General features: G+C 72.9%; 51 protein-coding genes and 1 pseudogene (1 of these 52 only partly in view). 21 read left to right on the top strand and 31 right to left on the bottom strand.

What is annotated here, in order from left to right; translation table 11 throughout:
• Together ACGFS9_RS29265 and ACGFS9_RS29260 are read right to left on the bottom strand one after the other, a co-directional pair.
• Positions 1 to 213, bottom strand: the 5' portion of a protein-coding gene (locus ACGFS9_RS29265) for a YdcF family protein (RefSeq protein WP_393257235.1). It extends 477 nt beyond the left edge of the window; 213 of the gene's 690 nt are visible here — the first part of the coding sequence; it begins with the start codon at positions 211 to 213; the stop codon falls past the left edge of the window.
• Positions 210 to 983, bottom strand: a pseudogene (locus ACGFS9_RS29260) (hypothetical protein); the annotation flags it as partial. The pseudogene ACGFS9_RS29260 and the gene ACGFS9_RS29265, both read right to left, overlap by 4 nt.
• Positions 984 to 1,195: 212 nt before the next feature.
• On the opposite strand from ACGFS9_RS29260, the gene ACGFS9_RS29255 reads away from it, so the two are divergent.
• The 4 genes from ACGFS9_RS29255 to ACGFS9_RS29240 all read left to right on the top strand — a co-directional run bounded on the left by ACGFS9_RS29255 (position 1,196) and on the right by ACGFS9_RS29240 (position 4,499).
• Positions 1,196 to 1,456, top strand: a complete 261-nt coding sequence (locus tag ACGFS9_RS29255; protein WP_393257234.1) for a hypothetical protein — start codon at positions 1,196 to 1,198, stop codon at positions 1,454 to 1,456.
• Between the two features lie 209 nt (positions 1,457 to 1,665).
• Positions 1,666 to 2,115 (top strand): DUF5994 family protein, encoded by a 450-nt coding sequence (locus ACGFS9_RS29250; protein WP_393257233.1) that lies wholly within the window; start codon positions 1,666 to 1,668, stop codon positions 2,113 to 2,115.
• A gap of 626 nt (positions 2,116 to 2,741) precedes the next feature.
• Positions 2,742 to 3,503 (top strand): hypothetical protein, encoded by a 762-nt coding sequence (locus tag ACGFS9_RS29245; protein WP_393257232.1) that lies wholly within the window; start codon positions 2,742 to 2,744, stop codon positions 3,501 to 3,503.
• 330 nt (positions 3,504 to 3,833) lie between these two features.
• Entirely contained in the window at positions 3,834 to 4,499 is a 666-nt protein-coding gene (locus ACGFS9_RS29240) for a class F sortase (RefSeq protein ID WP_393257231.1), read from the top strand.
• 79 nt (positions 4,500 to 4,578) lie between these two features.
• On the opposite strand, the gene ACGFS9_RS29235 is transcribed toward ACGFS9_RS29240, so the two are convergent.
• Genes ACGFS9_RS29235 through ACGFS9_RS29215 form a run of 5 tightly spaced genes read right to left on the bottom strand, consistent with a single transcriptional unit; the run spans position 4,579 to position 9,326 of the window.
• The gene (locus tag ACGFS9_RS29235) at positions 4,579 to 5,247 is read right to left on the bottom strand and encodes a potassium-transporting ATPase subunit C (RefSeq protein WP_393257230.1); all 669 of its coding nucleotides are present in this window, start codon (positions 5,245 to 5,247) and stop codon (positions 4,579 to 4,581) included.
• Between the two features lie 3 nt (positions 5,248 to 5,250).
• Positions 5,251 to 7,398: a potassium-transporting ATPase subunit KdpB gene (gene kdpB / locus ACGFS9_RS29230; RefSeq protein ID WP_393257229.1), complete on the bottom strand. Its 2,148-nt coding sequence runs from the start codon at positions 7,396 to 7,398 to the stop codon at positions 5,251 to 5,253.
• Positions 7,395 to 9,059 (bottom strand): potassium-transporting ATPase subunit KdpA, encoded by a 1,665-nt coding sequence (gene kdpA / locus ACGFS9_RS29225; protein ID WP_393257228.1) that lies wholly within the window; start codon positions 9,057 to 9,059, stop codon positions 7,395 to 7,397. The genes kdpB and kdpA overlap by 4 nt, the downstream gene beginning before the upstream one ends.
• A gap of 7 nt (positions 9,060 to 9,066) precedes the next feature.
• Positions 9,067 to 9,156, bottom strand: coding sequence for a K(+)-transporting ATPase subunit F (gene kdpF / locus ACGFS9_RS29220; RefSeq protein ID WP_393257227.1), 90 nt, complete (start codon positions 9,154 to 9,156; stop codon positions 9,067 to 9,069).
• A complete protein-coding gene (locus ACGFS9_RS29215; RefSeq protein ID WP_393257226.1) occupies positions 9,153 to 9,326 on the bottom strand; it encodes a hypothetical protein in 174 nt (57 codons plus the stop codon). The genes kdpF and ACGFS9_RS29215 overlap by 4 nt, the downstream gene beginning before the upstream one ends.
• A gap of 173 nt (positions 9,327 to 9,499) precedes the next feature.
• Here ACGFS9_RS29215 and ACGFS9_RS29210 point away from each other — a divergent pair, with 173 nt between their 5' ends.
• From ACGFS9_RS29210 to ACGFS9_RS29200, 3 genes are all read left to right on the top strand, one after another.
• The gene (locus tag ACGFS9_RS29210) at positions 9,500 to 11,551 is read left to right on the top strand and encodes an APC family permease (protein ID WP_393257252.1); all 2,052 of its coding nucleotides are present in this window, start codon (positions 9,500 to 9,502) and stop codon (positions 11,549 to 11,551) included.
• A 73-nt stretch (positions 11,552 to 11,624) separates the two neighbouring features.
• The gene (locus ACGFS9_RS29205; RefSeq protein ID WP_393257225.1) at positions 11,625 to 12,350 is read left to right on the top strand and encodes a response regulator transcription factor; all 726 of its coding nucleotides are present in this window, start codon (positions 11,625 to 11,627) and stop codon (positions 12,348 to 12,350) included.
• Positions 12,351 to 12,533: 183 nt separating this feature from the next.
• Positions 12,534 to 13,961 carry an ATP-binding protein gene (locus tag ACGFS9_RS29200; RefSeq protein WP_393257251.1) on the top strand — a complete coding sequence of 476 codons (1,428 nt, stop codon included), beginning with the start codon at positions 12,534 to 12,536 and terminating at the stop codon, positions 13,959 to 13,961.
• 313 nt (positions 13,962 to 14,274) lie between these two features.
• On the opposite strand, the gene ACGFS9_RS29195 is transcribed toward ACGFS9_RS29200, so the two are convergent.
• Entirely contained in the window at positions 14,275 to 14,955 is a 681-nt protein-coding gene (locus ACGFS9_RS29195) for an FMN reductase (RefSeq protein WP_393257224.1), read from the bottom strand.
• Positions 14,952 to 16,040: an LLM class flavin-dependent oxidoreductase gene (locus ACGFS9_RS29190; RefSeq protein WP_393257223.1), complete on the bottom strand. Its 1,089-nt coding sequence runs from the start codon at positions 16,038 to 16,040 to the stop codon at positions 14,952 to 14,954. Before ACGFS9_RS29190 ends, ACGFS9_RS29195 begins: the two co-directional genes overlap by 4 nt.
• Positions 16,041 to 16,247: 207 nt before the next feature.
• Here ACGFS9_RS29190 and ACGFS9_RS29185 point away from each other — a divergent pair, with 207 nt between their 5' ends.
• Positions 16,248 to 17,066 carry a DUF6597 domain-containing transcriptional factor gene (locus tag ACGFS9_RS29185; RefSeq protein WP_393257222.1) on the top strand — a complete coding sequence of 273 codons (819 nt, stop codon included), beginning with the start codon at positions 16,248 to 16,250 and terminating at the stop codon, positions 17,064 to 17,066.
• A gap of 37 nt (positions 17,067 to 17,103) precedes the next feature.
• Here ACGFS9_RS29185 and ACGFS9_RS29180 read toward each other — a convergent pair whose 3' ends face one another.
• On the bottom strand, positions 17,104 to 17,574 hold the full coding sequence (locus ACGFS9_RS29180; protein WP_393257221.1) for a hypothetical protein: 471 nt from the start codon (positions 17,572 to 17,574) through the stop codon (positions 17,104 to 17,106).
• A gap of 191 nt (positions 17,575 to 17,765) precedes the next feature.
• On the opposite strand from ACGFS9_RS29180, the gene ACGFS9_RS29175 reads away from it, so the two are divergent.
• The 3 genes from ACGFS9_RS29175 (at position 17,766) to ACGFS9_RS29165 (ending at position 19,183) form a co-directional block, all read left to right on the top strand.
• A complete protein-coding gene (locus ACGFS9_RS29175) occupies positions 17,766 to 18,104 on the top strand; it encodes a YnfA family protein (RefSeq protein ID WP_393257220.1) in 339 nt (112 codons plus the stop codon).
• Between the two features lie 138 nt (positions 18,105 to 18,242).
• Complete coding sequence (locus ACGFS9_RS29170) at positions 18,243 to 19,010, top strand: SDR family NAD(P)-dependent oxidoreductase (RefSeq protein ID WP_393257219.1); 768 nt, start codon at positions 18,243 to 18,245, stop codon at positions 19,008 to 19,010.
• Complete coding sequence (locus ACGFS9_RS29165; RefSeq protein ID WP_393257218.1) at positions 19,010 to 19,183, top strand: hypothetical protein; 174 nt, start codon at positions 19,010 to 19,012, stop codon at positions 19,181 to 19,183. The genes ACGFS9_RS29170 and ACGFS9_RS29165 overlap by 1 nt, the downstream gene beginning before the upstream one ends.
• Before the next feature lie 99 nt (positions 19,184 to 19,282).
• Here ACGFS9_RS29165 and ACGFS9_RS29160 read toward each other — a convergent pair whose 3' ends face one another.
• Positions 19,283 to 20,476 carry an RtcB family protein gene (locus tag ACGFS9_RS29160; RefSeq protein ID WP_393257217.1) on the bottom strand — a complete coding sequence of 398 codons (1,194 nt, stop codon included), beginning with the start codon at positions 20,474 to 20,476 and terminating at the stop codon, positions 19,283 to 19,285.
• 202 nt (positions 20,477 to 20,678) lie between these two features.
• Between ACGFS9_RS29160 and ACGFS9_RS29155 the strand changes: the two genes are divergently transcribed.
• From ACGFS9_RS29155 to ACGFS9_RS29145, 3 genes are all read left to right on the top strand, one after another.
• A complete protein-coding gene (locus tag ACGFS9_RS29155; RefSeq protein WP_393257216.1) occupies positions 20,679 to 21,530 on the top strand; it encodes a DUF3558 domain-containing protein in 852 nt (283 codons plus the stop codon).
• A 147-nt stretch (positions 21,531 to 21,677) separates the two neighbouring features.
• Positions 21,678 to 22,523, top strand: a complete 846-nt coding sequence (locus ACGFS9_RS29150; protein WP_393257215.1) for a DUF3558 domain-containing protein — start codon at positions 21,678 to 21,680, stop codon at positions 22,521 to 22,523.
• Between the two features lie 163 nt (positions 22,524 to 22,686).
• Complete coding sequence (locus ACGFS9_RS29145) at positions 22,687 to 24,078, top strand: DUF2637 domain-containing protein (protein ID WP_393257214.1); 1,392 nt, start codon at positions 22,687 to 22,689, stop codon at positions 24,076 to 24,078.
• A gap of 91 nt (positions 24,079 to 24,169) precedes the next feature.
• On the opposite strand, the gene lysS is transcribed toward ACGFS9_RS29145, so the two are convergent.
• Positions 24,170 to 25,912 carry a lysine--tRNA ligase gene (lysS, locus tag ACGFS9_RS29140; RefSeq protein ID WP_393257213.1) on the bottom strand — a complete coding sequence of 581 codons (1,743 nt, stop codon included), beginning with the start codon at positions 25,910 to 25,912 and terminating at the stop codon, positions 24,170 to 24,172.
• Between the two features lie 145 nt (positions 25,913 to 26,057).
• Here lysS and argS point away from each other — a divergent pair, with 145 nt between their 5' ends.
• Positions 26,058 to 27,827: an arginine--tRNA ligase gene (gene argS, locus ACGFS9_RS29135; protein WP_393257212.1), complete on the top strand. Its 1,770-nt coding sequence runs from the start codon at positions 26,058 to 26,060 to the stop codon at positions 27,825 to 27,827.
• Positions 27,828 to 27,937: 110 nt separating this feature from the next.
• Here the strand turns inward: argS and ACGFS9_RS29130 are convergent, their stop codons facing one another.
• Both ACGFS9_RS29130 and ACGFS9_RS29125 read right to left on the bottom strand, forming a co-directional pair.
• A complete protein-coding gene (locus tag ACGFS9_RS29130; protein ID WP_393257211.1) occupies positions 27,938 to 29,869 on the bottom strand; it encodes a protein kinase in 1,932 nt (643 codons plus the stop codon).
• A 32-nt stretch (positions 29,870 to 29,901) separates the two neighbouring features.
• Complete coding sequence (locus tag ACGFS9_RS29125; RefSeq protein ID WP_393257250.1) at positions 29,902 to 31,794, bottom strand: P-loop ATPase, Sll1717 family; 1,893 nt, start codon at positions 31,792 to 31,794, stop codon at positions 29,902 to 29,904.
• 393 nt (positions 31,795 to 32,187) lie between these two features.
• Here ACGFS9_RS29125 and ACGFS9_RS29120 point away from each other — a divergent pair, with 393 nt between their 5' ends.
• Complete coding sequence (locus ACGFS9_RS29120) at positions 32,188 to 32,445, top strand: DUF397 domain-containing protein (protein ID WP_393257210.1); 258 nt, start codon at positions 32,188 to 32,190, stop codon at positions 32,443 to 32,445.
• 48 nt (positions 32,446 to 32,493) lie between these two features.
• Positions 32,494 to 33,372, top strand: coding sequence for a DUF4253 domain-containing protein (locus tag ACGFS9_RS29115; protein ID WP_393257209.1), 879 nt, complete (start codon positions 32,494 to 32,496; stop codon positions 33,370 to 33,372).
• A 44-nt stretch (positions 33,373 to 33,416) separates the two neighbouring features.
• On the opposite strand, the gene ACGFS9_RS29110 is transcribed toward ACGFS9_RS29115, so the two are convergent.
• Both ACGFS9_RS29110 and ACGFS9_RS29105 read right to left on the bottom strand, forming a co-directional pair.
• Positions 33,417 to 34,613 carry a PLP-dependent aminotransferase family protein gene (locus ACGFS9_RS29110; RefSeq protein ID WP_393257208.1) on the bottom strand — a complete coding sequence of 399 codons (1,197 nt, stop codon included), beginning with the start codon at positions 34,611 to 34,613 and terminating at the stop codon, positions 33,417 to 33,419.
• 295 nt (positions 34,614 to 34,908) lie between these two features.
• Positions 34,909 to 36,321 carry a helix-turn-helix domain-containing protein gene (locus ACGFS9_RS29105; RefSeq protein ID WP_393257207.1) on the bottom strand — a complete coding sequence of 471 codons (1,413 nt, stop codon included), beginning with the start codon at positions 36,319 to 36,321 and terminating at the stop codon, positions 34,909 to 34,911.
• Between the two features lie 210 nt (positions 36,322 to 36,531).
• Between ACGFS9_RS29105 and ACGFS9_RS29100 the strand changes: the two genes are divergently transcribed.
• Entirely contained in the window at positions 36,532 to 37,254 is a 723-nt protein-coding gene (locus ACGFS9_RS29100) for a DUF4232 domain-containing protein (RefSeq protein WP_393257206.1), read from the top strand.
• Between the two features lie 23 nt (positions 37,255 to 37,277).
• On the opposite strand, the gene hemB is transcribed toward ACGFS9_RS29100, so the two are convergent.
• From hemB to ACGFS9_RS29070, 6 genes are all read right to left on the bottom strand, one after another.
• Positions 37,278 to 38,273: a porphobilinogen synthase gene (hemB, locus tag ACGFS9_RS29095; RefSeq protein ID WP_393257205.1), complete on the bottom strand. Its 996-nt coding sequence runs from the start codon at positions 38,271 to 38,273 to the stop codon at positions 37,278 to 37,280.
• Positions 38,274 to 38,538: 265 nt separating this feature from the next.
• Positions 38,539 to 40,242, bottom strand: a complete 1,704-nt coding sequence (locus tag ACGFS9_RS29090; RefSeq protein ID WP_393257204.1) for a uroporphyrinogen-III synthase — start codon at positions 40,240 to 40,242, stop codon at positions 38,539 to 38,541.
• Positions 40,239 to 41,198 carry a hydroxymethylbilane synthase gene (gene hemC / locus ACGFS9_RS29085; protein WP_393257203.1) on the bottom strand — a complete coding sequence of 320 codons (960 nt, stop codon included), beginning with the start codon at positions 41,196 to 41,198 and terminating at the stop codon, positions 40,239 to 40,241. Before hemC ends, ACGFS9_RS29090 begins: the two co-directional genes overlap by 4 nt.
• Positions 41,195 to 42,901 carry a glutamyl-tRNA reductase gene (locus ACGFS9_RS29080; RefSeq protein ID WP_393257202.1) on the bottom strand — a complete coding sequence of 569 codons (1,707 nt, stop codon included), beginning with the start codon at positions 42,899 to 42,901 and terminating at the stop codon, positions 41,195 to 41,197. The genes hemC and ACGFS9_RS29080 overlap by 4 nt, the downstream gene beginning before the upstream one ends.
• On the bottom strand, positions 42,898 to 43,653 hold the full coding sequence (locus ACGFS9_RS29075) for a redox-sensing transcriptional repressor Rex (RefSeq protein ID WP_393257201.1): 756 nt from the start codon (positions 43,651 to 43,653) through the stop codon (positions 42,898 to 42,900). Before ACGFS9_RS29075 ends, ACGFS9_RS29080 begins: the two co-directional genes overlap by 4 nt.
• 353 nt (positions 43,654 to 44,006) lie before the next feature.
• Positions 44,007 to 44,306, bottom strand: coding sequence for a glutaredoxin family protein (locus ACGFS9_RS29070; RefSeq protein ID WP_393257200.1), 300 nt, complete (start codon positions 44,304 to 44,306; stop codon positions 44,007 to 44,009).
• A gap of 186 nt (positions 44,307 to 44,492) precedes the next feature.
• Here ACGFS9_RS29070 and ACGFS9_RS29065 point away from each other — a divergent pair, with 186 nt between their 5' ends.
• From ACGFS9_RS29065 to ACGFS9_RS29055, 3 genes are all read left to right on the top strand, one after another.
• Entirely contained in the window at positions 44,493 to 45,425 is a 933-nt protein-coding gene (locus ACGFS9_RS29065) for an HAD family hydrolase (protein WP_393257199.1), read from the top strand.
• A gap of 431 nt (positions 45,426 to 45,856) precedes the next feature.
• Entirely contained in the window at positions 45,857 to 46,627 is a 771-nt protein-coding gene (locus ACGFS9_RS29060; RefSeq protein WP_393257198.1) for an ECF subfamily RNA polymerase sigma factor, BldN family, read from the top strand.
• A 254-nt stretch (positions 46,628 to 46,881) separates the two neighbouring features.
• A complete protein-coding gene (locus ACGFS9_RS29055) occupies positions 46,882 to 48,117 on the top strand; it encodes a DUF5667 domain-containing protein (RefSeq protein ID WP_393257197.1) in 1,236 nt (411 codons plus the stop codon).
• Between the two features lie 116 nt (positions 48,118 to 48,233).
• Here ACGFS9_RS29055 and ACGFS9_RS29050 read toward each other — a convergent pair whose 3' ends face one another.
• The 9 genes from ACGFS9_RS29050 to ACGFS9_RS29010 form a co-directional block, all read right to left on the bottom strand.
• Entirely contained in the window at positions 48,234 to 49,286 is a 1,053-nt protein-coding gene (locus tag ACGFS9_RS29050) for a lysophospholipid acyltransferase family protein (protein WP_393257196.1), read from the bottom strand.
• Between the two features lie 14 nt (positions 49,287 to 49,300).
• Positions 49,301 to 50,359, bottom strand: coding sequence for an NAD-dependent epimerase/dehydratase family protein (locus ACGFS9_RS29045; RefSeq protein WP_393257195.1), 1,059 nt, complete (start codon positions 50,357 to 50,359; stop codon positions 49,301 to 49,303).
• Between the two features lie 298 nt (positions 50,360 to 50,657).
• Entirely contained in the window at positions 50,658 to 50,756 is a 99-nt protein-coding gene (locus ACGFS9_RS29040) for a 30S ribosomal protein bS22 (RefSeq protein ID WP_003948845.1), read from the bottom strand.
• A gap of 141 nt (positions 50,757 to 50,897) precedes the next feature.
• Complete coding sequence (locus tag ACGFS9_RS29035; protein ID WP_393257194.1) at positions 50,898 to 51,107, bottom strand: helix-turn-helix domain-containing protein; 210 nt, start codon at positions 51,105 to 51,107, stop codon at positions 50,898 to 50,900.
• A gap of 129 nt (positions 51,108 to 51,236) precedes the next feature.
• A complete protein-coding gene (locus tag ACGFS9_RS29030; protein WP_393257193.1) occupies positions 51,237 to 52,052 on the bottom strand; it encodes a phosphatase in 816 nt (271 codons plus the stop codon).
• A 228-nt stretch (positions 52,053 to 52,280) separates the two neighbouring features.
• A complete protein-coding gene (locus ACGFS9_RS29025) occupies positions 52,281 to 53,453 on the bottom strand; it encodes an acetoin utilization protein AcuC (RefSeq protein ID WP_393257192.1) in 1,173 nt (390 codons plus the stop codon).
• Complete coding sequence (locus ACGFS9_RS29020) at positions 53,404 to 54,648, bottom strand: MFS transporter (RefSeq protein ID WP_393257191.1); 1,245 nt, start codon at positions 54,646 to 54,648, stop codon at positions 53,404 to 53,406. Before ACGFS9_RS29020 ends, ACGFS9_RS29025 begins: the two co-directional genes overlap by 50 nt.
• Positions 54,649 to 54,742: 94 nt before the next feature.
• Positions 54,743 to 55,471: a VC0807 family protein gene (locus ACGFS9_RS29015; protein WP_393257190.1), complete on the bottom strand. Its 729-nt coding sequence runs from the start codon at positions 55,469 to 55,471 to the stop codon at positions 54,743 to 54,745.
• A 111-nt stretch (positions 55,472 to 55,582) separates the two neighbouring features.
• On the bottom strand, positions 55,583 to 56,263 hold the full coding sequence (locus tag ACGFS9_RS29010; RefSeq protein ID WP_393257189.1) for an HAD family hydrolase: 681 nt from the start codon (positions 56,261 to 56,263) through the stop codon (positions 55,583 to 55,585).
• Between the last annotated feature and the right edge of the window lie 107 nt (positions 56,264 to 56,370).

Below are 56,370 nucleotides of genomic sequence, written 5' to 3'. Positions count from 1 at the left end.
GCTGAAGACCACGACCGGGAAGAGGCCGGCGCGGTAGAGGTCGGCGGCCGCCGTGGCGACACCGAGGTCGTGGCTGCCCAGGCCGATCGCCGCCGAGCAGGGCCGCTGCTCGTGGCCCATCTGGTGGTAGTTCCAGATCAGCGTCGCGTCGTGGAACTGCTCGTCGGTGATCTGGCGCTGCTCGTGCTCCGGCACTGGCACTCCCTGGCTCATCCCTGCTGGTCCTTCCGGATGCCCTCGATGCTGCGCAGCTGGTGGCTCAGCCCGTACTGGCGAGCCACCTGTGCCGCCTGATCGAGGACGGACAGCCCATCATTCCGGGTCGCCGCATCCGACAGAAGGATGTGCCCGTACGCGGTGTCCAACCGCACCCGCTGCATCGGGGAGTCGACCGTGCCGGTGGTCCGCGCGATGTCGATGTAATGCAGGGCCTGCTTCAGGTCGCCGGCGCCGCGGTGGGCCAGGGCCAGTTTCTGGTGGGCGACCGACCAGTCCTCCGGCTCGCCCAGGTCCTCGAAGGAGCGAGTGGCCTCGACCATGACGCCGGTCGCGTACTCGTTGTCGCCCTCCTTGCTCAGCGCCGTACCCACCCACAGCCGCGCTCTGGCACGGTCACGCGGGCTCAGGCGCTGGTCCCCAGCGAGGAGTTCGTAGTGGCGAGCGGAGGATTCCAACTGGCCCGACATCTCCTGGACGACGGCCAGGGACAGCTCGATCTGAGCCACCCGGCGCGGGATGTCGAGTTCGGTGAACATCCCGCGAGCGGTCACGTAGGAGTGCCGGGCTGAGAGTGGGCCGAGGATCGCGCCCTGATCGCGCTGGAGGTCACCAAGGAGCACGAGGGAACGGCCGTACAAATAGAGGCCCTTGTCGTCCAGCTGCTGCGGTGCGCGGCTGCCCAGCCAGCGGTTCAACAGGGTTGAGGCGAACGGGAAGTCCTGGCGGCTGATGCAGACAACAGCGCGCTCGATGTCCTCGGTCCAGAGGCGGGGCACCAGCCCTATTGCCTGGTGTGGCCCCGAAGCGAGGATTCGGGGGAGATCCTCCGGCAGCCGCCCCTGGTCCGGAGCGTTCCGCCGTGCGCGGGTCCCGGCGCCCGCCGTGCGACCGGTTGGCGGGTGTCGTGGCGCGGGACCAGGGCGAGCCCGGCGGAGTAGGCTGATCGGCTCCGGTCCCGTCACCCATCGAGGTCGCCATGGAGTTCCCCGACACGCCCTCGAGCGGTTACGCCGAGGTTCACGTCACCGCCGCCTCGCCCGCGGTGGCGCGCCGTGTGGCGGAGGTCCTCCGCCACTGCTTCGCCACCACCGAGCAGCGCAGCTATCCCGCCGGCGCCGAGGGCGGGACCCGACTCGAACTCACCGTGGACACCACACGCGCCGCGGAGCCCGCACGCTCCTGGCTGGAATCCAGCCGCTGGGCCGGCCACGCCGACCGGGATCCCGGTCGGGACTGAGCCGGGCGTCGCGCAGCCGCATCCGGCGCGTCCACCCGGAGCCGCCGGAGGCCGGAGCCCGTAAGGAGGTTCGTACGGACGCCGTCCGGGAGTAGCCTGAGAGCATCGGGAGTTCCCGCACACCGGCCCCGCTGCCGGTCTCGTTCCCGATGACAACAGCGCCGGGCGGATCCTGCCACGACTCGGATCGGCGGACAGGTCGTACCGTCATGCCCCTGAGCACCGCAGCCTCTCCGCTGCCCGTCGAGCCCTTCAGGACTCCGTCCGTCCGCCTCTCCCTGCGACAGGTGACCCCCTCCTCCCCGAGGAGCGGCCCGGACGGCGCCTGGTGGCCACGCTCCCACGACCTGGCACAGGAACTCTCCGAGCTGGCCGACGTCCTCGACCCCTTGTGGGGCCGTCTCACCCACGTCGCGGCCAACCCGCGTCACTGGCCCGCCACCCCGGACGGAACCATCGTCGTCAACGATCACGCGGTGAGGGTCGACTGGTTCCCCTCGGGCCTGAATCCCCACAGAATTCTCCTGCGGTCCTCCTCCGCCGGAGACTGGGACCTGCTCGTGGTACCGCCGCGTACCGCCGCGCCGTCGGCCGCCCGGCTGATGAACGCCGCGGGTGCGGCGGGCGGAAGCGGCCGTCGGCCGTGGCCGCGCGGATGACGGCACGGCCCGAGCGGTGGATCGCCGCCACCCGGGCGTCCGTGTCTCCTCTCCCCGGCCACGACCGGCCGGGACGCGGCCGAGGCACCCGTCCGTGCCCCGTGCGGTGAAACGGGCCCGCCCCGGCCCACCGCTCCCCGCCACCGCCTGCCCACCGGCCCCCTGCCCCCCTGCCCCCCTGCCCCCCTGCCGATGATGTGACAGATACCCCTACGGGGTACCGGCGCTTCGGGGGCCGGCGGCGCGCCCGCGATCCCGCTCGCGACTCCGGCGATGCGGGGCGGGGACACCCGCGGAAACACCGACCGGGCCGCGGTCGATCTCCGGGGTTCCGCGACGCACCCGGGACGGTGCGCAGACGTGTCGCGTCCGATCGGGTCAACTGCGCTGCCGTGCGCGGCCGACGCGACACGCCGACGGCGTTTCGCGAACGGGCAGGTCAACACGGTGGGGTGTTCGCCCCTGTGGGCGAACGGCGCGGCGGGCCGACCGGGCGGCGGGGATGCGCCGGGCGTGCGTCCCAAGTGGTGGACCGCCCGGATCGGATTGACGGTGGATCACGTCGGACCGGGTCGTGTGTGCTGACAAGAGGTCAGCTGCCCGGTCGTGACGGAAGGACTCCGACCATGCGATCTGCCCGCACGCTCCTCGCCGCCGCGACGGCCACCGCCGCCCTCGCGATCGCCGCCCCCGGCGCCTACGCCCTGTCGACGGGCGACTGGGGCCACGACGACTCCTCGTCCTCGCACAGCAAGGACCACGACTCCTCCGGCAAGGAGAAGGAGCACGACCAGGACGGCGAGCACGACAAGGGCTCGTGGGAGAAGCCGAACGGCGGCATGCACACCGGCGGCGGCGCGCTGACGCTCAAGACGGACGACTCGTCCTCCTGGAGCAAGGAGCACGACAAGGACGGCGAGCACGACAAGGGCTCGTGGGAGAAGCCGAACGGCGGCATGCACACCGGCGGCGGCGCCCTGACGCTCAAGACGGACGACTCGTCCTCCTGGAGCAAGGAGCACGACAAGGACGGCGAGCACGACAAGGGCTCCTGGGAGAAGCCGAACGGCGGCATGCACACCGGCGGCGGCGCCCTGACGCTCAAGACGGACGACTCCTCCAAGGGCGACAAGAAGTACGACCCGGAGACCTACAAGGACAAGAACTCCTCGGACCACGAGAAGGGCTCCTGGAACTCCGAGCAGGACAAGGGCTCGTGGGACGAGCACGGCAAGGGCGAGGAGGAGAGGCCGCACGGCGGCATGCACACCGGTGGCGGCGGGCTCGCCACGCCGGGTGTCACGGCCGGCGGTGTCGCGGTCCTCGGTGTCGCGGCGGCGGGTGTCTACGCGCTGCGCCGCAGGAACGCCGCGGGCGGTGTGGCCTGACCATGCCTGACGACATAGCGGTCCGGGCCGCCACCCCACGTTCCTCGTGGCGGCCCGGCCGGCTTCCCGTCGGCAGCCGGTACGGTCCCCGTCCGGTTTCGGGTAGCGCGGGGCGCGCCCTCCACGGCTCGCCCCGGCCGCTCCCCCGCAGGCCCCGCTCCCCCGCCCCGCCCGCGGCCCCCGCGCCGCCGGCCGGCACCCCCCGCTCCGCCGGCGCCCCGCGCCCCCGGCCGGCGCCGCGACTCCCGGCGCCGCGGGTGCTCCCGCCGCCTCCCGCGGTGACCCGTCCCCGTGCTCGTTCCGCTGCCCGACCCGATGAGGTGGTGCCCGATGGCAGCCCGGTCGTCCTCTCCCGCCGAGACCCGCACCCCCCGGCGCCGTCTGACCTGGTTCGTGTGGTGCGCGGGCATCGCGGTCCTCGTGGCCACGAGCGTGTTCCGCGGTCACGACGACCCGGCCGGCCCCCCGCACACCTCGCGCGCCGCCGCCGCACCGGCCGCCTCCGCCGACGCGTCCTCCGGGGCGCGTCCCTCCGTCAAGCACCTCCCGCGCGCCGAGCCGACCCGGCTACTCATCCCGAAGATCGAGGTGAACGCCCCGTTCACCGAGCTGGCGATCGACGACTCGGGACGGCTCCAGCCGCCTCCCGCGGACGACGTGAACCTCGTCGGCTGGTACGCCAAGGGCGTCTCGCCCGGCGAACGCGGGGCGGCGATCATCGCCGGCCACGTCGACACCAAGACCTCCGCCGCCGTCTTCGCCGGTCTGAGCGACCTGCGCAAGGGCGACCGGTTCAGCGTCGAGCGGTCCGACGGCCGGACGGCGACGTTCGTCGTCGACAGCGCGGACACCTTCGCCAAGGACGACTTCCCCGACGACCGGGTGTACGCCGACACCCCGGACGCCCAGGTCCGCCTCATCACCTGCGCCGGCACCTACGACCGGTCCGCCAAGGACTACACCGACAACCTGGTGGTCTTCGCGCACCTCGTCTGACGGACGGGGCGCGGCCGGGCGCACCGGCCGCGCCCCGCTCCCGGCTCATCCCCCGCCGGGGCCGCCCCCTCGCCCGCCGTCAGCGCCGTGCCGCGCGCTCGGCGAGCGCGATGTTGAGTTCGAGCACGTTGACACGGGGCTCGCCGACGAAGCCGAGGGTGCGGCCCTCGGTGTGCTCCCGGACCAGCCCGCGCACCTCGGCGACCGGGAGCCGGTTCCGCTCGGCGACGCGGTGGACCTGGAGGGCGGCGTAGGCCGGGGAGATGTCCGGGTCGAGGCCGGAGCCGGAGGAGGTGACCGCGTCGGGCGGCACGTCGGAGGGCCTGACCCGGTGGCCGGCGGTCGAGTTGTCCTCGACGACCGCGGCCCTGGCCTCCTCGATCCAGGCGATCAGGTCCGCGTTGTCGCCGGAGCGGTTGGTCGCGCCGGACACGATCAGGTCGTATCCGGTGTTGACGCTGTTGGTGCCCAGGCCGTTGCGCGGCCGGCCCTGGAACCACCTCAGGTCGGGTTCCGGGGTCTTCTGTCCCTTCTTCAGCGGCAGGTCGTACGCCTGGCCGATCAGCGAGGAGCCGACGACCCTGCCGTGCGCGGTGATCTCCGAGCCGTTCGCCCTGCCGGGGAACAGGGTCTGCGCCACCCCGGTGACGGCGAGCGGGTAGAGCACGCCCGTCACCAGGGTGAGCACCAGCAGAGCGCGGAGTCCGGCCCAGAGCAACCGGGCGGTGGTGGTGACCGAGTGGTTCATGAGTCAGCCGATTCCGGGGATGAGGGAGATGAGCAGGTCGACGAGCTTGATGCCGACGAAGGGGGCGACGAGGCCGCCGAGCCCGTAGACGGCCAGGTTGCGCCGCAGCAGCCGGTCCGCGCTGAGCGGCCGGTACCGCACCCCGCGCAGGGCGAGCGGAACGAGCGCGATGATGATCAGCGCGTTGAAGACGACCGCCGACAGGATCGCGGAGTCGGGCGAGGACAGGCGCATCACGTTGAGCCGGTCCAGCCCCGGGTACACCGCCGCGAACAGCGCCGGGATGATCGCGAAGTACTTGGCGACGTCGTTGGCGATGGAGAACGTCGTCAACGCGCCCCGCGTGATCAGCAGCTGCTTGCCGATCTCGACGATCTCGATGAGCTTGGTCGGGTTGGAGTCGAGGTCGACCATGTTGCCGGCCTCCTTGGCGGCCGACGTGCCCGTGTTCATCGCGACGCCGACGTCCGCCTGGGCGAGGGCGGGGGCGTCGTTGGTGCCGTCGCCGGTCATCGCCACGAGCTTGCCGCCCGCCTGCTCCCGCCTGATGAGCGCCATCTTGTCCTCGGGGGTCGCCTCCGCGAGGAAGTCGTCGACGCCCGCCTCCTCGGCGATCGCCTTCGCCGTCAACGGGTTGTCGCCCGTGATCATGACGGTCCTGATGCCCATGCGGCGCAGCTCGTCGAACCGCTCCCGCATGCCCTCCTTGACGACGTCCTTGAGGTGGACGACACCGAGGACCCGGGCGCCCCGGGCGTCCTCCACCGCCACCAGCAGCGGGGTGCCGCCCGCCGCGGAGATCGCGTCGCAGAGCGTCCCGGCGTCCTCGGGCACGGTGCCGCCCCGTTCCCTCACCCACGCCGTGACCGACCCGGCGGCGCCCTTGCGGACGCTGCGCCCGCCGACGTCCACACCCGACATCCGGGTCTGGGCGGTGAAGGCGACCCACGCGGCGCCGGACAGCTCGCCCCGGTGGCGTTCGCGCAGCCCGTACTCCTCCTTGGCGAGGACCACGACGGAGCGGCCCTCGGGCGTCTCGTCGGCCAGCGAGGAGAGCTGGGCCGCGTCGGCGAGGTCGGCCTCGTCCGTGCCGGCCACCGGGAGGAACGCGGCGGCCTGCCGGTTGCCGAGGGTGATGGTGCCGGTCTTGTCGAGGAGCAGCGTCGACACGTCCCCGGCGGCCTCGACGGCCCGGCCGGACATCGCCAGGACGTTGCGCTGCACCAGCCGGTCCATGCCGGCGATGCCGATCGCGGAGAGCAGCGCGCCGATGGTGGTCGGGATCAGGCAGACCAGCAGGGCCACCAGGACGACCAGGGTGAGGTGCGTGCCGGCGTAGTCCGCGAAGGGCGGCAGGGTGGCCACCGCGAGCAGGAAGACGATGGTGAGGGACGCGAGGAGGATGTTCAGCGCGATCTCGTTGGGCGTCTTCTGCCGTGCGGCGCCCTCGACGAGGGCGATCATCCGGTCGATGAAGGTCTCCCCGGGCTTGGTCGTGATCTCGACGACGACGCGGTCGGAGAGGACCTTCGTGCCGCCGGTGACGGCCGAGCGGTCGCCGCCCGACTCCCGGATGACCGGGGCGGATTCGCCGGTGACGGCGGACTCGTCCACGGAGGCCACGCCCTCGACGACGTCGCCGTCGCCGGGAATGACGTCGCCCGCCTCGCAGACCACCCGGTCCCCGACGCGCAGAGCGGTGCCGGGCACCGGCTCCTCGGTGCGGCCGTCGGCCCCGAGCCGGCGGGCGACGGTGTCGGTCCTGGCCCTGCGCAGGGTGTCGGCCTGCGCCTTGCCCCGCCCCTCGGCCACCGCCTCCGCCAGGTTGGCGAAGACGACGGTGAGCCACAGCCAGGCGCTGATCGCCCAGCCGAACCAGTCGCCCGGGTCCGAGACGGCGCACGCGGTGGTCAGCACGGAGCCGACGAGGACCACGAACATCACGGGCGACCTGACCATGATCCGCGGGTCCAGCTTGCGCAGGGCGTCGGGCAGCGACCGCAGGAGCTGCCGCGGGGCGAAGAGGTTCGGGCCGGCCGCGCCGGCCCGCCCCTCGTCCCGCCGGTGGCCGGTCGGCAGGTCGCCGTGCGGCGCCCGCGCCGGGGTGACTGTGGACATGGCGTCCTCTGCATTCTCGGTACGCGTGGTCATGACGCCAGCCCCTCGGCCAGCGGGCCCAAAGCGAGGGCGGGGAAGTAGGTCAGGCCGGTGATGACGAGGATCGCCCCCACCAGCAGACCGCTGAACAGTGGTTTCTCGGTGCGCAGGGTGCCGGCGGTGGCCGGTACCGGCTGCTGCTCGGCGAGCGATCCGGCGAGCGCGAGGACGAACACCATCGGCAGGAACCGGCCGAGCAGCATGGCGAGCCCGATGGTGGTGTTGAACCACTGCGTGTCGGCGTTCAGCCCCGCGAAGGCGGAGCCGTTGTTGTTGGCGCCGGAGGTGTAGGCGTACAGGATCTCGGAGAAGCCGTGCGCCCCGCTGTTGGTCATCGAGTGGCCCGGGGTGGGCAGCGCCATCGCGGCGGCGGTGAAGACGAGGACGAGCGCCGGGGTGACGAGGAGGTACAGCGCCGCGCACGTGATCTCGCGGGTGCCGATCTTCTTCCCCAGGTACTCCGGGGTGCGGCCGACCATCAGGCCGGCGATGAAGACCGCGATGACCGCCATGATCAGCATGCCGTAGAGGCCCGACCCGACACCGCCGGGCGCGATCTCGCCGAGCTGCATGCCCAGCAGGTTCAGACCGCCGCCGAAGCCGGTGTTGGAGGAGTGGAAGGAGTCCACCGCTCCGGTCGAGGTGAGCGTCGTGGAGACCGAGAAGATCGCCGAGGCCGCCACGCCGAAGCGGGTCTCCTTGCCCTCCGTCGCGCCGCCCGCGAGGTCGAACGCCGGACCGTGGTGGGCGAACTCGGTCCACATCATCAGCGCGACGAACCCGACCCAGACCGCCGCCATCGTGGCGAGGATGGCGTAGCCCTGGCGCAGCGAGCCGACCATCCGGCCGAAGGTGCGGGTGAGGGCGAACGGGACGAGCAGGATCAGGAAGACCTCGAAGAGGTTGGTGAACGGGGTGGGGTTCTCGAAGGGGTGGGCGCTGTTGGCGTTGAAGTAGCCGCCGCCGTTGGTGCCCAGCTCCTTGATGGCCTCCTGGGAGGCGACCGCGCCGCCGTTCCACTGCTGCGCGCCGCCGGTGAGGTTGCCCACCTCGTGGATGCCGGAGAAGTTCTGGATCACCCCGCAGGCGGCGAGCACGATCGCCGCGATCACCGAGACCGGCAGCAGGACGCGGACGGTTCCGCGTACCAGGTCGGACCAGAAGTTGCCCAGTTCGCCCGTGCGGGACCGGGCGAAGCCGCGCACGAGGGCGACGGCGACCGCCATGCCGACCGCGGCGGACACGAAGTTCTGCACCGCCAGTCCGCCGGTCTGCAGGACGTGGCCCATGGACTGCTCGCCGGCGTACGACTGCCAGTTGGTGTTCGACACGAAGGACGCGGCGGTGTTGAACGCCTGGTCCGGGTCGATGGCGGCGAAGCCGAGCGAGCCGGGCAGGTGCCCCTGGAGCCGCTGGAGGAGGTAGAGGACGAGGACGCCGACCGCCGAGAAGGCGAGCACACCGCGCAGGTAGGCGGGCCAGCGCATCTCGGTGTCGGGGTCGGCGCCGATGCCGCGGTAGATCCACTTCTCGACGCGCAGGTGCCGGTCGGAGGAGTAGACCCGGGCCATGTGGTCGCCGAGGGGACGGTGGGCGAGGGCCAGTGCCGCCATGAGGGCGAGCAGCTGGAGGACGCCGGCGAGGACGGGGCTCATGACGGGCTCAGAACCTCTCCGGACGGACGAGGGCGAGGACGAGATAGCCCAGCAGGGCGAGGGCCACGACCAGGCCCACGATGTTCTCCGCGGTCACTGCCTGATCACCCCCTTGGCGACGAGTGCCACCAGCGCGAACACCGCGATCGTGGTGACGACGAAGGCCACGTCGGCCATCGTGAGCTCCCGGATGAGATGCGGAACGGAACGGACCCCCCGAGCAAAACCCCTGTTCATCGCCGTGCCGCCGCCGTTGACGCCTCCCATACGGGGCGCCGCGCCGCCTTGACGCATCCCTGATGCGGCGACCGCGCGCGCAGCGGACCGGGGCACGGCGCAACGGGCGGCGTCCGGAGGGACAACCCGGCCGGACCGAGTGTCGGGACCCGCGCTCACCCCCCGGCCGGGCTTACCCTCCGGCCGTGCCGAACATCACGGAGATGCTCAAGCGGCTGGTGATCGGCAGGGCGATGCGCAGCGACGAGCTGCACGGGACCCTGCTGCCCAAACGGCTGGCCCTGCCGATCTTCGCCTCCGACCCGCTGTCGTCCGTGGCCTACGCGACGCAGGAGATCCTCGTCGTCCTGACGCTCGGCGGGCTGACGTACGTGCACTTCACGCCCTGGATCGCGGGCGCGGTGGTGGTACTCCTGACGGTCGTGGTGCTGTCCTACCGGCAGGTGGTGCACGCCTATCCGAGCGGTGGCGGCTCCTACGAGGTGGCGTCGACCAACCTCGGGCCGCGGGCCGGGCTCGTCGTCGCCGCCTCCCTGCTGGTCGACTACGTGATGACGGTGGCCGTCTCCGTCGCCTCCGGCGTCGACAACATCATCTCGGCGATCCCCGCCCTGGCCCCGCAGCGCGTCCTGCTGGCCCTCGTCTTCGTCGCCCTGCTGGCCGCCGTCAACCTGCGCGGGGTACGCGAGTCGGGCCGGGCCTTCGCCGTCCCCACCTACCTGTTCATCGGCGGCGTCCTCATCATGGTGGTCACCGGCCTGGTCCGCTACGCGCTCGGGGACGCGCCGGTCGCCGAGAGCGCCGCCTACGGGGTGCGGCCCGCCCCCGCCGACGCGGACCTGACGGGCCTGGCACTGGTGATGCTGGTGCTGCGCGCCTTCTCCTCGGGCTGCACGGCGCTCACCGGCGTCGAGGCGATCTCCAACGGGGTGCCGGCGTTCCGCAGGCCCAAGTCGCGCAACGCCGCCGCCACGCTGGCGGCCATGGGCGGCCTCGCCATCGCCATGTTCGCCGGCGTCACCACGCTCGCGCTGGTCGCCAAGGTGCACATCACGGACGACGCGTGCCGGCTCACCGGGCTGAGCGGCGACTGCGCGACGTACACCCAGCGCACGGTCATCGCCCAGATCGCGGCGGCCGTGTTCGGCGGGGAGCACAGCCCCGGCTTCTACTTCGTCCAGGCCGTCACGGCGCTCGTGCTGATCCTGGCCGCGAACACCGCCTTCAACGGCTTCCCGCTGCTGGCCTCGATCCTCGCCCGGCACCGCTACCTGCCGCACCAGCTCCACAACCGGGGCGACCGGCTCGCCTTCTCCAACGGCATCATGGCCCTGGCGATCGTCGCGGGCCTGCTGCTGTGGGGCTACCGGGCGAACGTGACCAGCCTCATCCACCTGTACATCCTCGGGGTGTTCACCTCCTTCACGCTGTCCCAGCTCGGCATGGTGCGGCACTGGAACGGCGCGCTGCGCGACGAGACCGACCCGGCCACCCGCCGCCGGCACCACACGGCGCGCGTCGTCAACGGGGTCGGCGCGCTCTTCACGGGCGTCGTCCTCCTGATCGTCCTGGCCACCAAGTTCACCCAGGGCGCGTGGCTGGCGGTCCTCGCGGCGGCGGTGCTGTGGGTGACGATGCGGGCGATCCGGCGGCACTACGACGGCACCGCGGTCGAGCTGGCGGTGACCGACCCGCACGCCGATCTCGTACCACCCGGCCGGGTCCTGGCCATCGTGCTGGTCTCCAAGGCCCACAAACCGACCCTGCGTGCCCTGGCCTACGCGCACGCCACCCACCCCGACCGGCTGGAGGCGCTGACCGTCTCGGTCGACGACCGGGACACCGCCGAGCTGCGCCGGCGCTGGGAGGAGTACGCGATCGACGTGCCGCTGAAGGTCCTCGCCTCCCCCTACCGCGAGATCACCCGCCCGGTGGTCGGCTACGTCCGGTCGGTGCGCCGCGACAGCCCGCGCGACGTCGTCGCCGTGTTCATCCCCGAGTACGTCGTCGGCCACTGGTGGGAGAACGTGCTGCACAACCAGTCCGCGCTCTGGCTCAAGAGCCGGCTGCTGTTCACCCCGGGCGTGATGGTCACGAGCGTGCCCTGGCAGCTCACCTCCTCCGCGCACGCCGACCGGCCGGCCGGGCGCGCCCCCGGTGCCGTCCGGCGGGGCGAACCGGTACCGCCGCAGCCCGCCCGCCACGGCCCCGCGGGCGCGTCGGCGGACACCCGGCCGACCCGCCCGGCGGAGTGAGAGGCCGGTAAGAAGCCCGGTCCGGGGGCTTCCCGCCGGGCCGCACCCACCCCGCGCTTGGCACACTGGTCCGGTGCCCCAGACTGTGCTGCTCGCCGAGGACGACCGCGCCATCCGTCACGCCCTCGAACGGGCGCTGACCCTGGAGGGCTACCGGGTGACGGCCGTCGCCGACGGGGTGGAGGCCCTGGCCCAGGCGCACCGGACCCCGCCGGACGTGCTGGTCCTGGACGTGATGATGCCCGGCATCGACGGCCTCCAGGTCTGCCGCGTGCTGCGCGCGGAGGGCGACCGCACCCCCATTCTGATGCTCACCGCACTCGTCGAGACCGCCGACCGCATCGCCGGTCTCGACGCGGGCGCCGACGACTACGTGGTCAAGCCGTTCGACGTCGAGGAGGTCTTCGCGCGGCTGCGCGCCCTGCTGCGCCGTACCGGCGGCGGCCCGCTCGACGACGGCGCCCCGGCCGCGCCGCCGCGCGAGCCGCGGGCCGCCGCCGCACAGGTCGCCGTGGCCGGGCTGCGCATGGACGTGCAGGCCCGCCGGGTCTGGCGCGGGCAGCGGGAGCTGGAGCTGACCCGGACCGAGTTCGAACTCCTCGAACTGCTGGTCCGCAACGCCGGTGTCGTCCTGGACCACTCCACGATCTACGACCGCATCTGGGGCTACGACTTCGGCCCCGGTTCCAAGAACCTCGCCGTCTACGTCGGCTATCTGCGCCGCAAGCTCGACGAGCCCGGGGCCCCGTCGCTGATCCACACGGTCCGGGGCGTCGGCTACGTCCTCCGGGAGGACTGAGTGCCACCGGGCCCGCCCGGGGAACCCGACCCGCGCGACAAAGCCGGGGGCGCGCCCTCCGGACGGCGGCCGGGGAGGTCCCGCGGCGCGGACGAGGACGCGAGCGCCCGCCCGGCCGGCACCGCCGGGTCCGGTCCGGGGCGCCGGCCGCCCCGGACCGCGTGGGAGTCCCGGTTCCCCGGGCTGTCCCGCCGGCTGCGCCCGCTGTCGTCCCTGCGGGCCGTCTTCACCGTCTCCTTCGCGGCCGTCGCCGCCGCCGTCACCGTGCTCGTCGGCTTCCTCAGCTACGACGCCGCCGCCCGGCTGGTCCGCGTCGACCAGCAGACGGTCTTCGCCGAAGTCGTCCAGGACCTGCGCGACGAGGTGCGCGCCCGCCCCCTGCGGCCCGCGGACTTCGCGGTCTCCGACCCCGACCACGACGGCCCGCTCCACGACATCATCCGGCCCAGCCGCACCGACGTGCAGGTCCTCGGGCCCGGCGGCTCCGTCGTGGACCCCGGCAACCCCCCGCTGCCCGTGACGCGCCAGGACCGGACGGTCGCCGGCGACCCGGCGGCCGGCCGGATCGAGGAGGACAGGGACGTCGAGGCCGCCGACGGCCGCTACCGCCTCGCGACCGTCTCGCTCGGCGGGGGCCGGGGCGCGGTGCAGGTGGCCCAGCAGTTCAGCGACACGGAGGACCTGCTGCGCGAACTCCAGCAGCGGACCGTGCTGCTCGTGGGAGCCGTCGTCGTCGCGGCGGGCCTGTTCGGCTGGTGGCTGGCCCGGCGCATCACCCGGCGGCTGGTGCGGCTCGCCGGAGCGGCCGAGGACGTCGCGCGGACCGGGCACCTCGGCATCCAGGTGCCGGTCACCGGCCACGACGAGGTGGGCCGGCTCGGCCGCTCCTTCGACCGGATGCTGGGCCGCCTCGCCCAGTCCGAGGAGGACCAGCGCCGCCTGGTGCAGGACGCCGGGCACGAACTCCGTACGCCGCTGACCTCGCTGCGCACCAACATCTCCCTGCTCCGCCGGATCGACGAGCTGTCACCGGAGATGCGCGAGGAACTCGTGGCCGACCTCGCGCTGGAGTCCCGGGAGCTGACCGACCTCGTCAACGAACTGGTCGCCCTCGCGGCCGGGCAGTCCGACACCGAGCCCGTGCGCCGCGTCGACCTCGCCGAACTCGCCGAGGACGCGGTGATCGTCGCGCGCCGCCGCACCGGCCGGGAGATCACCCTCGTCGCCACCGGGGACACCGCCCTCGACGGCCGCCCGGCCGCCCTCCAGCGCGCCGTCTCCAACCTCGTGGAGAACGCGGCCAAGTTCGACCGCGGCGGCGGCGAGCCGATCGAGGTGGTGGTGACGGGGCGGCCGGGTGGCCCGGCGGCGCCGGGCGCACGGCCCGGGACCGTCCGCGTCGAGGTCCGCGACCGCGGCCCCGGCATCGGAGCGGACGACCTGGTCCGCGTCTTCGACCGCTTCTACCGCGCCGCCGACGCCCGCAGCCTGCCCGGCTCGGGGCTCGGCCTGTCCATCGTCCGCGAGGTGGCGACCGCCCACGGGGGCACCCCCTTCGCCCACGCCCGCGACGGCGGCGGCACGGTGATCGGCTTCACCGCGGGCGGCTGACCCGGCCCCACCCGGGCCGGAACCACCAGCCCGCGGCCGGGCACGCGCACCGGCGGGACCTCGCACGGTCCGACCAGCCCCCTGTCCGAACCCGAACCGGGCGGAAGAGCACCACCGGAACCCGGAGCGGGACGAGCGCCGGACCGGAGTGCGGGCCGGGGCCGAGCACGGACCCGGCCGGGGTGGGGCCGGGACGACGGACCGTCGGGAGCGCGCTCCGCGCCCGAGCCGGTGACGCGGTCACGCCACCGGCCGGACCGCGGGCCGGGGCGCCGCCCCGGACCGCGGCGGGCGCGGACGGGCGCGGAGCCGCTCAGGGCCGCAGCGCCGCGAGCCGCTCCTCGAACGGGACCACCCGGAACCCGTCGGCACGGGCGCCCGGGACTCCCTGGGCGGGCCGGGGGGAACCGGAGTCGGCCGGGCCGGCGGCGGAAGCCGCGGCGGCGGCCGGGGTCTGCGCCGGTCCGCCGGCCGGGGCGGACAGCGACGCCGCCAGCTCCCCCGCGGCCCGGTCGATCCGCTCCGCCAGCCCCTCGGCCCCCCAGTCCTCCGAGGCCGCGTACACCCCGGTGGGGACGACCACGGCGCGCAGGTAGGAGAACAGGGGCCGCAGGCCGTGGTCGAGGACCAGGGAGTGCCGCCCGGTGCCCCCGGTCGCCGCGATCAGCACCGGCTTGCCGACGAGGGCGTCCTTGTCGAGGACGTCGAAGAAGGACTTGAACAGTCCGCTGTAGGAGGCGGAGAACACCGGGGTGACGACGATCAGGCCGTCCGCCGACGTCACCTCGTCGAGCGCCTCCGCCAGGGGCTTCGAGGGGAAGCCGCCGGTGAAGGCGTGGGCGATCTCGACGGCGAGATCGCGCAGCTCGACGACGCGGACGTCGGCGGGCCCGGCACCGGGGAGCCGGTCGGCCGTCGCCGCCGCCAGCCGGTCGGCCAGCAGCCGGGTGGACGACGGGACGCTCAGCCCCGCCGAGACGACGACGAGTTTCATACGGTGGTCACCTCCTGCGCGGCGGCCACCCGGGCCGCGTGGGTCGGCGCGTCCGGCACGTCGGCCGGCCGCCGCTTGGCGAACTCCTCGCGCAGCACCGGCACGACCTGCTCGCCGAGGAGGTCGAGCTGCTCCAGCACGGTCTTCAGGGGCAGCCCGGCGTGGTCCATCAGGAACAGCTGGCGCTGGTAGTCGCCGGCGTAGTCGCGGAACGCCAGCGTCTTCTCGATCACCTGCTGCGGCGAGCCGACGGTCAGCGGTGTCTGCTCGGTGAAGTCCTCCAGCGAGGGTCCGTGCCCGTACACCGGCGCGTTGTCGAAGTAGGGCCGGAACTCGCGCACCGCGTCCTGCGAGTTGGGCCGCATGAAGACCTGGCCGCCGAGGCCGACGATCGCCTGCTCGGCGGTGCCGTGCCCGTAGTGCGCGTACCGCTCGCGGTACAGCTCGACCATCTTCCTGGTGTGGTCGGCGGGCCAGAAGATGTTGTTGTGGAAGAAGCCGTCGCCGTAGTAGGCGGCCTGTTCGGCGATCTCCGGCGAGCGGATGGAGCCGTGCCAGACGAACGGCGGGATTCCGTCCAGCGGGCGCGGCGTCGCGGTGAACGACTGGAGCGGCGTCCGGAACCTGCCCTCCCACGTCACCACGTCCTCGCGCCACAGGCGGTGCAGCAACGCGTAGTTCTCCACGGCGAGGTTGATGCCCTGCCGGATGTCCTGGCCGAACCAGGGATAGACGGGACCGGTGTTGCCGCGGCCCATCATGAGGTCGACCCGGCCGTCCGCGAGGTGCTGGAGCATCGCGTAGTCCTCGGCGATCTTCACCGGGTCGTTGGTGGTGATCAGCGTGGTGGAGGTGGACAGCACGAGCCGCTCGGTGCGCGCGGCGACGTAGCCGAGCAGCGTGGTGGGGGACGAGGGGACGAACGGCGGGTTGTGGTGCTCGCCGGTGGCGAACACGTCGAGGCCGACCTCCTCGGCCTTCCGCGCGATGGCGACCATGGCCTTGATGCGCTCGTGCTCGCTCGGCTCCCGTCCCGTGGTCGGGTCCGAAGTCACGTCGCCGACGCTGAAGATCCCGAACTGCATGGCCACTCACCCTCCAAGTTGTTGACGGTTCAACTATACCTCTGAACCGTCGCTCCCACCCCGGTATTCCGGGCACCGCGAGGCAGCCGTCCCGGGCACCGCGAGGCAGCCGTTGACGGCACGGCGAGGCAGCCGTTCCGGGTACCGTCCGGCACCGCGGGCACCGCCGTCCCGGCCGCTGTCGGTCGCCCGTCCTACGATCGGCGCATGGCCGCTCCACGCCGTGACACCCGAGGCATCGTCGACGCCGCGGACCTCATCGCGCACGTCCGCTTCCGCCGGCACCGGCCCGCCGAGCCGCTGCGCCCCTACCTGGAGCACTACTGGCTGATCGACTGGGACCTTGCCGAGCCGTACGCCACGCACGTGGTCCCCCACCCCTCGGTCAACATCGTCTTCCAGCGGTACGCGGACGCGGCGCCCTTCGCGGAGGTGGCCGGCATCGGACTCGGCCTGTTCACCCGGAAACTGGAGGGGAGGGGCAGGGTGTGCGGCATCCAGTTCCGCCCCGGCGGCTTCCGCCCCTTCGCCCCCGGCCGCCCCCTCACCGCCCTCACGGGCCGGGAAGTGCCCCTCGCCGAGGTCCTCCCCGGCACCGCGGACGCCGTCGCCGCCGTCCTCGACCCGGACGGCGAGCGGGACCGGGTCGCCGCCCTCGACGCCTTCCTCCTCGGCCTCGCCCCGCGCCCCGATCCCCGCGCCGCCCTCGCGGCCGACCTGGTCGACCTCATCCGCACGGACCGCACCATCCGCGCCGTCGGCCCGTTCGCCGCCGCCCACGGCCTGTCGGTGCGCGCCCTCCAGCGCCTGTTCGCCGAGTACGTCGGCGTCGGCCCCAAGTGGATCATCCTGCGGTACCGCATCCACGAGGCCCTGGAGCACGCGGAGGGGTCCGCCCCCGTGAACTGGGCCGCCCTCGCGGCCGACCTCGGCTACGCGGACCAGGCCCACCTCGTCCGCGACTTCACCGCGACCGTCGGCGTACCCCCGACGGCCTACGCGGTCAACCGCAGACCGCCCTCCTGACCGTGCCGGGGCGCCCGGGCGCCCCGCCCGCCCCTTCCTAGAACGCGTACACGTCCCCCGTGTCCAGGGCCAGGACCTGCTGCCGGTCGTTCGCGTGGTTGCGGTCCACCGAACCGCCGCCCCACACCGTGTCCAGCCCCAGCGTCACCTCGGAGGCCGCGTCCCGCAGCCGCACCGTCAGCCGGATCTCCTCGCCCGTCCCGTCGGCCGGCAGCGGCCCCGTGCGGCACACCACCACCTGCTCCCCCGCCCGCGCGCATCCGGCGGGCAGGTCCTGCGCGCCGCCCAGCGGCGCCGACCAGCGCAGCCTCACCGTCGCGTCGTCCACCGCGTCCGGACCGTGGTTGCGCGGCGTGAGCCGGACGTCGATCCGCCCCGCGGCCATGGCCACGGTCCCGTGGTAGGCGAGGTCGGCCTCGGGCACCCCCGCGTCGGCGGCACCGCCCGCCACCCCTCCCGCCAGCACGGCACCCGAACCCAGCAGACCCACCGCAGTCAGCATCCACATGACCTTTTCCTCCGCCGCTCTTCCTCCGCCGGCCCGAGACCGTCACGATCATCGGGTCATCAACCCACCGTCCCCGGATGTATCCCACCCTGACCGCGCCGCAGGCGCCCTCCATCAGGTGACACCCGGCCGCCGCCCGTCCGGCGCCGCCGCCGTGCCGGGCCCCGCACCCCTCGTGCCACAGTGGCCCCATGCTCGTCGCCCGCTCGGCCGCCCTCTTCGTCCTCGCCGCCCTCTTCGAGATCGGCGGTGCCTGGCTGGTCTGGCAGGGCGTGCGCGAGCACCGCGGCCCGTGGTGGACCGGCGCGGGCGTACTGGCCCTCGCCGTGTACGGGTTCGTGGCCACCCGCCAGCCGGACGCCGAGTTCGGCCGCGTCCTGGCCGCGTACGGCGGCGTCTTCGTGGCCGGCTCCCTCGCCTGGGGGATGGTCGCCGACGGCTACCGTCCCGACCGCTGGGACGTCACCGGTGCCCTGATCTGCCTGGCCGGCATGGCCATGATCATGTACGGCCCGCGCGGCGGCGGCTGAGGCGGGCGCGACCGCGGACCGCCCCGGCCCGCCCGGCCGGGGCCGCCTATCCTTGCCGCAGGCACCCGTCCGCCCCGGCCCCCGTCGGCACGGCGGCCGGCGGTACGACGCCACCCCCCGAGGAGCAGGAGCAGCCGTATGACCCCCGCCGCCGCGTCCCGTATCGCCGTCATCACCGGCGCCAGCAGCGGAATCGGCGCCGCGACGGCCCGGCAGCTCGCGGCGGAGGGCTACCGCGTGGTCGTCACCGCGCGCCGCAAGGACCGCATCGAGGCGCTCGCGGAGGAGATCACCGCGGCCGGCGGCCAGGCGACGGCGTACGCGCTGGACGTCACCGACCGTGCGGCGGTCGACGCCTTCGCGACGGCGTTCACGACGATCGGGGTGCTGGTGAACAACGCGGGCGGCGCACTCGGCGCCGACCCGGTCGCGACCGGCGACCCCGCGCACTGGCGCCGGATGTACGAGACGAACGTCATCGGCACGCTGAACGTGACCCAGGCCCTGCTGCCCGCGCTCACCGCGAGCGGCGACGGCACGGTGGTCGTCCTGTCCTCGACGGCGGGCCACGGCACCTACGAGGGCGGCGGCGGCTACGTGGCCGCCAAGCACGCCGAGCACGTCCTCGCGGAGACCCTGCGCCTGGAGATCGTCGGCACGCCGGTGCGGGTCGTCGAGGTCGCGCCCGGCATGGTGAAGACCGAGGAGTTCGCGCTGACCCGCTTCGGCGGGGACGCCGAGAAGGCGGCGCAGGTGTACGCGGGCGTCGCCGAGCCCCTCACCGCCGACGACGTCGCGGAGACCATCACCTGGGCGGTCACCCGCCCGAGCCACGTCAACATCGACCTGCTGGTGGTGCGCCCCCGCGCCCAGGCGTCGAACACCAAGGTCCACCGGGAGCGGTGATGCCCACCCCGGCGTCACCCGAGGACCGGCTCCCCGCGGACGAGGGCGAGAAGGCCCGCCTCGCCCTGGAGAAGAAGCGCGAACGCTACGTCTGGTACTACCTCGCGTACTTCCTCTTCGGCATCCACATCATCGCCTTCGTCATGATCTACGCGGTCCTGCACGCGAAGTGACGCCCGGGGGCGCGCCTGGTGGCTCCCCGAGCACCCGCGCGAAAGGGCCCGAGCCACAGACGGCTCGGGCCCTTTCGGCAGGTCACCCCTGTTCGCGACTCAGCCCTTCACGCACACGACCTGCTTGAGCTTGGCCACGACCTCCACGAGGTCGCGCTGCTGGTCGATGACCTTCTCGATCGACTTGTAGGCACCCGGGATCTCGTCCACGACGCCGGAGTCCTTGCGGCACTCCACGCCCTGGGTCTGGTCCTCCAGGTCCTTCGTCGAGAAGCGCCGCTTCGCGGCGTTCCGGCTCATGCGCCGACCCGCGCCGTGCGAGGCGGAGTTGAAGGACTTCTCGTTGCCGAGGCCCTTCACGATGTACGAACCGGTGCCCATCGAGCCGGGAATGATCCCGTACTCACCGGCCCGGGCGCTGATGGCCCCCTTGCGGGTGACGAGCAGGTCCATGCCGTCGTAGCGCTCGATGTTCACGTAGTTGTGGTGGCAGCTGACCTCCGGCTCGAAGGTCGGCTTCGCCTTCTTGAACTCCTTGCGGACCACGTCCTTCAGGAGCGCCATCATGAGCGTCCGGTTGTTCTTCGCGTACTCCTGCGCCCAGAACAGGTCGTTGCGGTAGGCCGCCATCTGCGGCGTGTCCGCGACGAACACGGCGAGGTCCCGGTCGACGAGGCCCTGGTTGTGCGGGAGCCTCTGGGCCACGCCGATGTGATGCTCGGCCAGTTCCTTGCCGATGTTCCGGGATCCGGAGTGCAGCATGAGCCAGACAGAACCGGTCGTATCCGTGCACACTTCGACAAAGTGGTTTCCGGATCCGAGCGTTCCCATCTGCTTCAGCGCCCGCTCCTGACGGAACTTGACCGCATCGGCCACACCGTCGAACCGCCCCCAGAAGTCGTCCCAGCCCGCGGTGGGCAGGCCGTGGAAGGCGTCCGGGGTGATCGGGGAGTCGTGCATGCCGCGGCCGACCGGGATCGTCTGCTCGATCCGGGAGCGGAGACGGGACAGATCGCCCGGCAGGTCCTCGGCCGTCAGGGACGTGCGGACCGCGGACATGCCACAGCCGATGTCGACGCCCACCGCCGCGGGACACACCGCGTCCCGCATCGCGATGACGGAGCCGACCGTCGCGCCCTTGCCGTAGTGGACGTCCGGCATGACCGCGAGTCCCTTGATCCACGGCAGGGTCGCCACGTTCCGGAGCTGGCGCAGCGCGCCCTCCTCGACCGACGCCGGGTCGGCCCACATGCGGATGGGAACCTTGGCCCCCGGCATCTCTACATACGACATATCATCCTCGATCCCCCGGAAAGTAACAGAAGCCTCACATCGCAAAACCGGCGCCTAGGTCGACGTTTGGGACAACGGACCGGCGTCCACGGCTGCGCGTGCGATACACATTGTCTCCAGGGGCCGCCCCCGTGCGGCAACCGAATAACCACAGGACACCCGGGCCGAAGCACCCCGGGAAACCGTCGAGAGGAGCCTGACCGTGCAGCGGAAGGCGTACGTACCCGGCGCGGCCGTGCTCCTCGCGGCCCTGCTGGCGGGCTGCACCGGCGCCTCGGACGAGGGGGGTTCACCGGCCGACTCCAAGGGCGGCGACACCGGCACGACCACCGCCGCGGCCCAGCCGGGGAAGTACCGCACCCTCCCGGAGGCGTGCGGCGCCGTCGACCACGACACGCTCGACGCGCTGCTCCCCGGCGTCGAACAGCTCACCGACCCCGCGCAGCAGGAGAAGGCGTACCAGGGCGCGGCCGCGCTCACCTACGACACCGACCGCCGGGACGGCTGCACGTGGAAGGTCGAGTCGGCCTCCGCCACCGACCGCCTCTCCATCGACTTCGAGCGGGTCGTGTCGTACGACAACGCGGTGAGCGACGACGGCAAGGCCGAGGAGCTCTACACCACCCGCGAGACGGCGGCGGACCTTCCCGAGCCCGTGGCCTCCGGCACCGGCTCCCCGTCGAGCACCGACGACTCCACGGCCACCCCGAGCAGGGCCGCCGGCAAGGGCGGTGACGACGCGGGCGACGACGGCGCGGACGCCTCCGACCCCGCGCCCTCTGGCTCCCCCTCCCCCACGCGGACTCCCGCCGCGGTCCAGCCCCGCGTCCTGGACGACCTGGCGGACCAGGCGTTCCTGGACGACACCCTCGGCACCGGCTCCTCGGCCGCCCGACAGCGCACGGTGACTGTGGTGTTCCGCACGTCGAACGTCATCGTGACGATCGAGTACGCGGAGCAGCCGACGGCTTCCGGGAGCACCCCGAACAGCGAGGAAATGCAGGACAGAGCCCGGAAACTGGCCGCGAAGCTGGCCGGCCGGCTCGACGGCTGACGGATCGCCGGCCCGCTCGGGCGCCCGTGCGCGAACCGCCCGAACCGGAACCGGCCCGGCGGATCACCGCGTACCGTGGCCCCTCGGACCCGACCGGTCGCACGTGCCGTGTGCGGCCGGACCACGAGCGCCACGAGTGAAGGAACCATGCACCGACCAGTACAGCGAGTAGGCCGAGCACCGCGACTCACCCGCATCCTCGTCAGCGCAGCCGCCGTCCCGGCGGTCCTCGTCGCCGCGGGCTGCTCCTCGGACTCCGGCTCGGACGCGCACCAGGGCGCGAGCGCGACGCCGGACGCGAAGAAGTCCGCGAGCCCCACGGCACCCGCCGTCAAGCCCGCGGCGTACGCGACGCTTCCCCAGCCGTGCTCGGTCCTGTCGAAGAAGACGCTCGGCGATCTCGTGCCGAAGGCGAAGGCGTCGGGCAAGAAGGGCACGTCGGACGACGCGTCGCAGCGCGGCAACTGCAACTGGAGCAGCCTCGACAACAACGGCGTCAAGGGCTCGCAGTTCCGCTGGCTGAACGTGGCGCTGCTGCGCTTCGACTCGGACGCGCGCGGTGCGGGCGACGAGCAGGCGCACGCGTACTACGGCAAGCAGGTCGCGGGCGCGCAGGCGGTGGAGGGCGCGAAGGGCGCCAAGTCGGCCGCGGTCGCCGGGACGGGCGACGAGGCGACGGCCGTGCACTACGACCTGAAGAAGAAGGAAGGCTCCTTCAAGCAGCAGACGGTCGTGGCGCGCGTGGAGAACGTGGTCGTCACGGTCGACTACAACGGCGCCGGCCTCGCGGGCGAGAAGACGCCCGACTCCGGCGACCTGCTGAAGGCGGCGCAGAAGGCCGCGAAGGAGGCCGTGGCGGCGGTGTCCGCGGCGAACGAGGACGGCGGCTCGGGCAGTTCCTCCCCGTCGAAGGGCTCCTCCGCGAAGCCGTCCTCCGGCACGAGCGAGTCCGCGAGCCCGTCGGCGTCGAAGTCGGCGGCCAAGGACGACTGAGCGGACCGCGCCGGGTGCGGAAGCCCAACTTCCGCTCTGAGCAGGACCGTTGCGCGAGCCCGGCGCCGCAGGGTGCTGGGCTCCTCGCATGCCGGGCACCCGGAGGCCGCACACATGTGCCACTCTGTTGCGCGCAACAACACGCAAGGGGAGGGGAGTACAGGTGTCCGCGCCCATCCAGCTGACTCGGATGCACAAGATACTCATCGGCGTGGTCGTCGCCGGTGCGGTCGTCATCGCCGGGATCGGCTTCGCCGGTTCGTACGCGGCGGTCCGTGAGCTGGCGATCAAGAAGGGTTTCGGGAACTTCAGCTACGTCTTCCCGATCGGCATCGACGCGGGCATCTGCGTCCTGCTCGCCCTGGACCTGCTGCTGACCTGGATCCGCATCCCGTTCCCCCTGCTGCGGCAGACCGCGTGGCTGCTGACCGCCGCGACGATCGCCTTCAACGGCGCCGCCGCCTGGCCCGACCCCCTCGGCGTCGGCATGCACGCCGTGATCCCGGTGCTGTTCGTGGTCTCCGTCGAGGCGGCCCGGCACGCCATCGGCCGCATCGCCGACATCACCGCCGACAAGCACATGGAGGGCGTCCGCCTCACCCGCTGGCTGCTCTCCCCCGTCCCCACCTTCCTCCTCTGGCGGCGGATGAAGCTGTGGGAACTGCGGTCCTACGAGCAGGTCATCAAGCTGGAGCAGGACCGCCTCGTCTACCAGGCCCGGCTGCACTCCCGCTTCGGCCGCGGCTGGCGCCGCAAGGCCCCCGTCGAGTCGCTGATGCCGCTGCGCCTGGCGCGCTACGGCGTCCCGCTCGCCGAGACGGCCCCCTCCGGGCTCGCCGCGGCGGGCATCGAGCCGGCCCTGCTGCCGCCGGCGCCCGCGGCCACGGCGGCGGAGCTGCCGGCCGCCGCCCCCGCGGCGAGCCGGCCGGAGCTGGCGGCGCACCCCGCCCCGGCCGGTGCGGAGCCGCCGGCCGGGGACCGGACCGAGGCCGCCGCCCGCGCCCGCGCGCAGGAGCGGCCCCGGGACGAGGCGCCCCGGCCGCCCGAGCCGGAGCCGGAGCCGGAGGGAAGCCCCTGGTTCTCCCCGCCCCAGGACATCGCCTACGAGGGCGGCTACGACCCGTCGTACGTGCCGGAGGAGCAGTACCGGCAGTGGTACGAGGAGCAGCAGGCGCAGGCGTACGAGCCGGGCCCCGAGGAGACGGGCACCTTCCCGATCCCGGCGGGCCCCGGCCGCACCCGCCAGCTCGGCGAGGGGCACGCCCCGCAGCCCGAGCAGCTCCCGATCCCCGCCCCGCGCGAGGAGCAGTCCGAGGTGCCGGCTCAGGTGCCGGTCCCGGTGCCGGCGCCGGTGCCGGACGAGAAGGCCCAGGAGGAGGCGTACTACCAGGTGTTCCGCCAGTCCATAGACGGCAGCTTCCCCACGCCGCGGGTCCTCGGCGACAACATCGAGGCCACCTACGGCACGACGCTGAGCCCGAGCGCGCTGAAGAACCTCACGGAGCGCTTCCAGAACCGCTTCAACGCGGAGCTGGAGGAGGACCACATCGCGTAGGCCGCACCGGCCCGGCCGACGACGGCCGGGCACGCGGAAGGGGGCGCCCTAAGAACACCGGGCGCCCCCTTCCGCGTCACCGCGGCGGACCTCAGGCGGAGAGCAGCTTGCGGACCCGGTCCTGGCCGACCGCGAGGAGCAGCGTGGGCAGGCGCGGGCCGGTGTCGCGGCCGACGAGCAGGTGGTAGAGCAGCGCGAAGAAGGTGCGCTGGGCGACCTTGATCTCGGCGGGCAGTTCCTTGGCGGTGGCGTCGGCGGAGAAGCCGGCCTGCACCTTGGGAACGCCGTAGACGAGATGGGTCAGGCCGTCCAGGGACCAGTTGCGCTCCAGCCCGTCGAGCAGCAGGCGCAGCGACTCGCGGCCCCGCTCGTCCAGGGACGTGATGAGGTCGACGTCCGGCTCTCCGCGCACGACCGTGCGCTCCTCGGCGGGGACCTGGGTGTTGATCCAGGTCTCGGCCTTGTCGAGCCGGGGGCGGACCTCGTCGAGCGAACCGAGCGGGTTCGCCGGGTCCAGCTCGCTCAGGATGCGCAGCGTCTGGTCCTCGGCGCCGGCGGTGATGTCGGCGACGGAGGCCAGGGTGCGGTAGGCCAGCGGGCGGGCCGTGCGGGGCAGCTCCCCGGCGGCGGTGCCGACGGCGCGGCTGTACGCGGCGGCGTCCGCCGGCAGCACGGACCCGTCGGCGACCTTGCCGGCGAGCTTGTCCCACTCGTCGTACAGCCGCTGGATCTCCTGGTCGAAGGCGATCTTGAACGACTGGTTGGGCCGGCGGCGGGCGTACAGCCACCGCAGCAGCTGCGGCTCCATGATCTGGAGAGCGTCGGCCGGGGTGGGCACCCCGCCCTTGCTGCTGGACATCTTGGCCATGCCGCTGATGCCGACGAAGGCGTACATGGGCCCGATGGGCTGCTTCCCGCCGAACAGGCCGACGATCTGCCCGCCCACCTGGAAGCTGGAGCCGGGCGAGGAGTGGTCGACACCGCTGGGCTCGAAGACCACGCCCTCGTGCGCCCAGCGCATCGGCCAGTCGACCTTCCAGACGAGCTTGCCGCGGTCGAACTCGCTGAGCAGGACCGTCTCGGAGAAGTCACAGGCGGTGCACGTGTAGGTCAGCTCGGTCGTCGCGTCGTCGTAGGACGTGACGGTCGTGAAGTCCTTGCCGCACCGGCCGCAGTACGGCTTGTACGGGTAGTACCCGGAGGTGGAGCTGCCGTCGTCCTCGGCGGCGGCGCCGGAGCCCTCGGCGGCCTCCAGCTCGGCCGCGTCGACCGGCTTCTGCCCCTGCTGCTTCTTCGCGGGCGCCTTCCTGGTGCGGTACTGCTCCAGGATGGCGTCGATGTCACCCCGGTGCCTCATCGCGAACAGGACCTGCTCGCGGTAGGCGCCCGTGGTGTACTGCTCGGTCTGGCTGATCCCGTCGTACTCGACGCCGAGGTCGGCGAGCGCCTCGGTCATCGCGGCCTTGAAGTGCTCGGCCCAGTTCGGGTACGCCGAGCCCTCGGGCGCCGGGACGGAGGTCAGCGGCCGGCCGATGTGCTCGGCCCAGGACGCGTCGACGCCCGCGACACCGGCCGGCACCTTGCGGTAGCGGTCGTAGTCGTCCCAGGAGATCAGGTGGCGCACGGTGTGCCCGCGGCGGCGGATCTCGTCGGCGACCAGGTGCGGCGTCATGACCTCGCGCAGGTTGCCGAGGTGGATCGGGCCGGACGGGGAGAGACCGGACGCGACGACGACGGGTTTGCCCGGGGCCCGACGCTCCGACTCCTCGATGACCTCGTCCGCGAAACGGGAGACCCAGTCGGTGGTCTCGGTGCTCTGAGCCACGATCGGCACGTCCTTCTTTCTCATACGCCAGTACGGCTGACCGGACCATTCTCCCAGCTCGGCCCGCAACCGCGAAAACGGCTTTTCACCGCGTGGGATACTGGCTTTCCTGTACGCAGGAACCCTGGAACCCGACTAGAACGGCAGCCACTCCATGGCCTCGGTCACGTCCCTCACCGCTTCCGTCCACCAGCGCCTCGCGGACGCCCTCTCGGCAGCCCTGCCGGAGGCCGGTTCCGCGGACCCGCTGCTGCGCCGAAGCGACCGGGCCGACTTCCAGGCCAACGGCATCCTCGCCCTCGCGAAGAAGGCGAAGGCGAACCCTCGCGACCTGGCGGCGCAGGTGGTGGGGAAGGTGACGTCCGGCGACCTGATCAAGGACGTCGAGGTCTCCGGGCCCGGCTTCCTGAACGTCACGGTCGCCGACTCCGCGATCGTCCGGAACCTGGCGGAGCGGTACGCCGACGGCGCGCGGCTCGGCGTTCCCCGCGCGGAGCACCCCGGCACGACGGTGATCGACTACGCCCAGCCGAACGTGGCGAAGGAGATGCACGTCGGCCACCTGCGGTCCGCGGTGATCGGCGACGCGGTGGTGCAGATCCTGGAGTTCACCGGCGAGTCCGTCGTGCGGCGGCACCACATCGGCGACTGGGGCACCCAGTTCGGCATGCTCATCCAGTACCTGATCGAGCACCCGCACGAGCTGGACCACCAGGGCGGCGAGGTCTCCGGCGAGGAGGCCATGTCGAACCTGAACCGCCTCTACAAGGCGGCGCGGACCGTCTTCGACTCCGACGAGGAGTTCAAGACGCGGGCGCGGCGCCGGGTGGTGGACCTCCAGGCGGGCGAGCCGGAGACGCTGGCCCTGTGGCAGAAGTTCGTGGACGAGTCGAAGATCTACTTCTACTCGGTCTTCGACAAGCTCGACATGGAGATCCGGGACGCGGACGTGGTCGGCGAGTCCGGCTACAACGCCATGCTGGACGAGACGTGCCGGCTGCTGGAGGAATCGGGTGTCGCGGTCCGCTCGGACGGCGCGCTGTGCGTCTTCTTCGACGACGTCAAGGGCCCGGACGGCAACCCGGTCCCTCTGATCGTCAGGAAGTCGGACGGCGGCTACGGCTACGCGGCGACCGACCTGTCCGCGATCCGCGACCGGGTCTTCGGCCTGAAGGCGTCGACCCTGCTGTACGTGGTGGACGCCCGGCAGTCGCTGCACTTCAAGATGGTCTTCGAGACGGCACGCCGGGCGGGCTGGCTGAACGACGACGTGACCGCGCACCAGCTCGCGTTCGGCACCGTGCTGGGCAAGGACGGCAAGCCGTTCAAGACCCGTGAGGGCGAGACGGTGCGGCTGGTGGACCTGCTCGACGAGGCGATCGACCGGGCCACGACCGTGGTCCGGGAGAAGGCCGAGAAGGTGGGCCTGAGCGAGGCGGAGATCGAGGAGAACGGCCGGTACGTCGGCATCGGCGCCGTGAAGTACGCCGACCTGTCGACCTCCGCCGTCCGGGACTACAAGTTCGACCTGGACCAGATGGTCTCGCTGAACGGCGACACCTCGGTGTACCTCCAGTACGCCTACGCCCGTATCCGCTCCATCTTCGGCAAGGCGGGCGACCGCACGCCGGCGGCCCACCCGGAGCTGGAACTGGCCCCGGCCGAGCGGGCCCTGGGCCTGCACCTGGACCGGTTCGGGGAGACGCTGGAGGAGGTCGCCGCGGAGTACGCGCCGCACAAGCTGGCGGCGTACCTCTACCAACTGGCCTCGCTCTACACCACGTTCTACGACCAGTGCCCGGTCATCAAGCCGGCCCCGGCCCAGGAGGTCGCGGAGAACCGCCTGTTCCTCTGCGACCTGACGGCCCGCACCCTCCACCAGGGCATGTCCCTGCTGGGGATCAGGACGCCCGAGCGGCTCTGAGCACCGGCCGCAGGCGCGGCACCTCGGACGGCCCCGGCGCGGCGGTGACACCACCGCCGCGCCGGGGCCGTCGGCCGTTCCGACGCGCCGCCGCGGACGGACGCCTGCCGTCACGGCTTTCCGGGCGGCTGCGGCCCGTGCGACCGCAACCACGCCAGAAGCCCCCGCAAGGTGCCCTGACTCTCCGCCGCGGCCTGCCGGAACGCCTCCAGCCGGGTCACGTGGTGATCCACGGGCCGCGGATCGTAACCGCGACGTACCAGGGCGAAGGGGTACGGCGGGTCCGCCTCACCGTGCAGCAGCGTGACGGCGTTTCGCTCCCGGTCGGCCTGACGCCGGAAACAGGCGTCGAGCTGCTGGGAACCGTGCTGCAGGAGACGGCGGGCCCGGCTGGAGTAGGGGCTCCGGCTCAGCAGGGCGAGTTCGTCCTTGATCTTGCCCTCCAGATAGGTCACCTGGGCCATGCTGCGCTCGTAGGCGTCGACGACGAGTGCGATGCGCTTGTCCACGTCGTCACGGTCGTAACCCCGGCGGACCAGTTCGAACCCGGCGTGCCCGAGGGACGCGAGGCCCGCGGGCCGCTCGGCGCCCGTGCCGAGCAGCAGGTCGCTCGTGCCGGCCGACGACGACGCGGGCGCGAGAACCCCCTCGCCGGGGGAGGCGAGGAATCCCGGCGGGAATCCCGCCGGTGCCTCCCGCTCCCCGCGGCCCGCCCCGGCCGCCGGCGGTCCCGAGGCGCGCCGGGCCTCGGCGCCGAGTAGCCCGACCTCGGCGGCGACGTCCTTCAGCAACCGGTCGGCTTCGGCTCGGGCCTCCGCCACAAGGTGTTCGGCCCGCGCCCGGGCGGCGGCGAGGAGGCCGGCCACCTCCGCCGTGCGGCACTCCGCCTCCGTCTCGGCCTGCGCCATGAGGTGAGCCGCCTGGCCCTTCGCCTCGGCGACGGAATGACGCGCTTCGTCCGCCGCGTCGGCCAGGATCTCCTCGGCCGTCTTCCGTGCCTCTCCGATGATCCGCCCGGCCTCCTCCTTGCTGTCGGACATCAGGGCCTCCGACTCCCGGCGAACACGGTCGGTGTCCCGCGCCGTACGGGACCACAGGTCTCCGGCCCGCTGCAGAAGGTGTGTTCCCAGCACGTCGTGGTGGTCCGCCACCGCCGACGCCACGACCTGCCGCCCCTCCGTCAGGACGGCCTGGTCGACAAGCACCGCGGTCAGCGCCTGGTGCACGTCGGCCGCGTACGCCGGGCGGTCCTCCGGGCGCTTCGCGAGGAGGCGGAGGATGATCTCGTTCAGCGCCTCGGGGAGGTCTTCGACCAGCGCGGCGGGCGGTGTCGGTGCGTCCTCCATGTGCATGCGCAGCACGGCGAGCATGCCCGAACCGACGAACGGGGGCCGGCCGGTGACCGCGTGGTAGAGCAGGCAGCCCAGCGAGTACAGATCGCTGCGGTGGTCGATCTCCCGCGTCCCCAGGGCCTGCTCCGGAGACATGTACGGCGGAGACCCCAGGACGGCTCCGGTGACCGTGAGTTCGTGCGCGGTCAGGGTGTCGCCCACGAACTTGGCCACCCCGAAGTCCAGTACCTTGATCCTCCCGTCGACCGCGAGGAGGACGTTGGCCGGCTTGACATCACGGTGGATGACGTCGAACTGGTGGGCCGTGGCCAGGGCCCGGGCGATCTGGAGACCCCAGCCGACAGCCTGCGGCCACGCGGACGGGGACTCCTTGAGCCGCTCTCTGAGCGAGACACCGTGGACGAGTTCCATCACGAGGTAGAGCAGCGGCCGCTGGCCCGGCCGAACCACCTCACCCCAGTCGTGAACCGTGACGATGTTCTGATGGGAGAGCCGGCCCGCCAGTTGCACCTCCCGCCGGAAGCGGGCCATGGTCTCGGCCTCCTCCATGCCGTACGGGGCATGGACCAGTTTGACCGCGACGGAGCGCCGCATCCGTTCGTCCAGTGCCGACCAGACCTCGCCCATCCCGCCCGAGCCGATCCGTCTCCGCATCCGGAAACGGTCGTCGATCAGCACGTCCTCCATCATCGCCCCCAACCCCTCACTGCCCGCGGTTCCGGTCAGGAGCCACTCGAACCACCGGACGTGCCGAAGGAACCGCCGGCCAGTCGACGGAGCCGGCGAGCCTCCTCGTCGATGAAGGACGCGACCCCCGCGGACCCCGTGGTTCCGGCCAGTCCGCTCATCCGGAGTTCCGCCGCAAGGCCGGTGAAGTAGTGCGCCGTGCCGAAGAGTTCGTTCTCGGCGTCCCTTCCGGAGGCTTCCGTCAGGCGGGTGGCGTCGTCCAGAACCCGACGGACCTGCTGGCGGATCTCGTCCTGGGCCCCCTGGTCGAGTTCCACCGCCCGTTCCACCCGGGCGAGGATGGAGTGGCAGGACCGGACCACCGCTCGGTCGAGCCGGTCCTCCCGACTGGTCACGGTGTTCAGCACCACCCCGGCGTTGATGGTCCCTTGGGCGATGCGCGAGACGGCACGGCCCGCCTCGTATCGGCGGATGTCGATGGCGGTCGTGGAACCGAGGGCCGCACGGAAGCACAGGTGGATGTGGAACTCGCTCTCGTGCGGTTGCACGGGCAGGTCGTCCCTGCCGGCGAACACCACGTCGTTCCCCCGCCGCACGCCGAGGAAGCCGACCCCGTAGAGGGTGTCGATGATCCCGTCGAGCGTCAGCGCGTCGCCGTACGCCGGGAACAATCGGTGCAGCGTGTCCGCGGCGGTGGCCAGCCGGCCGCCCAGCGCGGTGCGCGTGACGACGTATCCGGTGTTCTGGAACAGCGGGAAGAGATGCTTCAGGAAGGGATGCGACACCAGGTATTCGAGGCCGAGGTCCTTGAGTTTCCAGTCCGAGAACTGCCGGCCCGCCTGCCGCACGTCGGCCTCGGTGATCCGCTCGCGCCCGTGCGTGAGGTGTGCGGTCTCCTGGCAGAGGTTGAGGAACTGGATGGCGTCGCGCGGCCGCGGCAGACATCGGCTGAACAGATACTCGGCCGTGTCCTCACCGTCCACGGACACGGGGAAGATGTCCCGCCAGAGCTGTTCCTCGGTCAACAGCGGACCGACCGAGGCCCGCGCCCGGGCCAGAGCCATCTCGCGCAGTGCCTGCTCGCTCCACACGATGCGCACTTCGTCACCGTGGAACTTGTCGCCCTCGCCGAACGAGAGCGAGTCGTAGATGTCCGACCGCAGGAAGAGCAGCAGCCGCACGGACTTCCCGTAGAGACTCGCCGCATGCTTCGCGGCGAGGAGCAGGCCGATGACCATCGAGTTGCTGTCGGGCTCCGCCGACCACACCAGCTCCAGCTGATCCACCATCAGAAGCAGCGGGGGATGCCCGGGCGTGCAGGCCAGGTCCGCGAAGGCCCGGGCCACGCCCTTCTCGAGGACGTCCAGTTGCCGGCTCGCCCGGGCTCCCTCGGAGACGGGCTGCCCGTTCAGGTCGACGCTCGCCTTGACCCCGAAGGCTTCCAGCGAAAGCGAGTTGAGCATGGTGGTGACCCCGCGGGTCAGTTCCTGGCCGTCGCCGTCCGGGGACTCGCCGTTCTGCTTCAGGAAGCGGGCCAGGGTCTTGACCGAGTCCTTCTTCTCGTCGTGCTCGGCCCTGGCGTGCGCCACGACGTGCCGTGCGGCATGCACCGCGAAGAGGTAGCGCCAGACCAGCGCCTTGGCGGAGTCACCCGGCAGACCCTGCAGCTCGAACCGCCTGATCTCCTCCCCGGCCGCCTCGTCCGGACTGACCAGCGCCCTGCCTCGGCTGTGACCGTTCTCCGCCACGAGACGCATGCAGATGGCGGACTTGCCGGAGCCCTTGCGGCCGATGACGAGCATCTTGCGCCCGCTCACCGCGGCGCGGTAGGCCGCCGTCGGCAGGAAACCTCCGCGGAGGAGGAGACCGTCCCGCACATCCCGTTCGGCGTCCTCCCGACCGAAGTGCAACTGCTCCAGCACAGACATCTCAGGCACCCCCCTGCCCCTGGACCGTTGCCCACGGTCGCCTGTCCCACGCTATCCACTGCTGTGGACAGAGGAGGGCCTGTTGCCGGTTCCGCCCGTCGCGACCTCGTACGGATGAGAACGACGGGCGGACCCCTCGCGGCTCCCGCACCTCGGGGGCGGGCTCGGAGTGCGGGGGCAGGCGTCGTAGTGCAACCAGCGTCCCTCCCGCCGCCGACGAGATCCGGCCGCGGCGGCGTCGGGGGCGTTGCGCCCGCCGGACTCGCACCACACGGCCGTGCCCGGGTTCCCTCCGTCGCCCCCCACCGGTCGGCGAACGCGGCCACCGGCGGCAGTCCCCGGCCGCCCTCGTCGGCCCGGTAGGGCGATCCTCGGCGTCCCCGGCCCGCCGTCGTGCACCGCGACGCGCAGGACGGTGCCGCCGTCGTCGCGCAGGAAGATGCGGAAGTGCCGTCCGGGCGGCACGGCGTGCACGAGGGCGTCGGTCGCGAGCTCGCCGGCGCGGAGCAACACGTCGTCGGCCCGCCCCGTACCGGTCGGTCCCCGGCCGGCACGGTGACCGCCGTGCACCTCCGTGACGCCGAGAACCCGGCGGAGCCCGGCCTCCGTGTCTCGGCGCGCGCCTGGGCCGCCTTCACCGCGGCCCGGTAGGAGAGCGGGGCGGCCCCGTTGTCAGTGGGGGCTCCTACAGTCACCGGCATGGCGACTCTTCCCAATCCGCTGCCGCGGCTGGCGGCAGACCCGAGCGGGCGCACGCTCGGGCTCGACCTCCCCGCCGGGAGACTGATCGACGCGACCCACGACGGGACGTGGCCCGAACCACTGCTGTGGCACGCCGAGGAGCGGCCCGCCGCCGGGGCGTGGAGCGCGCTGAACTCCTCCCGCGCACTCGGCCTGCTGCCCGTGCTGCTGGACGTCGGCGGACCGCAGAAGGGCGTCGGACAATGGGAGTTGATGCCCGGCGCGATGTCCTACGCGGGTGACCACGACGCCGACGAGGTGCTGGCCGGCTTCTGGGACGACTACGCGGCGGACGAGTTGGAGGGCGCCGGGGAGCAGCCGGGGCGGGAGGCCGCGGAGAGCCTGTTCGGCCCGCCCCTGCCCCACGAGGAGACCGTCGCCCCGTTCGGTCCGGCGTGGCCGGGGCCGGCCGCCGCCCCGCCCCTGGAGGCCGACCCGGACGCCCGCGCGGCGGAGATCGCGGACGTGCTCGGGGACCGGGGCTCCTGGCTGAAGGAGCCCCGGCTGGCGCTCGTCCCGGCGCGCCGCAGCGCGGACGTCCCGGCGGCGATCGGCTGGACCGGACCCCTGAACCACGAGAACGACGTCGCTCGGCTGTGCGCGGTGCTGCGGTCCTGGGAGGACCGTTTCGGGATACGGGTGGTGGCGCTGACCTTCGACCAGCTGGTGGTGTCCGTGGCCGCGCCGCCCACGACCATGGCGGAGGCCGAGGCCGTCGCCGCGGAGCACTTCGCCTTCTGCCCGGACACCATCACGCAGGGCCGCCACTCGGGCTTGCGGGCCTATGCGGAGGCCGAGGTGCTGAACGAGCCGGTGTGGTCCTTCTGGTGGGACTGACCGGCCCGGCCGGACCCCGGCGGACGCCGTGAGGGCGGCCGGGGTCAGCCGCGCAGGCCGGCGGCGAGGCGGCGCAGCCCTTCCGCGATCTCGGCCGGGGTCTGCGTGACGAAGCACAGGCGCAGCGTCGACGTCTCCGGTGGGCCGGCGTGGAAGGGTGCCCCGGGCACGTAGGCCACGCCGTGGTCCACGACACCGCGCAGCAGGGCCGTGGTGTCGTACGCCCCGGGCAGCCGGGCCCAGAGGAACATGCCACCCTCCGGCCGGGTCCACGTCGATCCGGCCGGGAGGGCGGCGCCGATCCCGGCGAGCATGGCGTCGCGCCGCTCGCGGTAGACGGAGGCGACCCGGGCGACGTGCGCGTCCAGGTCGCGGTCGGCCAGGTACCGGGCCGCGGCGAGCTGGTTGACGGTCGGGGTGTGCAGGTCGGCGGCCTGCTTGGCGACGGCGCAGGCCCGCAGCAGCGGCCCGGGGGCCCGCAGCCAGCCGAGGCGCATCCCGGGTGCCATCACCTTGGAGAACGAGCCGAGCAGGACGGTCCGGTCGCCGGCGCCGTCGTGGGAGGCGATCCACGGGACGCGCTCGCCCTCGAAGCGCAGTTCGCCGTAGGGGTCGTCCTCGACGATCCACAGGCCGCGTTCGGCGGCGACGCGGGCGACGGCGGCGCGGCGTTCGGCGGGCAGGGTGCGGCCGGTCGGGTTCTGGAAGGTGGGCACCGTGTAGAGGAGCTTGGGCCGCTCCCGGGCGACCAGGGTGTCGAGCGCCGCGGGGTCGAGGCCGTCCTCGTCGCCGGGCACGGCCAGGATGCGGGCTCCCGCGAAGGCGAACGCCTGAAGTGCCGCCAGATAGCAGGGGCTTTCGACGAGGACGGTGTCGCCGGGCTCCAGCAGCGCCGTGGCGAGCAGGGAGAGCGCCTGCTGCGAGCCGGTGGTGACGAGGATGTCGTCCGGCGCGGTCGGCAGCCCGCGCACGCCGGTCCGCTCGGCGAGGGCCGCCCGCAGGGCCGGTTCGCCCTCGGTCGTCGCGTACTGGAGGGCGCGGGCGGGCTGTTCGGCGAGGACGTCGCGGTAGGCGGCGGCGATCCCGGCCGCGTCGAACAGTTCCGGTGCGGGGAGCCCGCCCGCGAAGTTGATCACTTCGGGGCGTGCGGTGACCGCGAGGATGTCCCGTACCGGCGAGCCGCCGATCGCGGTCGCGCGGGCGGCGAGCGGGGGCACGGCGGCGGGATCGGTGACGGTCACGGTGACGCTCCTTGTCTCCTGGGCGTAGGCCCCGCGGGAGCGGGTCCCCCGCGGCGCCCGTGGGCGGCGGCCCCGTCGCCCGGGGACCGCTCCCGACCGCACCCTAGGCGGATGAGTGCCGTCTACACCCGTCGATTCCGGCATCCGGACGGGCGGGCCCGCGCCGGCCCGCGCCACTTCGGCACCCGACGCCCGGCACCCGTCGGGGTCCGCGCCCCGGCGGACGGGCGCGGTGCGCGGAGCGGCGCCCGCACCGGCGAACGAACGCCGCCCCGGGGCGGGTTGGCGATGCCGGTCAGCCGGGCGGCGCGGCCCTGCCCCACGCGCTGCCGCCGAGCGGGTAGTCGTAGGCGGGCCGTCCCGCGTTCCCGCTGGTGCGGAACGGCTCGCCGTGGTCGTCGACCCGCACGGTCCCCGTGCGGGTCCCGCTGGACCAGTCGAGCTCCAGGTACCACCGCACGTCGTGCGCCCGCGCGCCGGCGACCACGTAGAAGACCTCGGGGTCGGACTCGCTGACCTTGTACGGGAAGTCGCGCTGCCCGCCCTTGAGCCCGGTCACCGGCCGTGCGGCGTCCAGGTCCACCGTGAAGGACTTCGTCTCCACGCCACCGCCGCAGCCGACGCCCATCGCGAAGTCGTTCCAGGCGAGCGGCGCGCCCTTGCCGAGCACCCGCACGTGCAGGGCCTCCAGGACGACGGTGGCCTTCCCGGTGCCCTGCACGGTCAGCGCGATCATCTGCTCGCCGCCCGGGACTCCGCCGAGCGCGGTCGCCCAGCCGCGCGCGTAGGCCGGCTCCGGCGGCGGGGGCACCTGCCGGGCGGGCCGGTCCACCAGATAGTGCTGCCCGCACGGGCCGTCCCACCGGTACGGGTCCACGACGACGACCGGTGCGCCGACTCCGTCCTCGCCGCGCCCGGCCGAACCGCTCGTGGCGGCGCCGTCGCCCGCGCCGCCCGTGTCGGCCGCGCCGCCGCCCGTGGTGCCGGAGGGCCCGGGGCCGGGGTGGCGCGAGGGGGAGGCCGTCGCCGAGCGGTGCGGCGCCGTCGGCGTGCCGCCCGGGGTGTCCGGGCGTGCGGCGGGCGGGGCACCGCGGGCCGTGCCGTCGTCCTGGGGCTCCCCGCCGCCACCCGACCCGAGCTGCACGGCCGCGGTGGAGACGGCCGCGGCCAGGACGACGGCACCGGCCGCGGCGAGCAGCGCGGCCCGCCGGCTTCGCGTTCGTCCGGACCCGGGACGCGCCCGCCCGGTCGCGTCGGACTCGGGTCCCCCGCGACCGGTCGCGTCCGCGCCGTCCGCGCCGTCCATGGCCTCCGCCGCCTCCGCCGCCCCGCCGGACGCCGTACCGTCCCCGCCGCCGTCCCCGCCGTCCGCGGGCCCGTCCGCCGCGACCGTGTCCGCCGGGACACCGGCCGACCCGTCGCCGTGCGCGCCTGTACCGCTCCCGGTCCCGGTCGCGGCGCCCTTCCTCCCGCGCAGCGCGTCCGCCAGGACCCACCGCCGGTGCAGCTCGACCAGCTCCTCGGGGGTGGCGCGGCAGACGCGGGCCATGCGCTCGACGGGCGCGTAGTCGGCCGGTACGGCGTCGCCGTTGACGTACCGGTGGAGTGTGGACGTACCGACGTGCAGCCGTCCGGCGAGCGCCCCGTAGCTGAGGCCGGACCGCTCCTTCAGCTCCCGGAGCAGTGCCGCGAACTCGTCCCCCGCCACCGCTTCTCCCTCCCCCGTGTCCCGGACCGCGTTCCAGGAACCTTCCGTCACCGCAGGTCAGAGCCTGTTCCGGCGTTCCAGCGTCCCGTATCGGCCGCCGGGTGTGGCGGGCGGGACGGATCACCGCGCAGGCTTTCGCCATCCAAGCACGCCGCTCCCGCCGACCGATCGAGCGGCCGTGACACCGACGACTCCCCAGGGGGAACACCCATGTCCGCACGCACGACCCGCACCCGTCTGCTCGCCGCGTCCACGATCGCGGTCGCCGCGTTCGCCCTCACGGCGTGCGGCACCGCGGACGGGGTCCGCGACGAGGGCGCGTCCGCGGGAACCCACTCCTCGGCACGGCCCGGAGACCGGGGCCGGACGTCCGGCGCCGCCACGACGGCGCGCGCAGCGGGCACCCGCACCGGCGCCGGCACGGCGAACGGCACCGGGAAGACCAGCGGGGGCACGGCGGGGTCGACGGCCGCCGGCGCCACCGGCTCCGCGGGCTCGTCGGGCGGGACCCGCACGCGGCACCCGGCCTGCGGAGCCGCCACCACCCGCACGACCGCGACGGTGGTCTCCCGCCCGCTGAACCACCTGCTGCTCACGGTCACCAACAAGGGCTCCCGGACCTGCGACCTGACGGGCTACCCGATCGTCCGCTTCGGCGAGGCCCAGGCGGTCCCGCCGGTCGCGGAGGAGACCCACCCGCAGGCGGTCGTCACCCTCGCCCCCGGCGAGTCCGGCTACGCGGGCGTCGTGCTGTCGGCGGCCGACGGCAGCGGCGTCCACGGCTACACCGCCAGGACCCTGGAGGTCCTCTTCGGCGACCGCGGCGCGAACGGCGGCGCCCGTCCCGCGCTGCCCGCGAAGGGCGTGTACGTCGACGAGACGCTCACTGTGACGTACTGGCAGCAGGACCTGGACACCGCGCTCTCGTACTGAGGCCGGGCGGGCGGGCCGCCGCGCTAGCGCGACAGCGTGCGGGCCACCTCGGTCGCCCAGTACGTGAGGATGTTCTGCGCGCCGGCCCGCCTGATGCCGGTGAGGGACTCCAGGATCGCCTTGTCCCGGTCGATCCAGCCCTTCTCCGCGGCGGCCTCGATCATCGCGTACTCGCCGGAGATCTGGTACGCCACGACCGGAACGTCCGACGCGTCGGCGACCCGGGCGAGGATGTCGAGGTAGGGGCCCGCCGGCTTCACCATGACCATGTCGGCGCCCTCCTCCAGGTCGAGCGCCAGCTCCCGCAGGGCCTCCCGCGCGTTGGCCGGGTCCTGCTGGTACGTCTTGCGGTCACCCTTGAGCGAGGAGCCGACGGCCTCCCGGAAGGGGCCGTAGAAGGCGGAGGAGTACTTGACCGTGTAGGCGAGGATGCCGACGTCCTCGCGGCCGATCTGGTCGAGGGCGTCGCGGATGACGCCGACCTGGCCGTCCATCATGCCGCTGGGGCCGACGACGTGGGTGCCGGCGTCGGCCTGCACCTGGGCCATCTCGGCGTACCGCTCCAGCGTGGCGTCGTTGTCGACGCGGCCCTGCTCGTCGAGCACCCCGCAGTGCCCGTGGTCGGTCGTCTCGTCGAGGCACAGGTCGGACATGACGAGCAGCTCGTCGCCGACCTCGGCGCGGACGTCGCGCAGGGCGACCTGGAGGATGCCCTCCGGGTCCGTGCCGGGCGTCCCGACCGCGTCCTTGCGGGCCTCCTCGGGAACGCCGAACAGCATGATGCCGGAGACGCCGGCCTCCAGCGCCTCCACGGCGGCCTTCCGGAGGCTGTCCCGGGTGTGCTGCACGACCCCGGGCATCGCGTCGATCGGCACCGGCTCGCTCACGCCCTCGCGGACGAACGCGGGGAGGATGAGGTCCGCGGGGTGCAGCCGGGTCTCGGCGACCATCCGGCGCATGACGGGCGTGGTGCGCAGCCGCCGCGGACGCGTACCGGGGAAGGATCCGTACTTCGACATGCCGTCTACGCTACGCCCGCCCCGGGGGCGCCCATGCCGACGCCGTGTCGGACCCGGGGTCCGCCGACCGGCCCGGAACACCGGCCTCCGGCGGCGGCCGGTGCCGCTTCCCTCAAGGTGTTCGGGGAGCGGGCCCCGAGGCTCGGGCCCGGGGCCCGGGACCGGGCGCCGAGCGCGACCCGGCGAAGGGCCCGCGGCCGGGGACGGCGGGAGACGGCACGGGGGCGGGCCGGGCGCCTCCGCGCCCGGCCCGCCCCCGCCGGCGTCAGGTGGTCCGGCGGCGCCGGGAGCCCGGCCGGCGCTCGCTGGGCCGGGTGACCGGGTCGCCCGCGTCCAGCGCGGCCAGCCGCCGCCGCAGCCCGAAGTCGGCCAGCGCCTCGGCCAGCTTGTGCACGGACGGCTCCGGGGCCATCACGTCGACCCGCAGTCCGTGCTCCTCGGCCGTCTTGGCCGTCGCGGGGCCGATGCAGGCGATCACCGTCACGTTGTGCGGCTTGCCCGCGATCCCGACGAGGTTCCGCACGGTGGACGACGAGGTGAACAGCACCGCGTCGAAGCCGCCGCCCTTGATCGCCTCACGGGTGTCGGCCGGCGGCGGCGAGGCGCGCACGGTGCGGTACGCCGTGACGTCGTCGACCTCCCAGCCCAGCTCGATGAGCCCGGCCACCAGCGTCTCGGTGGCGATGTCGGCGCGCGGCAGGAACACCCGGTCGATCGGGTCGAAGACCGGGTCGTAGGGCGGCCAGTCCTCCAGGAGACCCGCCGCCGACTGCTCGCCGCTCGGCACCAGGTCCGGCTTCACGCCGAAGGCGATCAGCGCGTTCGCGGTCTGCTCGCCGACCGCGGCGACCTTGATGCCCGCGAACGCACGGGCGTCGAGCCCGTACTCCTCGAACTTCTCGCGCACGGCCTTGACCGCGTTCACCGAGGTGAAGGCGATCCACTCGTAGCGGCCGGTGACCAGGCCCTTGACCGCGCGCTCCATCTGCTGGGGGGTGCGCGGCGGCTCGACGGCGATCGTCGGCACCTCGTGCGGCACGGCCCCGTACGACCGCAGCTGGTCGGAGAGCGACGCCGCCTGCTCCTTCGTCCGCGGCACGAGGACCTTCCAGCCGAACAGCGGCTTGGACTCGAACCACGACAACCGGTCGCGCTGGGCGGCGGCGGAACGCTCACCGACCACGGCTATCACCGGCCGGCCGCCGTCCGGGGACGGCAGCACCTTCGCCTGCTTGAGCGTCTGGGCGATCGTGCCCAGGGTCGCGGACCAGGTGCGCTGGCGGGTGGTGGTGCCGGCGATGGTCACCGCCATCGGGGTGTCGGGCTTGCGGCCGGAGGCCACCAGCTCGCCCGCCGCGGCGCCCACCGAGTCGAGTGTCGCCGACACCACCACGGTGCCGTCGGAGGCCCCGACCTCGGTCCAGCAGCGGTCCGAGGCGGTCCGCGCGTCGACGAAGCGGACGTCCGCGCCCTCGGCGTCGCGCAGCGGGACACCCGCGTAGGCGGGCACCCCGACGGCGGCGGAGATGCCGGGCACGACCTCGAACGGAACACCCGCTGCGGCGCAGGCGAGCATTTCCTCCGCGGCGTACGTATCAAGTCCCGGGTCCCCGGACACCGCACGCACGACCCGCTTGCCGCCCCGTGCGGCCGTCATGACAAGATTGGCGGCGTCCCTCGACGCGGGGTCACCAAAGGTTGTTGACGTGCCGTCAACCACCGTCAGCTGAGGTGTGCCCGTACTCGGGTACGGGTCCGGCGACGTGGCCGGGTCCGTGTCCAGAACGGCGACGCCCTGTCTGGCGTGCACGCGGACCACGTCGAGCACGTCGTGCTCGGCGACGAGGACGTCCGCGTTCGCCAGCGCCTCGACGGCGCGCAGTGTCAGCAGCCCTGGATCTCCGGGTCCGGCACCCAGGAAGGTGACGTGCCCGTGGTCCGGACCGGCGGGAAGGTTGGTGGGGCTCAAAGTGCTCGCTCCCCCATCAGACCGGCCGCGCCCTTGGCAAGCATCTCGGCGGCGAGTTCACGGCCGAGCGCCATTGCTTGGTCATGTGTCTCGGGCACGGGACCGGTGGTGGACAGCTGCACCAGCGTCGAGCCGTCGGTCGTCCCGACGACGCCGCGCAGGCGCATTTCCTTGACAATCTGCCCGTCGGCCTGCAAGTCGGCGAAAGCGCCCACGGGAGCGCTGCAGCCGGCTTCCAGGGCGGCAAGCAGGGATCGCTCGGCGGTCACGGCGGCCCGCGTGAGCGGGTCGTCGAGTTCCCCGAGCGCGGCGACGAGGTCCGCGTCAGCCGCGGCGCACTCGATCGCCAGGGCCCCCTGGCCGGGGGCGGGCAGAACGGTGTCGACCGACAGGAAGTCGGTGACCTCGTCGATGCGGCCGATCCGGTTGAGTCCGGCGGCGGCGAGCACGACGGCGTCGAGCTCCGCGCTGCGGACGAATCCGACGCGGGTGTCGATGTTCCCGCGGATGGCCACCGTCTCGATGTTCAGGCCGTGGCTGCGCGCGTACGCGTTCAGCTGGGCCATGCGGCGCGGCGAGCCGGTGCCGACCCGGGCGCCGTCCGGCAGCTCCGCGAAGGTCAGCCCGTCACGGGCGACGAGCACGTCCCGCACGTCCTCGCGCACCGGCACCGCGGCCAGCGCGAGATCGTCCGGCTGCGCGGTCGGCAGGTCCTTGAGGGAGTGCACCGCGAAGTCGACCTCCCCGCGCAGCAGTGCCTCGCGCAGGGCGGTCACGAAGACGCCCGTACCGCCGATCTGCGCCAGGTGCTCGCGGGAAACGTCGCCGTACGTCGTGATCTCCACGAGCTCGACGGGCCGTCCCGTCGCCCGGCTCACGGCGTCCGCCACCTGCCCGGACTGGGCCATGGCGAGTTTGCTGCGCCTGGTCCCGAGCCTCAAAGCCTGCTCACTCATGCTCGCCCTCGGTTCTTGGCGTTCTCGGTGTTGTTCTCGGCCCGCGAGACGGCGGCGACCGTCTCCGGGTCCAGGTCGAACAGGGTCCGCAGCGCGTCCGCGTACCCGGCGCCGCCGGGCTCGGCGGCCAGTTGCTTGACCCGTACGGTCGGAGCGTGCAGCAGCTTGTCGACGACCCGGCGCACGGTCTGACCGATCTCGCCGCGCTGCTTGTCGTCGAGGTCGGGCAGCCGCCCGTCCAGCCGCGCGATCTCGTTCGCGACGACGTCGGCGGCCATGGCGCGCAGCGCCACGACGGTGGGGGTGATGTGGGCGGCCCGCTGCGCCGCGCCGAACGCGGCGACCTCGTCGGAGACGATGCCGCGGACCCGGTCGACGTCGGCGGCCATCGGCGCGTCCGCGGAGGCCTCGGCCAGCGACTCGATGTCGACCAGCCGCACCCCGAGCAGCCGGTGCACGGCGGCGTCCACGTCCCGGGGCATCGCGAGGTCGAGCAGCGCGAGGGCCGGCGCGGGGCGCGGCTCGCGGGCGACGGGCTCGGGCCGGCGGCGCTCGGGGACCCGGCCCAGGGTCGCGGCCGCGGCGGCCAGCGCGCCGATGAGGTCGGCGTCGCCGTCGGGCGTACCGCGGCTGTCGCGGCGCTCGTCGGTGCCGGTGCCCTTGTCCACCCAGGCGGCGTGCTGCTCCAGGGTGGCCGCGTCCATGCCGGCGACGGCGGCCTCGCCCAGGACCGAGAAGCCGGTGGCGCCCTGCACGGCGGACAGGTCCAGCGGGCAGCCGTCGTCGGCGCCCGCGCCGGTGGCCGCGTGCCGGCCGCCGGGGTGCGCGGGCGCCTCGTCGCGTACGGCGGCGGGGCTGCCCGTGCGGCCTTCGACGGCGGCGGCGACGGAGTCGGCGGTCAGCACGAGTCCGGTCGCGCCGGTGCAGGAGACGGCGATGTCGGCACGTGTCAGCTCGGCCGGCACCGCGTCCATCGGTACCGCGCGGGCCAGCACGTCCGTGTCGTCGCCGCCGGAGAGGATCTCGGCGAGGCGCTCGGCGCGGTCGCGGGTGCGGTTGGCGATCACGATCTCGCCGACTCCGGCGCGGGCGAGCGTGGCCGCGGCCAGCGAGGACATCGAGCCCGCGCCGATCACCAGGGCCCGCTTGCCCTTGGCCCACGCCTCGACGGCGCGGCCCGCGGAGAGCTGCTCCAGGCCGAACGTGACCAGCGACTGCCCGGCCCGGTCGATGCCGGTCTCGGAGTGGGCGCGCTTGCCGACCCGCAGGGCCTGCTGGAACAGGTCGTTCAGCAGCCGCCCGGCGGTGTGCAGTTCCTGCGCGGAGGCGAGCGCGTCCTTGATCTGGCCGAGGATCTGGCCCTCGCCGACGACCATCGAGTCCAGACCGCAGGCCACCGAGAAGAGGTGGTGGACGGCCCGGTCCTCGTAGTGCACGTACAGGTGGGGGGTGAGCTCCTCCAGCCCCACGCCGCTGTGCTGGGCGAGCAGGGTGGACAGCTCCGCCACGCCCGCGTGGAACTTGTCCACGTCGGCGTACAGCTCGATCCGGTTGCAGGTGGCGAGGACCGCGCCCTCGGTGGCCGGCTCGGCGGCGAGGGTGTCCTGCAACAGCTTGACCTGGGCGTCCGCGGACAGCGCGGCCCGCTCCAGGACGCTGACCGGGGCGCTGCGGTGGCTCAGCCCGACGACGAGGAGACTCATGCCGGCATCACCGCGGGAAGGTCCCCGTCGGGCCCCTTGTCGTCGTCCCGCACGGCCTGGGCGACCGCACCGGCCTGCGCCTCGGCCTCCTCGCCGGCCTTGCGCTGCTCGTGGAACGCGAGGATCTGCAGCTCGATGGAGAGGTCGACCTTGCGCACGTCGACGCCGTCGGGCACGGACAGGACGGTCGGTGCGAAGTTCAGGATGGAGGTGACTCCGGCGGCCACCAGGCGGTCGCAGACCGGCTGGGCGGCTCCCGCCGGGGTGGCGATGACACCGATCGAGACACCGTTCTCGTCGATGATCTTCTCGAGCTCGTCCGTGTGCTGGACCGGGATGCCGGCGACGGGCTTCCCGGCCATGGCCGGGTCGGCGTCTATGAGCGCCGCGACCCGGAATCCGCGGGAGGCGAACCCTCCGTAGTTGGCCAGCGCCGCGCCGAGGTTGCCGATACCGACGATGACAACCGGCCAGTCCTGGGTCAGCCCCAGTTCGCGGGAGATCTGGTACACGAGATACTCGACGTCGTAGCCCACGCCCCGCGTCCCGTAGGAGCCGAGGTAGGAGAAGTCCTTGCGCAGCTTCGCGGAGTTGACCCCCGCCGCGGCGGCCAGCTCCTCCGAGGAGACCGTGGGCACCGAGCGTTCCGACAGGGCGGTGAGGGCTCGGAGGTACAGCGGAAGACGGGCGACGGTGGCCTCGGGAATCCCTCGGCTGCGGGTCGCCGGTCGGTGCGTTCGGCCAGTTGCCACGGTGCTCCTGCGGGTAGAGCGGGGCTGTGGGCGGCCACACGTTTCCGGACCGCCCCGTCCCCTGCAGGCTATGTCTTTGTGAACGCGTGCACAAAGATGGTGTCCGATTTGCCCGCCCAACGTGACCGGGGTCACGCATGTCCGGCGCGCGGCGGTGGAACCGTCGCGTGGACCGTTTCGTTCCGCTCCTGACGGGGGCAAAACCGCACACACTCCTCAACGCATCCCGCCCCCGAGACCAATCCGCCGTCGATCCTAGGCGACTTTCCCGGCCACTTGGACTACTCGGTCAGGTCACAACTCGGGGCAGGACCGGGCACGGCGCGGGCACGGCGGGCGGCCCCGCGGGGAACTCACCGCGCGAGGGCCCCGCGCAACCGCTTCTCGTCCACCCGCCAGAACGTGTGCTGCGCGCCGTCCACCAGCACGACCGGGATCTGCTCCCAGTAGGCGCGGTGCAGTTCCTCGTCCTCGGTGATGTCCTTCGCCTCCCACCGCACCCCCAGGTCGGCGCAGACCCTCTCGACGACCTCCTGTGCGTCATCACACAGATGGCACCCCGGCTTCCGGACGAGCGTGACCCGCCGCTCCGCGGGCCCCTTCTTCTCCGTGCGGCGCTCAGCGCGCCGGAACATGGGACTCATACACGCCATTCTCCCGCCCCCGGCCCGCCCGCGGACCGGGCCGTCGCCCTACGCGGAGACCCCGGCCCGCGCAGGGCCGACGCGCCGTGGCGGCCACGGATCGCACCGTCTCTTTAACGGCCCGGTCGCGGAGAGTTCACAGCGTCGCATCCTCTCGACTCCGGAACGGTCCGGCGAACTGGCTATGCTCACGACATGGCCGCTCTCGGATGGCTCACCCCCCGTAGGCGCTCCGCCACCGCGCGGAGCGTGTTGGCAGGCGAGGCCTCTGCGGAGGCAGCCCGCAAGTCCTCGCAGGAACTGGAAGAACTGGCACCGCAGGCCGCCGCGGAGGAACCGGAGTTCCCCGTGCTCGGCGACGACCGGGCCGCGGCGTTCTTCGACCTCGACAACACGGTGATGCAGGGCGCCGCCCTCTTCCACTTCGGACGGGGCCTGTACAAGCGGAAGTTCTTCGAGACCCGCGACCTCGCCCGGTTCGCCTGGCAGCAGGCGTGGTTCCGGCTGGCCGGCGTCGAGGACCCCGAGCACATGCAGGAGGCGCGCGACTCCGCGCTGTCGATCGTCAAGGGCCACCGGGTCGCCGAGCTGATGTCGATCGGCGAGGAGATCTACGACGAGTACATGGCCGAGCGGATCTGGCCCGGCACCCGGGCCCTCGCCCAGGCGCACCTGGACGCGGGCCAGAAGGTGTGGCTCGTCACGGCGGCCCCCGTGGAGATCGCCACGGTGATCGCCCGCCGTCTCGGCCTCACCGGCGCCCTCGGCACCGTCGCCGAGTCGGTCGGCGGCGTCTACACCGGGAAACTGGTCGGCGAACCCCTGCACGGACCGGCGAAGGCCGAGGCCGTCCGCGCGCTCGCCGGCGCCGAGGGCCTGGACCTCTCCCGCTGCGCCGCGTACAGCGACTCGCACAACGACATCCCGATGCTCTCGCTCGTCGGGCACCCCTACGCGATCAACCCCGACGCGAAACTGCGCCGGCACGCGCGGGACTGCGACTGGCGGCTGCGCGACTACCGCACCGCACGCAAGGCGGCGAAGGTCGGCATCCCGGCGGCGGCCGGGGTCGGCGCGGTCGCCGGCGGGACGGCGGCGGCCATCGCCCTGCACCGCCGCCGCCGCTGAGAAACCGGGCCGGACCACGGCCCCTCAGGCGCTCCCGGAACGCGGTACGGCGCACACCCGGGTCCGGGACGGACGGCCGCGCGCCGGGCCCGAAACCGCCCCGACCTGCGCGGAGCCCGTCGGCACGACGCCCATCACGCGGTTCTACCCACCCGGCGGCCCACCCAGTCACACCGGCCGCAGGCGGGCACAACACGCTTCGCACTCAGACGGAACGCGAACCGATTCGATCAACAATCGGTCACTGAGCGGCACTTGAACGAGCACCGATACGCCTCAGAAGCGTCGTAATCGATGATTTGAGCAACTGGGTGTAGCGCTGCCTGTACGAAGCGTTATTCTCCTCAGACGCAAACCGGTACCTCTCCGTCGCCACGACGGGTGAACGGTTCCGCACTGCACGTGATGGAAGCTCTGCCTCTGGGAGTCCCGTGTACTCACACGTCGGGGTTGACGCCTCTGGCCTGGCTACGCTGCGCGCAACGGTCCTCGACCGTCTGCGCGGCTTCGTCCCCACCGCGTACGCCGTCCCCGCCTTCGCCGTCGCCGCGCCCGTCGGTCCTTGCTATGCCCTGGCCGACGGCAACGCCGCGGTCGGCAGACGGGGCCGCTCGGGCTCGGCCACCACCGCACGACGTCCGGCCGCGGACAGCGACAGCGCCCGGATGATGGATCTCGTGGAGCGCGCCCAGGCCGGCGAGGCCGACGCCTTCGGGCGGCTCTACGACCAGTACAGCGACACCGTGTACCGATACATCTACTACCGGGTGGGGAGCAAGGCGACCGCCGAGGACCTCACGAGCGAGACCTTTCTGCGGGCGCTGCGCCGGATCGGCACCTTCACCTGGCAGGGCCGCGACTTCGGCGCCTGGCTGGTGACCATCGCCCGGAACCTGGTCGCGGACCACTTCAAGTCCAGCCGGTTCCGCCTGGAGGTCACCACCGGCGAGATGCTCGACGCCAACGAGGTCGAGCGCTCGCCCGAGGACTCGGTCCTGGAGTCGCTGTCGAACGCCGCCCTGCTGGACGCCGTGCGCCGGCTCAACCCGCAGCAGCAGGAGTGCGTCACGCTCCGCTTCCTCCAGGGGCTCTCGGTCGCCGAGACCGCCCGGGTGATGGGCAAGAACGAGGGCGCGATCAAGACCCTCCAGTACCGGGCCGTCCGCACGCTGGCCCGGCTCCTGCCGGACGACGTCCGCTGAACCCGCTTCGAGCCTCCGTGATCCCACACGTTCAGCGACGATCAACTCACGCTCCGTAAAAGTCGGTTGACTTCACGGTCCGATCATCCGTCGTCCGTAACCCAAGTGCCGCGACGCTCGTTGTGCGGGATACAGGCTCCCTGTGGTCACGCCTTGGCCAGCGCCGATCACCCGATCGTGTGCAACGGGCCGAGGGGTGCAACCCTCAGGACCCCCTGGGGAGTCGACCGTCATGACGAGAGGAGGTGCCGCCAGTGATCGCGAACGTATCGGCACACCGGCGGGCGAACGCCTTCGCCCAGGCCCTGGAGGAATCCGACCGGGGCACGGCGGCCGAGCAGCCCGATGGGTCTGCACCGTCCGGGGCTGCGGAGCGGACCGAGCAAGAGCTGCTGACGGCTCTTGCCACCGGTCTCGGCGAGCTGCCCAGACCGGAGCTGGACCCCGAGGTCAAGGTCGTGCAGCGAGCACAGCTCGTCGCCGCGATGGAGGCCATGCTGCTGGAAGGCACCGCCGCCGGAGGCGAGGGTTTGGACCGTGCCGTGCCCGAGCAGCGGTCCCATCGGGCCAAGGGCGCACACCGGGCGACCGGGCTGGGGAAGCTGCGGCCCAGGTCGCGGCTGACCAAGGGGCTCGCGGCCGGCGGACTCAGCATCGGTGTGGCCGCCGGCGCCCTCGGCGGCGTGGCCGCCGCGAGCTCCGACGCCCTGCCGGGTGACTCGCTCTACGGGCTCAAGCGAGGCATGGAGGACATCAAGCTGGGCCTCGCCCACGGCGACAGCGACCGCGGCGAGCTCTACCTCGACCAGGCGTCCAACCGCCTGAGCGAGGCCCGCCGGCTGATGGAACGCGGACGATCGGGCCACCTCGACCACGAGTCCCTCGGCGAGGTGCGCCGCGCGCTGAACGGCATGCGGCACGACGCCTCCGAAGGCCACCGCCTGCTGCACGAGGCATACGAGCGGGACGGCTCCCTCGGCCCCATCCAGGCCCTGTCCGCCTTCTCCCGGTCGCACCGCGACGCCTGGGGCGCCCTGCGCGACCGGCTGCCCGCGCAGCTCGGCGACGTCGGCGACGAGGTCTCGTCGGTCTTCGACGCCATAGACGAAGAGGTCGGCCCGCTGCGCTCGCTCCTGCCCTCGACCCCGGCACCCGAGGGCACCGGACGGCACCGCGGAAGGAGCGAGGAGTCCACCACCGCACCGGGCGAGGACACCCCGCGGCCCAGCGCCACCACCGGCGCTCCCCAGGACCGCCACACCGGAGGTACGAGCAGCGGCCGTCCCAAGCCGTCCAGTTCGGGCAGCTCCGGCGAGGACGGTCTCCTCGGGGGCGGCACCGGCGGCCTCCTCGACCCGCCGCAGGACGACACCGGGTCCTCGCCGTCCAGCAGCGGCGGGACCTCCACGGGCAAGCCCGACGTCACGCTGCCTCCCCTGCTCCCCGGCCTGCTGCCCGGCCTCGGCATCGACGCCGAGGACGACGGCTGACCGCGCCACCTCGTGTACGGCGATGGGGCGTCCTCCCTGCGGAGGGCGCCCCATCGCCATACGCACCGGGCCCGCGGCGCTGTCCGATCGTCATCGGCAGAACCGTGCCTGCATGATCAGAAGAACACGGACCTGCGCTGCACCAGCAGTTTGTAGAGCGTGTGCTGGATCTGTTCCCTGACCTGGTCGGTCAGGTTGAACATCAGCATCGGGTCGTCGGCCGCCTCCGGCGGATAGCCGTCCGTGGGGATCGGCTCACCGAACTGGATCGTCCACTTCGTCGGCAGCGGGACCGCGCCGAGCGGGCCGAGCCACGGGAACGTCGGCGTGATCGGGAAGTACGGGAAGCCCAGCAGCCGCGCGAGGGTCTTCGCGTTGCCGATCATCGGGTAGATCTCCTCCGCCCCGACGATCGAGCACGGGATGATCGGGGTCCCCTGGCGCAGCGCGGTCGACACGAAGCCGCCCCGGCCGAACCGCTGGAGCTTGTAGCGCTCGCCGAACGGCTTGCCGATGCCCTTGAAGCCCTCCGGCATCACCCCGACCAGCTCCCCGCGCTCCAGGAGCCGTTCGGCGTCCTCCGCGCAGGCGAGGGTGTGACCGGCCTTGCGGGCCAGCTCGTTGACGACCGGCAGCATGAAGACCAGGTCGGCGGCGAGGAGCCGCAGGTGACGGTCGGCGGGGTGGTTGTCGTGGACGGCGACCTGCATCATCAGCCCGTCCAGCGGCAGCGTGCCCGAGTGGTTCGCCACGATCAGCGCGCCGCCCTCGGAGGGGATGTTCTCGATCCCCTTCACGTCGACGCGGAAGTACTTCTCGTACAGCGGCCGGATCAGCGACATCAGGACCTGGTCGGTCAGCTCCTCGTCGAAGCCGAAGTCGTCGATCTCGTAGTCGCCGGTGAGCCGGCGGCGCAGGAACGCGAGACCGCCCGCGATGCGCCGCTCCAGCCCGGTGCCTTCCCGCGGGGCCCGCGCGGACGGCTGTTCGTCGTGCGTCACGGGAACATCATCGCGCCCGGCCTCCGCTCCGTGCAGCGGCTGGACCTCCCGGACCACCGCCGGCTCGCTCCGGCGCCGGCTCGCCTGGGCCCGGCGCCGCGGGGGGCGTGGCGCGGCAGCACCGCGCGACCGGTCGTCGTCGAACGGAATGACCTTGGCGTCCGCCATCGTTGATGCGCTCCTCAGTTGGCGCTCTGCGTCGGGTGCCCGCCGCCCAGGACGGGCAGCGCGGCGATCCGGTCCACGGCTCCCGCCAGGGCCTCCGGGGGCAGGAGCCCGGGTCCCCGGCTGTGCGCGAAGTCCGCGAAGGTCTCCGCCGTCGTGTACTTCGGGTGGTAGCCCAGGGTTTCGCGCATCTGGTCCGTCTCGACCACTCTGCCGTGCGTCAGCAGCCGCAACTGCTCCGGCGAGAAGTCCGTCACTCCCAGGGTACGCACGGCCGTACCGGCCCAGCTGAGCGCGGGCAGCAGCAGCGGGACCGTCGGGCGCCCGAGGCGTCGCGCGCACTGCGACAGCGACAGGACGCCGTCGCCGGCGATGTTGAACGTGCCGCTGTTGAGGGTGCCCCGGCGCGGCTCGTCCGAGGCGATCAGCAGCACCTCGACGACGTCGTCCTCGTGCACGAACTGCAGCCGCGGGTCGTAGCCGAGGACGGTGGGCAGCACCGGCAGCGAGAAGTAGGAGGCGAGCGGGAAGTCCGCGCTCGGGCCGAGGATGTTGGCGAAGCGCAGCACGCACACCGCGACGTCGGGCCGGCGGCGCGCGAAGCCGCGCACGTAGCCCTCGACCTCGACCGTGTCCTTCGCGAAGCCGCCGCTGGGCAGCGACTTGGGCGAGGTGGTCTCGGTGAAGACGGCCGGGTCGCGCGGGGCCGAGCCGTAGACGTTGGTGCTGGACTTCACGACCAGCCGTCTGACCGTCGGGGACTTCTGGCAGGCGCCGAGGAGCTGCATGGTGCCGATGACGTTGGTCTCCTTGACCGTGGTCCGGCTGCCGGAACCCAGCGCCGTCCCCGTCACGTCCATGTGCACGACCGTGTCGACGGAGTGCTCGGCGAGCACCCGGGCGATCGCGGGCTGCCTGATGTCGGCCTGCACGAAGTCGGCGCCGCCGATGTGGTGTTCCGGGGGCACCGCGTCCACGGCGATCACCCGGTCGACCCGCGGATCACGCTGGATCCGTCGGACGAACCGGCCTCCCAGCCTGCGGGCCGCTCCGGTGACGAGCACGACATTCCCCAAGATCAGCGCCTTCCTTCCCGATCCGGACGTGGCTTCGCTCGCTGCTGCCGTGTTCCCCGTGTGACGCCAACCTAGCGGGTCGATGTTGCGCTGTGATGACCGCCCGATGCATGACGTGACGGTGAGCCCGCTCCGGCGACGGGACCAAGCCATTCGGCCCACAGGCCGCGCGGCCGGGACGGGACCCGCCCGGGACGCCTCCGCCCCGCCCGGGTGGCCCTTCCGGCAGCCGGACATGCCTGTGGCCCTCCACCGGCTGGTGGAGGGCCACAGTACGCGCGCGTTGCCGCGGCGTCGCCTACTTCTTGTTGCGACGCTGAACGCGAGTGCGCTTGAGCAGCTTGCGGTGCTTCTTCTTCGCCATCCGCTTGCGCCGCTTCTTGATAACAGAGCCCACGACTACCCTCGCTCACTTCTCTTTACTCGGTGCTGGGCTGCATGGGCCCACACGACCTATGAGGGGCCAGCCTACCCGTCCGAGCGCCGAGGTCGTAATCGAGGTGTTCCGGGAGATCACGGGGGACTCCCGGAACACGCCTCAGGCGGTCTCCACCCCCACATAACTCTCGCGGAGGTACGCGTGAACCGCTTGCTCCGGAACCCGGAAGGACCTCCCCACCCGGATCGCCGGCAGATGACCGCTGTGCACCAGGCGGTACACGGTCATCTTCGACACTCGCATCACCGAGGCGACTTCCGCCACGGTAAGGAACTGGACCTCGTTCAGAGGCCTCTCGCCTGCAGCCATGACACACCTGAACCTTCCGCACTCGACGGCCACCGGCTTCCCCTTCCGGTGACTCTTCGTCGTTGCGTGCTCACTCCCCAATGTAGGGGCGGGTGATGCGAGTGGGGAAGAGGGGATGCCATCGGCCGCCTACGGTGACAGACACGCTCGATTGAGTACATAGCGAGTAAGCGGTCGGTAGTAATCGGACCGCACAGCGTCATCAAGCGGAACGGCGACCGCCACCCGCCCCTCCGCCTCCCCCACGAAGAGCGCGGGATCGTCCGTGTCGGCGAGCCCGATGGCCTCGAACCCCAGCTGACCTGCTCCGCAGACCCATCCGTGATCCCCGATCACGAGCTCCGGGAGGGGCCCGCCGGACACCGCGGCGGCGGCCAGAGCCGTCCGAACCGGGAGCGGGGAATGGCTGTGTGCGCCGGTGGTGCGACCGGCGTCCGGCGCTCCGGGTTCGCGTACCAGTGCGACGCCCCGTACGTAGTCGAGGTTGTACGTGCGTAGACCGAACCGGGTCGTTATGTCGACAGAGCTACCCTGCGCCGGGGTGAGGACGGTACATCCCGCCGCCGACAAAGCGTCCGCGATCGCGGCGTAGAACATGATCAGCCGGTGCGGATGACCCGTCCCGAGGAGCACGGGGTGACGATGCCGTGCGGCCCGGGCCAGCCGCTCGGCGAAAGCGTCGAGAGCCGCCAGGGTCAGCTCGGGGTCGATCACATCATGCCCCGAAACCTGTGCCGGATCGGCCGAAACCCCGCACTTGTCGGCCATCAAAGCGATCAGATCCCGTTGCCGCCAGGTCCACTCGGGATCGAGTCCGAGCAGCACCCGGGGATCGCGGGCCGCGAAGAGCCGGTAGCTGCGCAGACTCTCCTCCCGCGACGTGGCCACGGGCCCGGCCAGCCGCGCGGCCAGCAGATGTGCACGCAAAGCTCCGGTGCTCAACACCCCAGTGATGCTGGCGCATCGGTGAAGATCAATCGCCCGCAACAGGGAAAAGCCCCACAGTCGGGCTAATACCCCGCACCCCTCCCCGGGTGCCGCACCCCTCGCGGACCCCGGGTCCCCCGCACTCCCCCAACCGGGCGGGCCGTCGTCCCCAGAGGCGACGGGCGACGGGCGACGGGCGACGGGCGACGGGCGACGGGCGACGGGCGACGGGCGACGGGCGACGGCTCAGGGAAGCAGGCCCCGCAGCGGGAATACGGCCTTGCGGGTCGCCAGGACCGCCTGGTCGAGGCGGTCCGCGGGGTCGTACCCGTCCTCCCAGTCCTTCCACGCCACCGGCCACCGGCCGTCCGTCATCCGCATCGGCGCCAACTGCCGCGTCCGGGCGAAGGCCTGCTGCCGCCAGCCCTCGGGGATCACCGTCTCCGGCTCGACCGGCCGGCCCGCGGCGATCGCCACGAGATGCGTCCACGACCGCGGCACGACGTCGACGACCGCGTAGCCGCCCCCGCCCAGCGCCACCCAGCGCCCGTCCGCGTACCGGTGCGCCAGGTCGTGGCAGGCGACCTGCACGGACCGCTGCGCGTCGAGCGAGACGGCCAGGTGCGCCAGCGGATCCTCGACGTGGGTGTCCGCGCCGTGCTGCGTCACCAGGACCTGCGGCCGGAAGTCGGCGAGCAGCTCGGGAACCACCGCGTGGAAGGCGCGCAGCCAGCCCGCGTCCCCGGTCCCGGCGGGCAGCGCCACGTTCACGGCCGACCCCTCGGCGGCCTCCGCACCGGTCTCCTCCGGCCATCCCGTCTGCGGGAACAGCGTCCGCGGATGCTCGTGCAGCGAGACGGTCAGGACCCGCGGGTCCTGCCAGAACGCCGCCTGCACCCCGTCCCCGTGGTGCACGTCGACGTCCACGTACGCGACCCGTTCGGCACCCAGCTCCAGCAGCCGGGCCACCGCCAGCGCCGCGTCGTTGTAGATGCAGAAGCCGGACGCGGCACCGGGCATCGCGTGGTGCAGCCCGCCGGCGAAGTTCACCGCGTGCAGCGCCTCACCCCGCCACACCGCCTCGGCGGCCCCCACCGACTGCCCCGCGATCAGCGCGGACACCTCGTGCATCCCGGCGAAGGCGGGATCGTCCGTCGTCCCGAGCCCGTACGCGGCATCGGCCGCACGCGGATCGGCGGACGCGGCCCCGACCGCGTCCACGTAGTCCTCGCGGTGCACCAGCCGCAGCGTCGACGCCCCCGCCGGCTTCGCCGCGACCACGGCGACCTCCCGGTCGAGCCCGAAGGCGTCGACCAGGCTCCGGGTCAGGGCGAGCCGGACCGGATCCATCGGATGGTCCGGCCCGAAGTCATACCCCGTTACTGCCTCGTCCCACATCAGCTGTGCGCGGCCGCTCATGCACGTCACCGTATCGGTCTCGTTCAGGAGCGAACGACCGGGCGTACCCCACCATCACGAGGACCAGCACCATCGGCACCAGCATCGCGCCGCGGTAGTTCCACGCGTCGCCGAGCGCGCCCACCAGCGGCGACCCGATCAGGAATCCCACGTAGTTGAAGATGTTCAGCCGCGCGATCGCCGCGTCCGAGGCCCCCGGGAACAGCCGCCCCGCCGCCGCGAACGTCTGCGGCACGATCACACACAACCCCAGCCCCAGCAGCGTGAACCCGAGCATGCCCACCCACGCGCCCGGCGCCGCCGCCACCACTCCGAAGCCCAGCGCGGCGACCACCGCCCCCAGCCGCACCACCGCGACCGCCCCGAACCGCCGCACCCCGAAGTCCCCGACCGCGCGCCCGACCAGCGTCGTCACCATGTAGACGTTGTACGGAAGGGTCGCCAGCTGCTCCGAACCGCCGAGCACGTCCTGGACGTACTTCGCGCTCCAGTTGGAGACCGTCGAGTCCCCGATGTAGGCGAACGTCATCACCAGGCACAGCGGCAGCAGCAGCCGGAACGCCGTCGGCGCGGCCCCGGCGGCACCCGCCCCCGCCGCCCTGGCACCCTCGCCCCCGGCACCCCCGGCACCCCCGGCACCCCCGTCGACGTACCAGCGGCTTCCCACCAGCGTGAGCGGCAACAGCACCAGCACGACCGGCAGATACGACAGGAACAGCGACTGGTGCCAGTGCGCGCCGGCCCAGGCCAGCGAGGCGCCCATGATCCCGCCCAGGCTGTACGCGGCGTGGAAGCCCAGCATGATGCTGCGCCCGTACGCCCGCTGAAGACTCACCCCCAGCATGTTCATCGAGGCGTCCAGCGCGCCTACCGCGAGCCCGAACACCCCCAGGCAGAGCGCCACTTCGGCCATCCGGTCGCCGGCGGCGACGCCGAGCAGGGCGAGCATCACCACCGGCTGCGACCACCGCAGGACGCGGCTGGGCCGTATCCGGCGGACCACGTACTCGGTGGCGACGCTGCCGACCCCGGCGAGGATCGGCACGGCCGCCAGAAAGACCGGCAGCAGACCGTCGGAGATGCCGTACCGGTCCTGGATCGCCGGGATGCGCGTCACGAGCAGCGCGAAGGCGGCGCCCTGAGCGAAGAAGCCGAACGCCAACGAGGCCCTGCCGCGCCGCAGCACATCTGTCATGGCGGCGAGCGTAGAGCCCCGGCCTACCAGTGGGTAGATCCAGCCGAAGGTGAATTCCGTTCAGCTTCCGGCCGGTTGCCGCGGAACGGGCCGTTCAGTCCCGCCCGCCGGACGCGGTGGCGCGTTCGTGCTCCAGCATCTTCGCCATCGGGACGACGGCGAAGCGCCCGCTGACCAGGAAGGCGAGGACCATCGAGACGGCCATGACCACCGTGCCGAGCCACACCATCGTGTCCACCGGCAGCGTGTACACGCCCACCACCCGCGCGACGCACTCCGCGAGCAGCACCCCACCCCACACGGTCGAGAACGTCCGCTCCGCACGCCGGAACGGCTCCGAGTCGGCCGCCAGCCGGTCCCAGGCCGCGGCCCGCGCGGCGTCCCCCTTGACCAGGAAGGGCTTCATGCCCGGCGTCATCATGGGCCGCCCCCACCGCACGGACAGCAGTACACCGATACCGATCGCACAGCTCGCACCGCTGTCCTTGGCCAGCATGAACCGCGGATCACCCGCGACGAGGCCGAGCGCGAGACCGACCAGGTTGACGAAGAGGATCAGCCCGGCGAGCCCGTTGACCCGGCGCTCCCTGACCACGCCCCACACGGTCCGCGCGGCCGGCACCACGCTGCTCCAGCCGAGCGCCGCGACGGTCCCCATCCCGAACCCGTTCCTGAGCAGGTAGTACGACCCGACGGGTACCGCCACGTCCACGATCAGCGGCAGGAATCCCGCTCGGCGGCCGGTGGTCCCCCGCGCCGGGGAGTCCTCCGCCCGGCGGGGCGCCTCCGCGCGGGCACTGATCCCTGTGGCGGTGATGGTCATGGTCGGGTCCCTCCGTCGTCACTGTGTACGTCCCGCTGCGATGTACTCAGCTTCCCGTTCGGACCCGTCCCCCCGACAGAAACGATCGTCCGGGGCTCGGCATGACAAGTGTCAGCTCCCCTCCCCCGCCCCCGTCACACGCGCCGTCCCCATCAGCAGGTCGGCCAGCTCCTCCATGCCGGCGAAGAGTTCGGTGGCTTCGGACAACCGCTCGGCCGGTGTCATGGCGGTGAACCCGTACACGTCCATGCCGGCCGCGACGGCCGCCCGGACCCCCAGCGGACTGTCCTCGACGACCACGCACCTCTCCGCGGGCACCCCCATGTGCTGCGCGGCGTGCAGGAAGAGGTCCGGCGCCGGCTTGCCCCGCCCCACGTCCTCCGAGCTGAACACGCGCCCCTCGTCGAACCATCGGTCGAGTCCGGTCGTCCGGTGCCCGACCCTGATCCGCTCGTGGCTGCCCGACGAGGCCACGCAGTACGGCACGCCGTCCGCGGTCAGCCGCTCCAGCAGCCGGACGGCGCCGGGGACGGGCTTCAGCGCGCGCTCGAAGGCGGCGAACACCCGCGCGTGGAACACCGCGTCGAAGTCGTCGGGCAGGGGCCCGCCGCCGCGCTCGCGCACGGTGTCGTGGACCCGGTGCAGGGCCGCACCCATGTAGTCCCGCAGGGAGTCCTCGTAGGAGGTGGGATGCCCCAACTCGGTGAGATAGGCGGCCAGCAGGGTGTTGGAGATCGGCTCACTGTCCACGAGGACGCCGTCGTTGTCGAAGATGACCAGGTCGTAGCGCATGAAAAAGACCCTAAACGCAGAAAACCCCCGTACCGGTATCCCCGGTACGGGGGTTCTCTCACAAATAGTTCGGCGGCGTCCTACTCTCCCACAGGGTCCCCCCTGCA

Origin of the sequence: Streptomyces sp. NPDC048566 (genome assembly GCF_043199735.1) — a bacterium.
Classification (GTDB): Bacteria; Actinomycetota; Actinomycetes; order Streptomycetales; family Streptomycetaceae; genus Streptomyces.
This window is presented reverse-complemented; position numbering and strand designations above follow the sequence as displayed.

Bases quoted from the DNA above. Each gene is read 5' to 3' on its own strand.
- ACGFS9_RS29185 (WP_393257222.1), top strand. From the start codon at position 16,248: ATGGCCGCTCCACGCCGTGACACCCGAGGCATCGTCGACGCCGCGGAC.
- hemB (WP_393257205.1), bottom strand. From the start codon at position 38,273: ATGTCGAAGTACGGATCCTTCCCCGGTACGCGTCCGCGGCGGCTGCGC.
- argS (WP_393257212.1), top strand. From the start codon at position 26,058: ATGGCCTCGGTCACGTCCCTCACCGCTTCCGTCCACCAGCGCCTCGCG.
- ACGFS9_RS29010 (WP_393257189.1), bottom strand. From the start codon at position 56,263: ATGCGCTACGACCTGGTCATCTTCGACAACGACGGCGTCCTCGTGGAC.
- ACGFS9_RS29250 (WP_393257233.1), top strand. From the start codon at position 1,666: ATGCCCCTGAGCACCGCAGCCTCTCCGCTGCCCGTCGAGCCCTTCAGG.
- ACGFS9_RS29180 (WP_393257221.1), bottom strand. From the start codon at position 17,574: ATGTGGATGCTGACTGCGGTGGGTCTGCTGGGTTCGGGTGCCGTGCTG.
- kdpB (WP_393257229.1), bottom strand. From the start codon at position 7,398: ATGACCACGCGTACCGAGAATGCAGAGGACGCCATGTCCACAGTCACC.
- ACGFS9_RS29025 (WP_393257192.1), bottom strand. From the start codon at position 53,453: ATGAGCGGCCGCGCACAGCTGATGTGGGACGAGGCAGTAACGGGGTAT.
- ACGFS9_RS29160 (WP_393257217.1), bottom strand. From the start codon at position 20,476: ATGTCGTATGTAGAGATGCCGGGGGCCAAGGTTCCCATCCGCATGTGG.
- ACGFS9_RS29070 (WP_393257200.1), bottom strand. From the start codon at position 44,306: ATGGCGTGTATGAGTCCCATGTTCCGGCGCGCTGAGCGCCGCACGGAG.
- ACGFS9_RS29115 (WP_393257209.1), top strand. From the start codon at position 32,494: ATGGCGACTCTTCCCAATCCGCTGCCGCGGCTGGCGGCAGACCCGAGC.
- ACGFS9_RS29065 (WP_393257199.1), top strand. From the start codon at position 44,493: ATGGCCGCTCTCGGATGGCTCACCCCCCGTAGGCGCTCCGCCACCGCG.
- ACGFS9_RS29255 (WP_393257234.1), top strand. From the start codon at position 1,196: ATGGAGTTCCCCGACACGCCCTCGAGCGGTTACGCCGAGGTTCACGTC.
- ACGFS9_RS29175 (WP_393257220.1), top strand. From the start codon at position 17,766: ATGCTCGTCGCCCGCTCGGCCGCCCTCTTCGTCCTCGCCGCCCTCTTC.
- ACGFS9_RS29020 (WP_393257191.1), bottom strand. From the start codon at position 54,648: ATGACAGATGTGCTGCGGCGCGGCAGGGCCTCGTTGGCGTTCGGCTTC.
- kdpA (WP_393257228.1), bottom strand. From the start codon at position 9,059: ATGAGCCCCGTCCTCGCCGGCGTCCTCCAGCTGCTCGCCCTCATGGCG.
- ACGFS9_RS29235 (WP_393257230.1), bottom strand. From the start codon at position 5,247: ATGAACCACTCGGTCACCACCACCGCCCGGTTGCTCTGGGCCGGACTC.
- ACGFS9_RS29150 (WP_393257215.1), top strand. From the start codon at position 21,678: ATGCACCGACCAGTACAGCGAGTAGGCCGAGCACCGCGACTCACCCGC.
- hemC (WP_393257203.1), bottom strand. From the start codon at position 41,198: ATGAGTGAGCAGGCTTTGAGGCTCGGGACCAGGCGCAGCAAACTCGCC.
- ACGFS9_RS29015 (WP_393257190.1), bottom strand. From the start codon at position 55,471: ATGACCATCACCGCCACAGGGATCAGTGCCCGCGCGGAGGCGCCCCGC.
- ACGFS9_RS29245 (WP_393257232.1), top strand. From the start codon at position 2,742: ATGCGATCTGCCCGCACGCTCCTCGCCGCCGCGACGGCCACCGCCGCC.
- ACGFS9_RS29100 (WP_393257206.1), top strand. From the start codon at position 36,532: ATGTCCGCACGCACGACCCGCACCCGTCTGCTCGCCGCGTCCACGATC.
- ACGFS9_RS29215 (WP_393257226.1), bottom strand. From the start codon at position 9,326: ATGGGAGGCGTCAACGGCGGCGGCACGGCGATGAACAGGGGTTTTGCT.
- ACGFS9_RS29190 (WP_393257223.1), bottom strand. From the start codon at position 16,040: ATGCAGTTCGGGATCTTCAGCGTCGGCGACGTGACTTCGGACCCGACC.
- ACGFS9_RS29050 (WP_393257196.1), bottom strand. From the start codon at position 49,286: ATGGCGGACGCCAAGGTCATTCCGTTCGACGACGACCGGTCGCGCGGT.
- ACGFS9_RS29170 (WP_393257219.1), top strand. From the start codon at position 18,243: ATGACCCCCGCCGCCGCGTCCCGTATCGCCGTCATCACCGGCGCCAGC.
- ACGFS9_RS29080 (WP_393257202.1), bottom strand. From the start codon at position 42,901: ATGAGTCTCCTCGTCGTCGGGCTGAGCCACCGCAGCGCCCCGGTCAGC.
- ACGFS9_RS29130 (WP_393257211.1), bottom strand. From the start codon at position 29,869: ATGATGGAGGACGTGCTGATCGACGACCGTTTCCGGATGCGGAGACGG.
- ACGFS9_RS29165 (WP_393257218.1), top strand. From the start codon at position 19,010: ATGCCCACCCCGGCGTCACCCGAGGACCGGCTCCCCGCGGACGAGGGC.
- ACGFS9_RS29035 (WP_393257194.1), bottom strand. From the start codon at position 51,107: ATGGCTGCAGGCGAGAGGCCTCTGAACGAGGTCCAGTTCCTTACCGTG.
- ACGFS9_RS29125 (WP_393257250.1), bottom strand. From the start codon at position 31,794: ATGTCTGTGCTGGAGCAGTTGCACTTCGGTCGGGAGGACGCCGAACGG.
- ACGFS9_RS29240 (WP_393257231.1), top strand. From the start codon at position 3,834: ATGGCAGCCCGGTCGTCCTCTCCCGCCGAGACCCGCACCCCCCGGCGC.
- ACGFS9_RS29195 (WP_393257224.1), bottom strand. From the start codon at position 14,955: ATGAAACTCGTCGTCGTCTCGGCGGGGCTGAGCGTCCCGTCGTCCACC.
- ACGFS9_RS29210 (WP_393257252.1), top strand. From the start codon at position 9,500: ATGCTCAAGCGGCTGGTGATCGGCAGGGCGATGCGCAGCGACGAGCTG.